General features: G+C 48.4%; 58 protein-coding genes and 2 riboswitches (1 of these 60 running past the window's edge). Of the genes, 5 read left to right on the top strand and 53 right to left on the bottom strand.

Annotation, left to right across the window (positions count from 1 at the left end):
- Positions 1 to 153: 153 nt before the first annotated feature.
- The 13 genes from ACXAJH_RS02195 to smc form a co-directional block, all read right to left on the bottom strand.
- Positions 154 to 915, bottom strand: coding sequence for a ribonuclease HII (locus ACXAJH_RS02195; protein ID WP_474968486.1), 762 nt, complete (start codon positions 913 to 915; stop codon positions 154 to 156).
- Positions 916 to 1,016: 101 nt separating this feature from the next.
- Positions 1,017 to 1,859, bottom strand: coding sequence for a ribosome biogenesis GTPase YlqF (ylqF, locus tag ACXAJH_RS02190; RefSeq protein ID WP_474968485.1), 843 nt, complete (start codon positions 1,857 to 1,859; stop codon positions 1,017 to 1,019).
- A 10-nt stretch (positions 1,860 to 1,869) separates the two neighbouring features.
- A complete protein-coding gene (lepB, locus tag ACXAJH_RS02185; protein WP_474971476.1) occupies positions 1,870 to 2,421 on the bottom strand; it encodes a signal peptidase I in 552 nt (183 codons plus the stop codon).
- A 116-nt stretch (positions 2,422 to 2,537) separates the two neighbouring features.
- Entirely contained in the window at positions 2,538 to 2,882 is a 345-nt protein-coding gene (rplS, locus tag ACXAJH_RS02180; protein WP_027954188.1) for a 50S ribosomal protein L19, read from the bottom strand.
- Between the two features lie 131 nt (positions 2,883 to 3,013).
- Positions 3,014 to 3,742, bottom strand: coding sequence for a tRNA (guanosine(37)-N1)-methyltransferase TrmD (gene trmD, locus ACXAJH_RS02175; RefSeq protein WP_474968483.1), 729 nt, complete (start codon positions 3,740 to 3,742; stop codon positions 3,014 to 3,016).
- Between the two features lies 1 nt (position 3,743).
- Positions 3,744 to 4,259, bottom strand: coding sequence for a ribosome maturation factor RimM (gene rimM, locus ACXAJH_RS02170; protein ID WP_474968482.1), 516 nt, complete (start codon positions 4,257 to 4,259; stop codon positions 3,744 to 3,746).
- A 4-nt stretch (positions 4,260 to 4,263) separates the two neighbouring features.
- Complete coding sequence (locus tag ACXAJH_RS02165) at positions 4,264 to 4,650, bottom strand: YlqD family protein (protein ID WP_474968481.1); 387 nt, start codon at positions 4,648 to 4,650, stop codon at positions 4,264 to 4,266.
- A gap of 66 nt (positions 4,651 to 4,716) precedes the next feature.
- A complete protein-coding gene (locus ACXAJH_RS02160; protein ID WP_027954184.1) occupies positions 4,717 to 4,944 on the bottom strand; it encodes a KH domain-containing protein in 228 nt (75 codons plus the stop codon).
- 18 nt (positions 4,945 to 4,962) lie between these two features.
- Complete coding sequence (rpsP, locus tag ACXAJH_RS02155; RefSeq protein WP_160835583.1) at positions 4,963 to 5,232, bottom strand: 30S ribosomal protein S16; 270 nt, start codon at positions 5,230 to 5,232, stop codon at positions 4,963 to 4,965.
- A gap of 90 nt (positions 5,233 to 5,322) precedes the next feature.
- A complete protein-coding gene (ffh, locus tag ACXAJH_RS02150) occupies positions 5,323 to 6,663 on the bottom strand; it encodes a signal recognition particle protein (protein ID WP_027954182.1) in 1,341 nt (446 codons plus the stop codon).
- 13 nt (positions 6,664 to 6,676) lie between these two features.
- Entirely contained in the window at positions 6,677 to 7,006 is a 330-nt protein-coding gene (locus tag ACXAJH_RS02145; protein ID WP_474968480.1) for a putative DNA-binding protein, read from the bottom strand.
- 90 nt (positions 7,007 to 7,096) lie between these two features.
- On the bottom strand, positions 7,097 to 8,428 hold the full coding sequence (gene ftsY / locus ACXAJH_RS02140) for a signal recognition particle-docking protein FtsY (protein ID WP_474991892.1): 1,332 nt from the start codon (positions 8,426 to 8,428) through the stop codon (positions 7,097 to 7,099).
- Positions 8,429 to 8,441: 13 nt separating this feature from the next.
- Positions 8,442 to 12,002, bottom strand: coding sequence for a chromosome segregation protein SMC (gene smc, locus ACXAJH_RS02135; protein WP_474968478.1), 3,561 nt, complete (start codon positions 12,000 to 12,002; stop codon positions 8,442 to 8,444).
- A 184-nt stretch (positions 12,003 to 12,186) separates the two neighbouring features.
- Here smc and ACXAJH_RS02130 point away from each other — a divergent pair, with 184 nt between their 5' ends.
- Positions 12,187 to 12,408: a DUF1128 domain-containing protein gene (locus ACXAJH_RS02130; RefSeq protein ID WP_474968477.1), complete on the top strand. Its 222-nt coding sequence runs from the start codon at positions 12,187 to 12,189 to the stop codon at positions 12,406 to 12,408.
- Between the two features lie 45 nt (positions 12,409 to 12,453).
- On the opposite strand, the gene rnc is transcribed toward ACXAJH_RS02130, so the two are convergent.
- The 9 genes from rnc to sdaAB all read right to left on the bottom strand — a co-directional run bounded on the left by rnc (position 12,454) and on the right by sdaAB (position 20,571).
- Positions 12,454 to 13,146 carry a ribonuclease III gene (gene rnc / locus ACXAJH_RS02125; RefSeq protein WP_027954177.1) on the bottom strand — a complete coding sequence of 231 codons (693 nt, stop codon included), beginning with the start codon at positions 13,144 to 13,146 and terminating at the stop codon, positions 12,454 to 12,456.
- Between the two features lie 75 nt (positions 13,147 to 13,221).
- The gene (acpP, locus tag ACXAJH_RS02120) at positions 13,222 to 13,455 is read right to left on the bottom strand and encodes an acyl carrier protein (RefSeq protein WP_027954176.1); all 234 of its coding nucleotides are present in this window, start codon (positions 13,453 to 13,455) and stop codon (positions 13,222 to 13,224) included.
- A gap of 61 nt (positions 13,456 to 13,516) precedes the next feature.
- Entirely contained in the window at positions 13,517 to 14,257 is a 741-nt protein-coding gene (gene fabG, locus ACXAJH_RS02115) for a 3-oxoacyl-[acyl-carrier-protein] reductase (RefSeq protein WP_474968476.1), read from the bottom strand.
- Positions 14,257 to 15,198: an ACP S-malonyltransferase gene (gene fabD / locus ACXAJH_RS02110; RefSeq protein ID WP_474992980.1), complete on the bottom strand. Its 942-nt coding sequence runs from the start codon at positions 15,196 to 15,198 to the stop codon at positions 14,257 to 14,259. The genes fabG and fabD overlap by 1 nt, the downstream gene beginning before the upstream one ends.
- Positions 15,195 to 16,199: a phosphate acyltransferase PlsX gene (plsX, locus tag ACXAJH_RS02105; protein ID WP_474992978.1), complete on the bottom strand. Its 1,005-nt coding sequence runs from the start codon at positions 16,197 to 16,199 to the stop codon at positions 15,195 to 15,197. The genes fabD and plsX overlap by 4 nt, the downstream gene beginning before the upstream one ends.
- 15 nt (positions 16,200 to 16,214) lie before the next feature.
- Positions 16,215 to 16,793 carry a transcription factor FapR gene (gene fapR / locus ACXAJH_RS02100; RefSeq protein WP_242520187.1) on the bottom strand — a complete coding sequence of 193 codons (579 nt, stop codon included), beginning with the start codon at positions 16,791 to 16,793 and terminating at the stop codon, positions 16,215 to 16,217.
- A gap of 167 nt (positions 16,794 to 16,960) precedes the next feature.
- Complete coding sequence (recG, locus tag ACXAJH_RS02095; protein WP_474992976.1) at positions 16,961 to 18,997, bottom strand: ATP-dependent DNA helicase RecG; 2,037 nt, start codon at positions 18,995 to 18,997, stop codon at positions 16,961 to 16,963.
- 5 nt (positions 18,998 to 19,002) lie between these two features.
- Positions 19,003 to 19,887, bottom strand: a complete 885-nt coding sequence (sdaAA, locus tag ACXAJH_RS02090) for an L-serine ammonia-lyase, iron-sulfur-dependent, subunit alpha (protein ID WP_474968472.1) — start codon at positions 19,885 to 19,887, stop codon at positions 19,003 to 19,005.
- A gap of 21 nt (positions 19,888 to 19,908) precedes the next feature.
- Positions 19,909 to 20,571, bottom strand: coding sequence for an L-serine ammonia-lyase, iron-sulfur-dependent subunit beta (gene sdaAB, locus ACXAJH_RS02085; protein WP_474968471.1), 663 nt, complete (start codon positions 20,569 to 20,571; stop codon positions 19,909 to 19,911).
- Between the two features lie 228 nt (positions 20,572 to 20,799).
- Here sdaAB and ACXAJH_RS02080 point away from each other — a divergent pair, with 228 nt between their 5' ends.
- On the top strand, positions 20,800 to 22,068 hold the full coding sequence (locus ACXAJH_RS02080) for an NCS2 family permease (RefSeq protein WP_474992974.1): 1,269 nt from the start codon (positions 20,800 to 20,802) through the stop codon (positions 22,066 to 22,068).
- Between the two features lie 59 nt (positions 22,069 to 22,127).
- Here the strand turns inward: ACXAJH_RS02080 and ACXAJH_RS02075 are convergent, their stop codons facing one another.
- The 11 genes from ACXAJH_RS02075 to ACXAJH_RS02025 form a co-directional block, all read right to left on the bottom strand.
- The gene (locus tag ACXAJH_RS02075) at positions 22,128 to 22,397 is read right to left on the bottom strand and encodes a YuzC family spore coat inner layer protein (RefSeq protein ID WP_474968470.1); all 270 of its coding nucleotides are present in this window, start codon (positions 22,395 to 22,397) and stop codon (positions 22,128 to 22,130) included.
- 154 nt (positions 22,398 to 22,551) lie between these two features.
- Complete coding sequence (locus ACXAJH_RS02070) at positions 22,552 to 22,995, bottom strand: Hsp20/alpha crystallin family protein (protein WP_474968469.1); 444 nt, start codon at positions 22,993 to 22,995, stop codon at positions 22,552 to 22,554.
- 69 nt (positions 22,996 to 23,064) lie between these two features.
- Positions 23,065 to 24,783, bottom strand: coding sequence for an assimilatory sulfite reductase (NADPH) hemoprotein subunit (gene cysI, locus ACXAJH_RS02065; RefSeq protein ID WP_474971482.1), 1,719 nt, complete (start codon positions 24,781 to 24,783; stop codon positions 23,065 to 23,067).
- Positions 24,784 to 24,823: 40 nt separating this feature from the next.
- Entirely contained in the window at positions 24,824 to 26,617 is a 1,794-nt protein-coding gene (locus tag ACXAJH_RS02060; RefSeq protein WP_474968467.1) for an assimilatory sulfite reductase (NADPH) flavoprotein subunit, read from the bottom strand.
- Positions 26,618 to 26,634: 17 nt separating this feature from the next.
- On the bottom strand, positions 26,635 to 27,456 hold the full coding sequence (locus tag ACXAJH_RS02055) for a uroporphyrinogen-III synthase (protein ID WP_474992973.1): 822 nt from the start codon (positions 27,454 to 27,456) through the stop codon (positions 26,635 to 26,637).
- Positions 27,431 to 28,063: an NAD(P)-dependent oxidoreductase gene (locus tag ACXAJH_RS02050; RefSeq protein WP_474971484.1), complete on the bottom strand. Its 633-nt coding sequence runs from the start codon at positions 28,061 to 28,063 to the stop codon at positions 27,431 to 27,433. Before ACXAJH_RS02050 ends, ACXAJH_RS02055 begins: the two co-directional genes overlap by 26 nt.
- A 7-nt stretch (positions 28,064 to 28,070) precedes the next feature.
- Positions 28,071 to 28,814 (bottom strand): sirohydrochlorin chelatase, encoded by a 744-nt coding sequence (locus ACXAJH_RS02045; protein WP_474992971.1) that lies wholly within the window; start codon positions 28,812 to 28,814, stop codon positions 28,071 to 28,073.
- Positions 28,815 to 28,830: 16 nt separating this feature from the next.
- Positions 28,831 to 29,607 (bottom strand): uroporphyrinogen-III C-methyltransferase, encoded by a 777-nt coding sequence (gene cobA, locus ACXAJH_RS02040; protein ID WP_474992969.1) that lies wholly within the window; start codon positions 29,605 to 29,607, stop codon positions 28,831 to 28,833.
- A gap of 1 nt (position 29,608) precedes the next feature.
- The gene (gene cysC, locus ACXAJH_RS02035; RefSeq protein WP_474968461.1) at positions 29,609 to 30,217 is read right to left on the bottom strand and encodes an adenylyl-sulfate kinase; all 609 of its coding nucleotides are present in this window, start codon (positions 30,215 to 30,217) and stop codon (positions 29,609 to 29,611) included.
- A 5-nt stretch (positions 30,218 to 30,222) separates the two neighbouring features.
- On the bottom strand, positions 30,223 to 31,368 hold the full coding sequence (sat, locus tag ACXAJH_RS02030) for a sulfate adenylyltransferase (RefSeq protein WP_474992968.1): 1,146 nt from the start codon (positions 31,366 to 31,368) through the stop codon (positions 30,223 to 30,225).
- 14 nt (positions 31,369 to 31,382) lie between these two features.
- Entirely contained in the window at positions 31,383 to 32,111 is a 729-nt protein-coding gene (locus tag ACXAJH_RS02025) for a phosphoadenylyl-sulfate reductase (RefSeq protein ID WP_474968459.1), read from the bottom strand.
- Between the two features lie 87 nt (positions 32,112 to 32,198).
- Positions 32,199 to 32,313: riboswitch (SAM riboswitch) on the bottom strand.
- Positions 32,314 to 32,510: 197 nt separating this feature from the next.
- Positions 32,511 to 32,613, top strand: a riboswitch (SAM riboswitch).
- 97 nt (positions 32,614 to 32,710) lie between these two features.
- On the opposite strand from ACXAJH_RS02025, the gene ACXAJH_RS02020 reads away from it, so the two are divergent.
- On the top strand, positions 32,711 to 33,619 hold the full coding sequence (locus ACXAJH_RS02020) for a sulfite exporter TauE/SafE family protein (protein ID WP_474968458.1): 909 nt from the start codon (positions 32,711 to 32,713) through the stop codon (positions 33,617 to 33,619).
- 204 nt (positions 33,620 to 33,823) lie between these two features.
- Here the strand turns inward: ACXAJH_RS02020 and ACXAJH_RS02015 are convergent, their stop codons facing one another.
- Both ACXAJH_RS02015 and ACXAJH_RS02010 read right to left on the bottom strand, forming a co-directional pair.
- Positions 33,824 to 35,488, bottom strand: coding sequence for a DAK2 domain-containing protein (locus ACXAJH_RS02015; RefSeq protein WP_474992967.1), 1,665 nt, complete (start codon positions 35,486 to 35,488; stop codon positions 33,824 to 33,826).
- 31 nt (positions 35,489 to 35,519) lie between these two features.
- Positions 35,520 to 35,882, bottom strand: coding sequence for an Asp23/Gls24 family envelope stress response protein (locus ACXAJH_RS02010; RefSeq protein ID WP_160835556.1), 363 nt, complete (start codon positions 35,880 to 35,882; stop codon positions 35,520 to 35,522).
- 240 nt (positions 35,883 to 36,122) lie between these two features.
- Here ACXAJH_RS02010 and rpmB point away from each other — a divergent pair, with 240 nt between their 5' ends.
- Entirely contained in the window at positions 36,123 to 36,311 is a 189-nt protein-coding gene (rpmB, locus tag ACXAJH_RS02005; RefSeq protein ID WP_027954154.1) for a 50S ribosomal protein L28, read from the top strand.
- A 165-nt stretch (positions 36,312 to 36,476) separates the two neighbouring features.
- Here the strand turns inward: rpmB and spoVM are convergent, their stop codons facing one another.
- From spoVM to ACXAJH_RS01935, 14 genes are all read right to left on the bottom strand, one after another.
- Positions 36,477 to 36,557 (bottom strand): stage V sporulation protein SpoVM, encoded by an 81-nt coding sequence (gene spoVM / locus ACXAJH_RS02000; RefSeq protein WP_035531293.1) that lies wholly within the window; start codon positions 36,555 to 36,557, stop codon positions 36,477 to 36,479.
- 24 nt (positions 36,558 to 36,581) lie between these two features.
- Positions 36,582 to 37,256, bottom strand: a complete 675-nt coding sequence (locus ACXAJH_RS01995) for a thiamine diphosphokinase (RefSeq protein WP_474968456.1) — start codon at positions 37,254 to 37,256, stop codon at positions 36,582 to 36,584.
- Between the two features lie 105 nt (positions 37,257 to 37,361).
- Positions 37,362 to 38,012, bottom strand: coding sequence for a ribulose-phosphate 3-epimerase (gene rpe / locus ACXAJH_RS01990; RefSeq protein WP_474968455.1), 651 nt, complete (start codon positions 38,010 to 38,012; stop codon positions 37,362 to 37,364).
- A 3-nt stretch (positions 38,013 to 38,015) separates the two neighbouring features.
- Positions 38,016 to 38,897, bottom strand: a complete 882-nt coding sequence (gene rsgA / locus ACXAJH_RS01985) for a ribosome small subunit-dependent GTPase A (RefSeq protein ID WP_474971492.1) — start codon at positions 38,895 to 38,897, stop codon at positions 38,016 to 38,018.
- Positions 38,898 to 38,909: 12 nt separating this feature from the next.
- The gene (gene pknB, locus ACXAJH_RS01980; protein ID WP_474970386.1) at positions 38,910 to 40,904 is read right to left on the bottom strand and encodes a Stk1 family PASTA domain-containing Ser/Thr kinase; all 1,995 of its coding nucleotides are present in this window, start codon (positions 40,902 to 40,904) and stop codon (positions 38,910 to 38,912) included.
- Positions 40,904 to 41,665, bottom strand: coding sequence for a Stp1/IreP family PP2C-type Ser/Thr phosphatase (locus ACXAJH_RS01975; RefSeq protein WP_474968453.1), 762 nt, complete (start codon positions 41,663 to 41,665; stop codon positions 40,904 to 40,906). The genes pknB and ACXAJH_RS01975 overlap by 1 nt, the downstream gene beginning before the upstream one ends.
- Before the next feature lie 76 nt (positions 41,666 to 41,741).
- A complete protein-coding gene (rsmB, locus tag ACXAJH_RS01970; protein ID WP_474991869.1) occupies positions 41,742 to 43,088 on the bottom strand; it encodes a 16S rRNA (cytosine(967)-C(5))-methyltransferase RsmB in 1,347 nt (448 codons plus the stop codon).
- Positions 43,081 to 44,028: a methionyl-tRNA formyltransferase gene (fmt, locus tag ACXAJH_RS01965; RefSeq protein ID WP_474992965.1), complete on the bottom strand. Its 948-nt coding sequence runs from the start codon at positions 44,026 to 44,028 to the stop codon at positions 43,081 to 43,083. Before fmt ends, rsmB begins: the two co-directional genes overlap by 8 nt.
- A 16-nt stretch (positions 44,029 to 44,044) precedes the next feature.
- The gene (gene priA / locus ACXAJH_RS01960; protein WP_474992963.1) at positions 44,045 to 46,453 is read right to left on the bottom strand and encodes a primosomal protein N'; all 2,409 of its coding nucleotides are present in this window, start codon (positions 46,451 to 46,453) and stop codon (positions 44,045 to 44,047) included.
- Positions 46,450 to 47,658, bottom strand: a complete 1,209-nt coding sequence (gene coaBC / locus ACXAJH_RS01955; RefSeq protein ID WP_474968449.1) for a bifunctional phosphopantothenoylcysteine decarboxylase/phosphopantothenate--cysteine ligase CoaBC — start codon at positions 47,656 to 47,658, stop codon at positions 46,450 to 46,452. The genes priA and coaBC overlap by 4 nt, the downstream gene beginning before the upstream one ends.
- Positions 47,659 to 47,769: 111 nt before the next feature.
- A complete protein-coding gene (gene rpoZ, locus ACXAJH_RS01950; RefSeq protein WP_474968448.1) occupies positions 47,770 to 47,997 on the bottom strand; it encodes a DNA-directed RNA polymerase subunit omega in 228 nt (75 codons plus the stop codon).
- A 2-nt stretch (positions 47,998 to 47,999) separates the two neighbouring features.
- Positions 48,000 to 48,614 (bottom strand): guanylate kinase, encoded by a 615-nt coding sequence (gmk, locus tag ACXAJH_RS01945; protein WP_474968447.1) that lies wholly within the window; start codon positions 48,612 to 48,614, stop codon positions 48,000 to 48,002.
- Positions 48,615 to 48,628: 14 nt separating this feature from the next.
- Entirely contained in the window at positions 48,629 to 48,892 is a 264-nt protein-coding gene (remA, locus tag ACXAJH_RS01940; RefSeq protein WP_027954142.1) for an extracellular matrix/biofilm regulator RemA, read from the bottom strand.
- Positions 48,893 to 48,970: 78 nt separating this feature from the next.
- A complete protein-coding gene (locus tag ACXAJH_RS01935; RefSeq protein ID WP_474992961.1) occupies positions 48,971 to 49,849 on the bottom strand; it encodes a YicC/YloC family endoribonuclease in 879 nt (292 codons plus the stop codon).
- A 135-nt stretch (positions 49,850 to 49,984) separates the two neighbouring features.
- Between ACXAJH_RS01935 and ACXAJH_RS01930 the strand changes: the two genes are divergently transcribed.
- Positions 49,985 to 51,706, top strand: a complete 1,722-nt coding sequence (locus tag ACXAJH_RS01930) for an Rqc2 family fibronectin-binding protein (protein WP_474992959.1) — start codon at positions 49,985 to 49,987, stop codon at positions 51,704 to 51,706.
- A gap of 773 nt (positions 51,707 to 52,479) precedes the next feature.
- Here ACXAJH_RS01930 and ACXAJH_RS01925 read toward each other — a convergent pair.
- From ACXAJH_RS01925 to ACXAJH_RS01910, 4 genes are all read right to left on the bottom strand, one after another.
- Positions 52,480 to 54,651: an FUSC family protein gene (locus ACXAJH_RS01925; protein WP_474968444.1), complete on the bottom strand. Its 2,172-nt coding sequence runs from the start codon at positions 54,649 to 54,651 to the stop codon at positions 52,480 to 52,482.
- A 485-nt stretch (positions 54,652 to 55,136) separates the two neighbouring features.
- Positions 55,137 to 55,766: an orotate phosphoribosyltransferase gene (gene pyrE, locus ACXAJH_RS01920; RefSeq protein WP_474992957.1), complete on the bottom strand. Its 630-nt coding sequence runs from the start codon at positions 55,764 to 55,766 to the stop codon at positions 55,137 to 55,139.
- On the bottom strand, positions 55,741 to 56,463 hold the full coding sequence (gene pyrF, locus ACXAJH_RS01915; protein ID WP_474992956.1) for an orotidine-5'-phosphate decarboxylase: 723 nt from the start codon (positions 56,461 to 56,463) through the stop codon (positions 55,741 to 55,743). Before pyrF ends, pyrE begins: the two co-directional genes overlap by 26 nt.
- A protein-coding gene (locus ACXAJH_RS01910; protein WP_474971499.1) for a dihydroorotate dehydrogenase crosses the window boundary here: on the bottom strand, positions 56,429 to 57,311 show its 3' portion. The gene runs 50 nt beyond the window's last position; 883 of the gene's 933 nt are visible here — the last part of the coding sequence; the start codon falls outside the window, past its right edge; the stop codon is at positions 56,429 to 56,431. Before ACXAJH_RS01910 ends, pyrF begins: the two co-directional genes overlap by 35 nt.

Raw genomic sequence — 57,311 nt, 5'->3', positions numbered from 1 at the left:
CATAAAAAGCGTGATATCTGTCGAAAAATTCAATAGATTAACAAAAATTATCTTATGTAAACAAAAGGAAGCAGGAACCAGTCCGATCCGGCTCCCCCCCTGTTCCTGCTTCCTTTGAAGAGGCTGTTTCAATAACGAAAACGCCCCCTCCTTCTAGAGCATGTTTTTAACGGGAGCAAAGGTTTTCCTGTGTACAGGGGTGATTCCATAGATTTCAAGGGCCCTAAGATGATCTTTTGTTCCATAGCCCTGGTTGGACTTGAACTGGTAACCCGGATACACTTCATCGAGCTCTGCCATCATCCGGTCCCTCGTTACCTTGGCAACCACACTGGCTGCAGCGATCGATACACTCCGCTGGTCCCCCTTGATCAGTTTCGTTTCACTCCATCCGTCACCGAGCGTCATCGCATCGACCAGAAGGTGATCCGGCTCGTGTTTCAACTGGGATACGGCCCGTTTCATAGCGAGCCTGGCGGCCTGATAGATATTGAGCTGATCGATTTCCCTGCTGGATACAATACCGGCTGCCCAGTCGGCATCTCTCGTAATCTGTTCATAGAAACTTTCCCGCCTGGATTCTGAAAGCTGCTTGGAATCATAGAGACCTTCCAAATAATAATCATCGGGAAGGACAACCGCTCCTGCGACGACCGGACCAGCAAGCGGCCCCCTGCCGGCTTCATCAATACCGCATACATACTGGCGCTCACCTGCCCAGGCTTTTTTTTCAAACTCGAGCATGTCTTCATACTGCTTTCGAAGGGCTTCTCTTTTCTTCTGCCTGTCTGTATACTGCTTTAACAGCTGCTGGACCCCTTTGCGGGTATCCCCGGACAGTTCCTCCCATTCGGCTTCTGTCGGCTTCTGTGCCTGCAGCATGGCTTTAATTTCATTGATTGTACGTTTGGACATGATGGCTCCTCCGTTTCTTTTCGTTCGACTGTCGGAACTACAAGGTTCACACCCATAAAAAAAGCGCTCCAGGCACGGGCCTGCAGCGCTCATTCCTGCATCTATTCAGGAGTTTCCAGACTGATCAGCCCGAGTTTTCCTGTGCGTAAATCCTGAAGAATAATATCGGACACTTTTTCAAAATTCACGTGGCCCCCGCTTTCCAGGCAGCCCCGTTTTTTACCAATGTGCTCAAAAACGTCCATCATATCATCAACCTGGTCCAACCCGAACCGATGTTCAAGCATACTTGGATATTCCCGGCTGAGAAAATCAATCACGTAGGCGGCCACATCTTCCTTAGGCAGAATTTGATCCTTGATCGTTCCGATGGACGCGAGACGGTATCCGACCTCTTCTTCCTCAAATTTAGGCCAAAGGATTCCCGGTGTATCCAGCAGTTCAAATTCTTTCTTCACTTTAATCCACTGCTGTTTCGTCGTAACCCCTGGTTTATCTCCCGTTTTGGCGGCTCTTTTATTTACAAGACGGTTGATCAGCGTCGATTTTCCGACGTTCGGGATACCGATAATCATCGCTCTTGATGCTCTTGGACGAATGCCCTTGGCCACGAGCTTATCGATTTTTTCCTTCCCGAGGGCTTTTGCCTTCTGAATTACCCGCTGGACATCCTGCTTTTGATTGGCTTCAATCGCAACAGCGGGAATACTTTTGTTTTGGAAATAGTCAATCCACTGTTCTGTGACTGCAGGATCAGCCAGATCCTTTTTCATCAGCACAACCATTTTCGGCTTTTCCTGAAGAATCCCGTGAAGCATCGGGTTCTGTGAAGATAAAGGTGCTCGGGCATCGACAAGTTCAATGACAAAGTCGACGAGCTTTAATTTTTCTGCTACTTCCCGTTTCGCTTTTGCCATGTGCCCGGGAAACCATTGTATACTCATGTAAATCCTCCTAATTAACGATACGGATGCGGTCCAGCGGCCAGTAGGATAACACAGCTTCTCCAACCAGCTGTTCTTCCGGAATCATGCCGAGGACGCGGCTGTCGGTGGAGTTGTCCCGGTTATCCCCAAGAACAAAGACATGACCTTCAGGCACTTCCTCAAAACCACCTGGAATGTCCTCTTCCATCCTGAAGTCGCTGGTCAGTATGCTGCCTTCCGGAAGCTGTGCCTTTCTTTCCTCAAGAAAGGGCTCCTCCACCCGTTCGCCATTCACATATAACTGATCATTTTCATAGGCGATGTGATCCCCTGGGATACCGATGACCCGTTTTATGTAATCTTTCTGTTCTGTTGCATGAAAAACGACGACATCAAACCGATCAGGAGAAGTCAGACGTTTATGCAGCTTACTCACAATGAGGTGATCTCCACTATGAAGTGTCGTAAGCATAGACGGTCCTTCGACGACAACAGGTGCAAAAATAAATACCCGTACAATCACTGCCAGAACAGCAGCGATGGCAAATGCTTTGACCCAGTCCAACCACTGTTGCTTCATTTCCCCACTTCCCTGTCTTATGACGTTCATCTCCGCTGTTTTCATCGTATAACAGCTGGAACTTATTATAAAGTAGAAAAAAGGAGCTTGGCATACGCAAGCTCCTTTTCACCGGTTTAGATAATTTCTTTAATACGTGCTGCTTTACCACGAAGGTTACGTAGATAGTAAAGTTTCGCACGGCGTACTTTACCACGACGAGAACGTTCGATTTTAGCAATACGTGGTGAATGAACTGGGAATGTACGCTCAACACCTGTGCCGTAAGTAATCTTACGAACTGTGAATGTTTCGCTGATTCCACCGTTCTGACGTTTAATAACAACACCTTCGAATACCTGGATACGCTCACGGGTGCCCTCGACAACCTTCACGTGTACTTTGACAGTGTCACCAGGACGGAAGTCAGGGTGATCTGTACGAAGCTGTTCTTTTGTAATGTCATGAATCAACTGTTGCATGATCTTCACTCCTTTTTAACTAATGCTCTTGTCTTCTAAGAGGCAGCGGAACATCGTTTTCCACTTAAACCGATCGTTTAAGCACAAAATTTAATATACCATACAGGGAGAAAAACTTCAACCGCCGGCTGTTATTTTTTCCACTCTTCCAGCCACGTTTTTTCCTGATCCGACAGCTCTTTTTTCTCTAAGAGATCCGGTCTGCGTTCATACGTACGCTTCAGAGACTCTTTGTGTCTCCACTCATCAATTTTAGCGTGATTGCCCGAGAGAAGGACATCAGGGACCTTCATCCCACGGAAATCCGCCGGCCGTGTATAATGAGGATGCTCCAGAAGGCCGTTGGAAAAGGAATCCATCGGAGCCGACTGTTCATTTCCGAGCACCCCGGGAAGCAGACGGACAACGGAATCAATGACAACCATAGCTCCGAGTTCACCACCAGTGAGCACGTAGTCTCCAATGGAAATTTCATCGGTCACGAGCTCTTGGCGGATGCGCTCATCATATCCTTCATAATGGCCGCAGATAAATACAAGATGGTCTTCCTCAGAAAGCTCTTCCGCCTTCTGCTGGGAATAAGGTTCCCCCTGCGGACAAAGCAGGACGACGCGTGGAGGCTTTTCCGATTTTTCCCGGATGGCCTCAATGCTGTCGAAAATCGGCTGAGGGGAGAGTACAAGACCGGCTCCACCCCCGTAAGGATAGTCATCCACCTTATTATGCTTACTTGTTGTGTAATCACGGAAATTCACATATTCATATGAAAAAGCCTGCTGCTCCCGAGCCCGCTTCATAATGGAATTCTGCAGGACACCTTCGAACATTTCTGGAAACAGCGTTAATATATCGATATGCATGTCAGTCCAGCAGCCCTTCTATTGGATCGATGATGATCGTTTTTTCCGTTGGATTTACCTTCTTCACAACCGGCTCGATATAAGGGATCAAAAGATCTTTGCTTCCCCGGCGTTGAACGACCCATACGTCGTTGGCGCCCGGTGTCAGGATTTCTTTGATAACCCCTAGTTCTTCCCCTGATTCAAGGTAGACGGTACATCCGATAATCTCATGAAAATAAAATTCATGATCCCCGAGTTCTTCCTGTTCCTCTTCTGAAACCATCAAGGTCACGTTCTTCAACGGTTCCACATCATTAATGGATGGAAGATCCTCAAAGCTGATCAGGTCGAATCCTTTATGGACCCGGTGACTGCGGACGACCAAAGTTTTTGTTTCCTGTTTATCACTTACCCAATACAAAAGCTGCCCGGGCTGGAAGCGTTCCTCGAAATCCGTGATTCGATGGACTTTCACTTCTCCTTTGATCCCATGTGTGTTAATGATTTTTCCGACATTAAACATTTGTCTATCCATGTTATTACCTCGCTCGTATGACTTTTCCATCTTTAATGGTGATCTGGCGGTCCTGGATAATGTCTTCCCACACGTCACCTTCCTCGATCGTGACTAGCGTGTCGACTTCATCCGTTTCCAGCTCACTTCCATCCGGAAGGATATCGAGCTGTTTACGCTGATATTCCATCCACCTGAGCTGATCTCTCCGGCGGCTGATCTCACGGGAAAACCTCCGCTCCACTTCCTGTTTGGATACACCGGGTTTGCGCTCCAGTTTTTTCTGTTCAAAAGCAAGCTGCCGGCATTCTTCATCAAGCTGGCGCTCCCTCTGGTTGAACCTTTCTTTAAGCTGGGCCCGGCTGGAATCTGTCAGGACTTGTTTGACAGGTACTTTTCTAATGATCTGCATGCGCTGACCGCCTCCCTACCCTTAAGATTACATAGTAAAAAAGGGAAAGGTTCTCCCTCTCCCTTCTTACATGATATCCAAATAGATTCTTTTATCAGAATCAGAGCCTGCCGCATACACGACAGTTCGAATCGCTTTCGCTATCCGCCCGTTTTTTCCGATCACCTTACCGACATCATCCGGATGGACGGAAAGATGATACACCATTTTGTGCTCTTCTTCTTTCACATCCACCTTGATGTCATCAGGATGATCGACAAGCGGAGTGACGATCGTTTCGATTAAGGCTTTCATGATATCACCACTATTTTATTATTGGTTTTTCTTATCGTGGAACTGCTTCATGATGCCTTCGTTAGAGAATAGGTTACGGACTGTATCGCTCGGCTTGGCACCGTTGGACATCCAGTCGATCGCCTTGTCAGCGTCGATTTTAACCTCAACTGGGTTTACAACCGGGTTATATGTTCCAATCTGCTCGATGATGCGGCCATCACGAGGAGAGCGGGAATCTGCAACTACTACACGATAAAATGGGTTACGCTTGGATCCCATACGTTTTAGGCGAATTTTTACTGCCATATTTAACAACCTCCAAAATTTCTTTAATTAATTGTTTCACACAGAATTAGATTTTAGCAGAACTTCAAGGGTGTGTAAAGGTTTTTTCCATTACATAAACGGAAATTTCATTCCGCGGCCTTTTTTCCCTTTGGTATTGCTCATCTGCTTCATCATTTTCTTCATTTCTTCAAACTGTTTCAAAAGACGGTTGACTTCTGAAACAGATGTACCTGAACCTTTGGCAATCCGTTTTTTACGGCCTGCATTCATCAGGGAAGGATCCTGACGCTCATGCTTGGTCATAGACTGAATAATTGCTTCCACATGGACAATCTGCTTATCGTCAAAGGAGACATTCTGCAGTCCCTTCATCTTGTTGGCCCCGGGAATCATATTCAAAATCTCATCAAGGGGCCCCATGTTCTTCACCTGCTCCATCTGCTCAAGGAAATCCTCAAACGTGAAAGAAGCATTTCTCATTTTAGATTCCAGCTCTTTGGCCTGTTTTTCATCGACCTGTGTCTGAGCCTTTTCAATAAGAGTGAGCACATCTCCCATACCGAGGATACGGGAGGCCATACGCTCGGGATGGAAAACTTCAAGCTGATCCAGCTTTTCCCCCATACCGGCGAATTTGATCGGTTTTCCAGTGACAGCCTTGATGGACAGTGCTGCACCACCACGGGTGTCGCCATCAAGCTTCGTCAAAAGAACGCCGCTGACATCCAGCTGTTCATCAAAGCTTTCCGCTACGTTGACGGCATCCTGTCCGGTCATGGAGTCGACGACAAGGAAAATTTCATCCGGATTGACAGCATCCTTGATCTGCTGCAGTTCCCCCATAAGATCTCCGTCAATATGAAGGCGGCCGGCGGTATCGATAAGAACATAATCGTGATGTTCCTCTTTCGCTTTGGCAACCGCATTACGCGCAATATCCACAGGGTCTGCCTCTGTCCCTTCAGCGTGCACCGGCATGCCCAGCTGCTTCCCGAGCGTTTCCAGCTGCTGGATGGCGGCCGGACGATAGACGTCAGCAGCAACCAGCATCGGGTTGCGGTTGTAACTTTTACGAAGAAGGTTCGCCAGTTTTCCCGTGGTCGTGGTTTTACCGGCACCCTGAAGACCAACCATCATAATGACGGTTGGAGGACGCTTGGCTACGGCAATTTTACTTTCATTGCCGCCCATGAGCTCGGTCAGCTCTTCTTGAACGACTTTAATGACCTGCTGGCCCGGAGTCAGACTTTCCATAACTTCCTGGCCGACTGCCCGTTCACGGATACGTTTGACGAAATCCTTCACTACTTTGAAGTTAACATCGGCCTCGAGGAGGGCGAGACGGACTTCCCGCGTCATCTCTTTTACGTCTTGTTCGGTTACCTTCCCTTTGCCTTTGATTTTTTTAATCGTTTCCTGCAAACGGTCGGATAAACCTTCAAATGCCATCGAAGAAACCCTCCTATTCTAATTCTTGTAATTGTTCAAGCCAGACGGCCGTGTGCTTTGGAAGTTCCTGTTTATCAACAGCAGCTTCCATTTCCGCTATTACCTGCTGGCGTTTTTGGAATTTCTCATATAAATGAAGCTTTTTTTCATATTCTTCAAGCATGGTTTCCGTCCGGCGGATATTATCATACACCGCTTGACGGGATACATCAAAGGTCTCGGATATTTCACCAAGAGAATAATCTTCCAGATAATACAACTCCATGTAATTTCTCTGTTTAGGAGTCAGCAGCGATTGGTAGAAATCGAATAGGTAATTGATTCTTGTCGTCTTTTCAAGCACGCTTGTAGCACTCCTTGTTAAGTGAAATACCTTTACACATAAATATTAACGGAGCAGGTCCATGTGTGTCAAGGTTTACAGCGTATTTTCTTAATCCTCTTCATACTCCTCTATCATGTCAGCAAACAGGCCATAGACAAAGGCGTGGGCATCAAACGTTTCCAGGTCGGTCACTTTCTCACCAAGCCCGACAAGCTTGACCGGAATTTCCAATTCATTCCGGATAGCAAGGACGATCCCGCCTTTAGCCGTTCCATCAAGCTTCGACAAGACAATACCGGATACATCTGTTACTTCTGCGAACGTTTTCGCCTGGCTCATGGCATTCTGACCAGTGGTTGCATCGAGAACAAGCAGAACTTCATGAGGAGCACCCGGAATTTCACGTTCGATGACCCGCTTCACCTTGGAAAGCTCATTCATGAGATTGACTTTATTCTGCAGGCGGCCGGCGGTATCACAAATCAGTACATCCGCGCCGCGGGATTCAGCCGCTTTTATGCCGTCATAAACTACGGCGGCCGGATCACTGCCTTCTGAATGCTTCGTGACGTTGACTCCTACACGGTTCCCCCACTCTTCCAGCTGTTCAATAGCGCCGGCTCTGAACGTATCTCCGGCAGCCAGAGTGACTTTTTTCCCTTCTGATTTCAAACGGTGGGCGAGCTTCCCGATAGTCGTCGTTTTTCCGACACCGTTGACTCCGACAAACAAGTACACGGTCAGACCATCCGGATTTTCCGTCAGGCCTTCCACTTCTCCTGCATCGTCGTCTCCATAATAAATGTCCACCAGTTTTTCAGAAATGATTTCCTTGACCTTTTGTGGATCCTGGACATTCCGGCGTTTCACTTCCAATTCGAGCTCCTCTATCATTTCCATGACGGTGGTTACTCCTACGTCAGCGGAAATCAGCACTTCTTCCAATTCTTCAAAGAAGTCTTCATCTACAGTACGATAGCGGGCCACAAGGTCATTGATTTTACTTGAGAAGGAATTCCTCGTTTTGGCCAGTCCTTTTTTAAACTTGGAAGCGATCGTTTCTTTCTCTTCCTCTTCCTCTACAGCCTCGGATGGACGTTCGTCCTCGTCGTCATCCACAGGATTGCCGGCTTCAGTTCCGGCATTTTCTTCTTCCTTCTTGTCCTCTTCGGTCCCGGTTACACCTGGATCGACATCCTCTTCCCCATCGTCCTCTTCCGTTCTGGAAGCATGGGAATCAGCGTCTTCCTCCCCGGCAGGCTCTACGTTCACGGGTGCTTCCTCTTTTTCAGGAAGGGATTCAGAAACTTCAGGAGACTCCTCCTCTGAAGAAACAGAGCCGCTGCCTTCTGCAGGATCAGAAGGGTGCTGATCCTTGTTTTCCTCCTCGCCGTCCTGCCCCTTCACAAATTTATCTTTCAACTTTTTGAAAAAACTCATCCAATCTTCCTTTCTATGCTTCCAATAGTTCAGGTGTTTCTTCCAAACGGACGGAAACAAGTTTCGACACGCCCGATTCCTGCATCGTTACTCCATACAGGACATCCGATTCTTCCATTGTTCCCTTACGGTGGGTGATCACGATAAACTGTGTATTTCTGCTGAATTCTTTCAAGAACCGGGCAAACCGGTCGACGTTGGCTTCATCAAGAGCTGCTTCCACTTCGTCCAGAACACAGAACGGCACGGGGCGGACTCTTAATATAGAAAACAGCAGAGCAATGGCTGTCAACGCTCTTTCTCCACCAGATAAAAGACTCAGGTTCTGAAGTTTCTTGCCAGGCGGCTGAGCGACAATATCCACTCCGGTTTCCAGCATGTTCTCCGGATCAGTCAGCTGAAGATCGGCACGTCCTCCTCCGAAGAGCGTCCGGAATACTTCATTGAATTCGGCACGGATCTTCGTGAAGGTATCTTCGAATTTCCGTTTCATTTCCCCGTCCATTTCATTAATGACACTATGAAGGGTTCCTTTTGCTTCCAAAAGGTCATCCTGCTGGCCCTTGAGAAACTCGTAGCGCTCTTTGATCCGCTCATATTCCTCGATAGACCCAAGGTTGACGGTCCCAAGCTCTTCAATGGACCGTTTGATCAGTTTCACTCTCGTTGCAGCCTGATCCACATCTTCAACGGTATCGTAGTCCCGTTTCGCCTTTTCAAAAGTTATTACGTATTCTTCCTGCAGGTACGTGAGGAGATTATCAAGCTCCACGTCCAGACGATTGGCCTTCACTTCTTTCTGCTGGATATCCTGCAGGTAGTTCTGATGCAGCCGGTTGTGTTCCTTCAGAGATGCGTCCTCTTTATGCACATCGGCACTGATATCCGCCCGTTCTTTGCGAAGGGAATGAATGTCTTCTGAGGCTGCCGCTTTCTCCTGTCCAGCATTTTTGATCAGCTCTGTTAATTCTTCTTCGGTTTGATTGGATTCCACCACTTCCATCAGCTGCTGATAAGAAGCTTTATTTCCACGAAGTTCCTGCTCAATCAGTGCTTTCTCCTCTTCATATCGACTGACCTTTTCCTGTTGGTTATGGACGGCCGATTCCTGCTCGGCGAGCTTGATCTGTAGTTCCTGACGCCGTTTTTGAAGAGCTTCCTCATCTTCTTTCTGCCTGTCTTTTGCTGCAGTAAGGGCTTCGATCCGCTGCTGGGTCGAGCCAAGTTCCTCCTCCAGAGAGCTGAGGTTCTCTGTCAGGGTTTGAAGCCTGTCATCCGCCTGTGTACGATCTTGATCAAACTGGGCCTGATCCTGATCGTAAAGGTGGAGCTGACTGTTAATATGGTTCAATTTGACTTCATTTTCCCTGGCATCGGACTGTTTTTCATACTCTTTGTTTTTCATATGAGAAAGCTTTTCTGCATAGGACTCCTTCGCTTGTTCCTGTTCACTCAGGCTCTGCTTCAGCTGCATAACCTTTTGTTCAACATCCTGCAGTTTCTTTTCATAATCCTTTATTTTTCCGGTTGTCTCCTGAAGCTCTTTTTCCCTGGTAAACAACGACTGGCCGGATTGTTTCTTTGCTCCTCCCGTCATAGAACCACCGGGATTGACGACATCTCCTTCCAGCGTGACGACCCGGTACTTCCGGTTCAGCACACGGGCAATCGCATTGGCGTGTTCCAAGGTTTCCGCTACAACGATATGACCAAGCAGGTGCTGCACAGCTTTGGCGTACATCTCCGGGACGTGAATCAATTCAGCTGCGACTCCTACGTATCCATCCTGTTGATTCAGCGAACCGGCACCGGTTACATACCGGGGCTGGATGGCTGAAAGGGGCAGGAAGGTGGCACGGCCTTTGTGCTGGGTTTTCAGCCAGTGGATGGCCTGTCTTCCTGCTTTTTCATCCTGGACAACAATGTGCTGGGCCTGAGCTCCGAGGGCCGTTTCAATGGCTGTCATGTAGGCGGACGGAATGTCAATCAACTCAAGGACGGCCCCTTCTATACCGGAGAGGCGTCCATTCTGCCGCGCTTTTAAAACTTCCCTGACCCCTTGGAAATAACCGGAGAAGTCCTCTTTCATATCTTCCAGCATTTCCTTTTTGGAACGCATCTTCTCAAGATACTGATACCCTTTGTACAGTTTTTCCTGCCATTCCTGATACGCCTGCTTGTTTTTATCAAGCGAAGCCGACACTTCCTGGAGGCTGCTTTCCAGTTCGCTGCGTTCCGACGCCAGTTTTTCAAGTTCTGCGGTTAACCGGCTGCGCTCTTTTTCAAGCGTTTCCCGCTCTTCTCTGAGGCCTTGGAATTTTCCACTCTGAACATCTTTTTTAGAATGCAGTTCTGATAGCTGCTTCTCCAGAAGGTGTTTTTCATTACGTTTCGCGGCCTGCTTGTTTAATAGTTCGATATAATCACTTTTTAAATCCTCAATCTGGTCTTCCATCTCCTGAAGGTTCTGATTGAGCGCCTGATTCGTTTCCTTGAGCTCCTGCTTGGATTTCCGGCGGTTTTCCCGCACTTCCTCCAATTTGGATGATTCTTCTGTCGTAACGGCCTTCAGCGTTTCAAGTTTGTTCGAGAGTTCTTCGTAGGCTTCTTCAAGTTTGGATTTGTTCTCTTCGAAATGTTTATGCCGCTCTTTCATGAGCTGCTTTTTACCTTCCAGATTTTCGAGTTCCCTCGTCAGCTCCACCAGCTTTTCCTGAAGACTTTCCAAAGACTCATCCAGCTTTTGAATGCGGTCCCGCTTCGAATCCACAGATTCCTGCCGGGCAGTGATATCAGCCCTCAACGACGCTTCTCCGCTCTTGACCTCTTCCAGTTCCTTTAAAACAACCTGCCAATCCTTGTGGAGACCCTCAATCTGAGTAATTAAAAGGGAAATTTCGATATGCTTCAACTCTTCTTTTTTCTCCAGGTAGTCTTCAGCCACAGCAGCCTGTTCTTTCAAAGGCTCCAGCTGTCCATCGATTTCATGAATGATGTCTTCCACACGGTTCAAGTTCTCCTGAGTCTCCGCCAGTTTATATTCGGCTTTTTTCTTCCGTTGTTTATATTTGAGGACACCGGCCGCCTCTTCAAAAATGGTCCGGCGCTCTTCAGCCTTCGAGCTTAGAATCTCCTCGACTTTCCCTTGGCTGATGATGGAAAAAGCTTCTCTCCCAAGACCAGAATCCATAAATAAGTCGATAATATCCTTCAACCGGCATGTCTGGTTATTGATGTAAAATTCACTTTCTCCTGATCGGTAAACTCTTCTTGTTACACTGACCTCCTGGTAATCCAGGGGCAGGGTCTGATCTTCGTTATCGAGCGTAAGGGTCACTTCTGCCATATTCAGGGCAGAACGCGAGTCGCTCCCTGCAAATATAATATCTTCCATCTTCGCACCGCGCAGGGAACGGGCCGACTGCTCTCCGAGCACCCAGCGGATGGCATCTGTTATATTACTTTTCCCACTGCCGTTCGGACCGACCACAGATGTAACGCCTGAAACGAAATCCACGGTCACCCTGTCGGCAAATGATTTAAATCCAATAGTATCCAACTGTTTGAGGAACATAGTCATCCTCCTGTATCTTCACAATCTTTCATTCACTCAACTAATATATTTTATCATAAACGCTTTCCCTACGGTAGGAAGCCTCCAGCGTTCTTTTCCTTCCGTCAAAGGGTTTCATAATTGGACAAAGTCCTTTATCATATGTACTAAACCGGATGAAGTCAGCCGAAGGAGGAATCAGCTTTTGAGTTTACAAGAACCAAAACAAGAAAATCTTGCATTTATCATTGACGATATGGCCGAAAAACTTCAGGTGGTCAATCGTTCCCTTATGAAACCGGAGGATTATGATTTAGACAAATATGAGGAAATCAAATCCCTCTACGACATCATTAATATGAAGGGACAGCTCAGTGTTTCTGAAATCCAGGCGTTTGTCCAGGAACTGGGCCGGTACCGACGATGAAAAAAAGGACCGTCTACAGCCGCTTAAGGCTGATGACGGTCCTTTTTAAAATCGAGCGCCTTGATTCTCTAAAGCCTGCTGAGCCGCTTTCTGCTCTGCTTCCTTCTTCGTACGCCCGACGCCGATACCGCCGATGTCATCCTGGATCATCACGTGAGCGATAAATTCCCGGCTGTGTGCTGGGCCTCTTTCTTCCACAATTTCGTACTCAATTTTACTATTTTTATCCCGCTGTATAAACTCCTGCAGCTGGCTTTTATAATCCATCGCATGAGAAAAAGCACCTTTTTGGACTCTTGGATAGACGTAGGTCTTCAAAAAACGAATAACCGCCTCATACCCCTGATCCAGATATAAAGCTCCGATAAAGGCTTCAAATACGTCTGCCAATAGCGCAGGCCTGTTGCGGCCGCCCGTCAATTCCTCGCCCTTGCCGAGAAGAATCAAGTCCTGAAAATTCAGTTCATTGGCAAACTCGACCAATGAGGCTTCGCAGACGATCGAGGCTCTGAACTTCGTCAGCTCCCCTTCGGCCATATCCGGGAACTCCCGGTAGAGATACTGGGAAACACCCAGCTCCAAAACGGCATCCCCGAGAAACTCAAGACGTTCGTTGTCCTCCCGGTCGGTTTTACGATGCTCATTCACATAAGATGAATGCGTGAAAGCCTGCTCCAGCAACGAAATGTTCTGAAATGATTGATTTATCTGCTTCTGGAAACTGGAGAAATCACCCATAAATCACCTTGTCCTTTACTAAAAGTTTCTGAATACAGGAAAGGCTGCCCGTTGAACAACGGACAGCTGACCTTTTTATGACTGGCTGCTTATGTAATTCACAGCGTCGCCAACTGTATTGATTTTTTCAGCTTCTTCATCAGAAATTTCCATATCAAACTCGTCTTCGAGCTCCATTACAAGCTCGACTACGTCAAGAGAGTCTGCTTCAAGATCTTCTTTGAAGGAAGCTTCCATAACTACTTTGGATTCGTCAACATCTAGACGGTCGACGATAATCTGTTTTACGCGATCAAATGTTTCTGCCATTGGAACCTCACCTCCCTTCAGTCATTATAGTAAATTTTGCAGAGAAAAACCATAGTGGTTTTTACATCACCATTCCGCCATCCACATGAAGCGTCTGACCGGTCATATATGCGGCGTCTTCTGAGGCCAGGAAACGGACGACTCTCGCCACATCCTCCCCTTCTCCCAGACGTTTCAATGGAATAAGGGCAAGCATCTGCTCACGCTGTTCTTCTGTAAGAGCATCCGTCATATCGGTGGTGATATAACCGGGAGCTACAGCGTTCACCTGAATATTACGGGCCGCCAATTCCTTGGCATTGGATTTTGTCATCCCGATAACGCCTGCCTTGGCAGCCACATAGTTCGCCTGTCCCGGATTGCCGGAAACGCCGACGATGGAGGCTACATTAATGATCCGGCCGTACTTCTGTTTCATCATCTGACGGGTAACCCCTTTCGTGCAGAGGAAAACCCCTTTCAGATTCGTATTGATAACAGAATCAAATTCCTCTTCCTTCATACGCATGAGAAGGTTATCCTTGGTGATTCCGGCATTATTGACCAGAATGTCCAGGCGGCCGAACTCATCGACGACTGTTTTCACCATCTGCTTCACATCTTCTTCGCTGGCAACATCGGCCTGTATCTTCATCGCTGAACCGCCGCCGGCAATGATTTCCTGCACGACCGCTTCCGCCTTATCTTCACTTCCTGCATAGTTGACCGCCACTTTAGCTCCTTGGCGGGCAAGTTCTAAAGCGATGGCACGGCCTATGCCACGTGATGCTCCTGTAACGAGAGCTACTTGTTCCTGTAACATCAGGCTTCCTCCTTATACCACTTTACAAAATCCTTTAATGAATCTGGATCCTGGACGCTGAACGTCTTCATACGACGCTGGACTTTTCTCACAAGCCCGCTGAGAACTTTTCCCTGCCCCACTTCTACGATGGCATCAACTTCTTCTTCGACAAATGCCTCTAGAATCTGTTGAAAACGCACAGGCGAATACAGCTGCTCTACAAGCAGGCGCTCAATCGTTTCCGCTTCTGTGACGGCTTCTGCCGAAACATTGGCATATACCGGGATGGAGGCATCTCTGATCGTACGGTCATTGAGATGACCCGCAAATTCTTCACTCGCCGGCTCCATAAGACGGGAGTGGAAAGGTCCGCTCACGTTCAAAGGAAGCACGCGTTTTGCGCCTTTATCCTTCAATTGTTCACCAGCTGCCTCCACGCCTTCTTTCGTACCGGAGATGACGATCTGTCCCGGACAGTTGATATTAGCGAGATCAACGGCTTTTTCTCCGTCGAACTCTGTCAGGACATCCTCGATTTCCTCCTGGGAAAGTCCAAGTACAGCGGCCATCGTACCTTTCCCGGTCGGGTACGCTTCTTCCATGAGCTTTCCACGGATATGGACAAGCTGAACCGCTTCAAGCGGATCCAGCGCGCCGGCGGCTGTGAGTGCACTGTATTCACCAAGACTGTGTCCTGCCGTCATGTCTGGTTTGACTCCTTCTTCAGACAGCACCTGCTGGATGGCGATACTGTTTAACAGCAGGGCCGGCTGGGCATTTTCCGTTTTCGTAAGTTCTTCGGCCGGGCCTTCAAACATCAGGGATGTAAGGGAATACCCGAGTCCTTCGTCAGCTCTATCAAACAATTCTTTCACAGAAGGATAGGCTTCATACATCGCCCGTCCCATTCCGACTTCCTGGGAGCCTTGGCCTGGAAAAACGACTGCAATCTTTTTCATTCTGATTCCTCCATTTCCTTCATCCGGTCCAGCGTACTGGAGATGGTTTCTGTCACATTCAGCTCTACCATTTCACATGCCTGGCGGATCGCATTCAGCACAGCACGCTCATTCGAGGAGCCGTGGGCTTTAATAACCGGGGAGGCAAGGCCGAACAACCCGGCTCCGCCGTATTCACTATAGTCCAGCTGGTTTTTCAAGCCGCGGAGGTCATCTTTCACGAGTCCAGCAGCGATTTTCGTTTTCCAGCTGCTCATAAATGTCTCCTTGATCATGGAAAACATCGTAAGAGCCGTTCCTTCTATTGTTTTCAAAGCGACGTTTCCTGTGAATCCGTCTGTAACGACGACATCAGCCACCCCATTAAGGAGATCGCGGGATTCCACATTCCCGACAAAGTTAATCGGCGCTTCCTTCATGAGCTGAAACGCCTGCTTCGTAAGGTCGCTTCCTTTTCCATCTTCCGTTCCGACATTTAACAGCCCCACTCTTGGGTTGTTGATTTTACGGACGTTTTCTGAGTAAATCGAACCGATGACGGCATACTGCAGCAGATGGGCCGGTTTGGCATCGACGTTCGCTCCAACATCCAGCATTAAAAAGCCTTTTCCGTCCATCGTCGGGAGGGTAGGGCTTAAAGCCGGACGTTCCACGCCGGGCATGCGGCCGACGATGAAAAGACCTGCACTCATAAGGGCGCCGGTATTACCAGCCGAGATGCATCCATCCGCGCGTCCTTCTTTCACTTCTGCCGCAGCCATGACCATGGAAGCTTTTTTCTTCCTGCGAACAGCCCGTACAGGTTCGTCTTCCGAAGTAATCACTTCTGTTGTATGTAAGACCGTTATATTCGGCTGATCCTTCAAAAACGGACGGATTTGTGATTCGTCTCCTACGAGTGTGATGGACAAACCATCAATCGTGTCAGCTGCCTTGACAGCTCCTTTCACAATGGCTTCAGGGGCGTTGTCCCCACCCATTGCATCAATGGCTAACTTCATGAATATTCGACTCCTTTACTGATTCGAGCGGTACATTTCAAACGTACCGGCAAACACTTCCTCGTTTCCAACAAAACTGTGGACGCTTACGATCGTTCGCCCTTTATCATCTTCACCTTTGGCCGTCGCCTTCGCTACTACGCGTTCACCCAGTTTAACCGGTCTGGAAAAATGAATCGTCGACCGGGCTGTCAAAGCCAGTTCATCATTGATCAAAGCGACAGCTAGTGAATTGGCCTGGGCAAACAGATGATGCCCCCGGGCGATATGGTTTCTTGAAAAAACGTGTTCCGGACGGATATCCAATATGGAAATGGCACGGTCGTCAAGCTCTAAATCAACGACCTCTCCAATGATTTCTTCAACCGGCAGAGCTTTCACCGTCTCATTCCATTCCTGTGTGGCCACCGATTTAATCCGCTCCCGCAGCTCGGGAATTCCGAGCTCCATCCTGTCCAGCCGGATCGTCTGTATGCTGACACCAAAGGATTTAGCGAGTTCTTCATCCGTTGTGAAAGGCATTTGCTCAATACGTGTCTTCAGTTCTTCCTGACGTACTCTCTTGGTTTTTTTCACACAAATACCACCGTTCATCCAGCCATAAGCCTCGTTTTTATGACTAGGTACTAATAGTAATATATAATACCGGAAACCATAACGCAAGGATTGAAAACCCATTCATTGAAAAAATACGGATGCCTGTCCTATGAAAAGCGGAAATAAAAAAAACACGCCCCTTGTCAGGACGTGCCCTTTTCCACTCAATCCAGAACATTTTCCATGATCTGCTTATCCTTATAGACGACTTCCTTTAACGAGCTGTAAGATTCATGTTGATCCAGGATGTCTTCTTCAATCATTTCGGCTGCATCTTTTCTTGCCGTTTCAAGCGCGCGGTAATCGTGTACCATATCCCCTACTTTAAATTCAGGTAATCCGCTCTGCTTTTTCCCAAAGAAGTCCCCTGGACCCCGGAGCTTCAAATCCTGCTCAGACAGTTCGAAGCCATCGTTCGTCTCCGTCATGATCCGCATGCGTTCTTTACCGACATCCCCTTTTGGATCAGCAAGAAGAATACAATAACTCTGGGCAGATCCACGCCCGACCCTTCCGCGCAGCTGGTGAAGCTGGGAAAGGCCGAAACGCTGGGCGTCATAAATCACCATCATCGTGGCATTGGGAACGTTCACACCCACCTCCACCACCGTTGTGGAAACAAGGATATTCAGATGATTCTCTGCAAATTCCTTCATCACTTCTTCTTTCTCATCATTATGGAGGCGGCCATGCATCAGTCCAACAGAAATATCCGGCTCAAAGACACTGCTGAGCTGATGGTACAGATCAATGGCATTCTGAATATCCAGCTGATCCGACTCTTCAATAAGCGGACAGATGACGTAGGCCTGGTGTCCCTGATCGATTTCCTTCTTGATGAAATTCAAGACCCGGTCGGTCATTTCACCTTTCACCCAGTAGGTCTCTACAGGCTTACGTCCCGCCGGCATTTCATCAATGACACTGACATCCATATCACCAAACGCCGTAATGGCCAGCGTCCGCGGGATAGGTGTAGCCGTCATGAACAATACATCGGGGGAAAGACCCTTGTCTCTCAAGGTCCGCCGCTGTTCTACACCGAAGCGGTGCTGTTCATCTACAATGACAAAGCCGAGATGACTGAATAGGACTTCATCTTGAATGAGCGCATGTGTTCCTACAAGAATATCAATCTCCTCCGCTTTGACTGCTTCGAGGATTTCCTGGCGTTTCTTCCCTTTAATAGAACCAGTCAGAAGCTCCACCCTTGCCCGGCCTTCAAACATGGCCGACAAAGACTGATAATGCTGTTCCGCCAGAATTTCCGTCGGAACCATTAAAGCCCCCTGGTATCCAGCGGTGATGGAAGCATAGAGAGCAATCGCCGCAACGGCGGTTTTCCCTGAGCCTACGTCCCCCTGAAGCAGGCGGTTCATACGGTGGGGACGTTTCATATCCTTCAAAATTTCCGCAAGCGAGCGCTTCTGTGCCCCAGTCAGTTCAAAGGGCAGGGACTGGACAAAACCGGTCAGCTTCTGATTATCATACCTTTGAACAATGCCCTGCGTCGATTCGCGGTTATGCTTACGCAGCAGCTGCATTTTCAGCTGGAAAATTAAAAATTCCTCATATACGAACCGGCGCTTGGCGTGTTTGAGCATCACCCGGTTTTCCGGATAATGCATCTGATGCAGGGCCTCCTGCCGGGGTGGGAGCTTATAAGCGAGAGCAAGATCCTCCGGAAGGATTTCCTTAACCGATCCACCATATTCGTGGAAAGCTGCCGTCATCACTTTCCGGAGGGTATTCATGTTCACCCCTTCCTTTAATGTGTAGACGGGCTGGATCGGCGCCTGACTTTTCGACTCCCCTTTTTTGAATTGACTGACCGTCACTTGAAGACGCTGCTGATCCCATTTTCCTGTCACTGTGACGGTGTCCCCCTGCTGCAGCTGCTTCTTCGCAAAGGCCCGGTTGAACATGACCGCCTTCACAGCAAAATGCTCCACCTGCAGGGTAAAGGTCAGCCTTGATTTCTTCCGTCCGTAATAGCTGACGACAGGTTCGGAGACAATCTCCCCTTCAATGGTCGCTTTCTCGTTATGATCCAGTTCCGTCAACGGTTTGACTTCATAGGAATCATAACGATGTGGAAAATAAAACAAAAGATCCTCCACCGTAAACAGCCCCAGTTCGTTTAAATGGGACTGCAGTTTTTCGCCAACTCCTTTGATTTCACTAATCGGTTGCTGCAGCACATCATTCACTCTTTCTTTAAAGATATTCCGTACACTTTTGCTTCGAGTTCGCGTCCGGTCGGCGTCGCAGCCAGTCCACCCTGGGCGGTTTCCCTGAAAGCTGACGGCATCCGCTGCCCTACTTTATACATGGCATCAATCACTTCATCACATGGAATTCTGCTCTTCACACCGGCAAGGGCCATATCTGCCGCTACAACAGCGTTGGAAGCCCCCATGGCATTTCGTTTCACACACGGGACTTCGACAAGTCCAGCAACAGGATCGCAAATTAATCCAAGCATATTTTTCAAAGTGATCGCCATAGCTTCGGCAGACTGGGAAGGCGTGCCTCCTGCCATTTCCACAATAGCCGCGGCAGCCATTCCAGCAGCGGAGCCGACTTCTGCCTGACATCCACCCGCAGCCCCTGATATCGATGCATTATTGGCAACAACGAAACCGAAAGCACCTGAGGTGAACAAGTACCGGACCATCTGCTCACGTGATGGATTCAGCTGATTTTTAACGGCAAACAAAGTACCCGGCACACACCCCGCACTGCCGGCTGTCGGCGTGGCGCAGATGGTGCCCATAGCCGCATTTACTTCGTTCGTGGCCACTGCCTTACTGACGGCGTCCATCAACAGCTGACCTGACAACGGGGTATGGTTTTTCATGTAATCCTGAATGAGTACAGCGTCCCCTCCGGTCAATCCACTGTGGGACTGCACACCTTTCAAACCATCTTCCACTGCTTTTTCCATGACGTCGAGATTCCTTTCCATATGGGCAAAGACCTCTTCCCTGGAAAGCTGCTTCACTTCCATTTCCTGACGAATCATCACTTCAGATATTTGTATCTGCTCACTTTCAGCAAGCTCGATCAGTTCTGCTACATTGCGAAACATGCGAACACTCCTTTTGTATGTCTAGTCTGAGATTTTAGCCACTTGAGTAATGTGGTCTGCGCGTTCCAGTTCATTAAGTATGGAATCATCAATATTCTGGTCAACCTCAATGACCATCAAAGCCTGCTCCCCCTGGGCTTTTCTGGATACTTCCATCCGGCCGATATTGATTTCATTTTTTGCAAGGACCGCTGTCGCTGATGCAATAGCTCCGTAACGGTCGTTATGAATAAGAAGGATAGCCGGGTGGCTCCCCGATAACCGGAGTTCAAAACCATTCAATTCCGTGATTTCAGCCTTGCCTCCTCCAATGGAAATGCCGACAAGTTCCAGTTCCCCGTCTTCATCGCCGATCTTTACACGGGCAGTGTTTGGATGATCGGTATGGGCATCCTCTTCGTGAAAACGGATTTTCATGCCTGAAGCTCTGGCCGTTTCAAGGGAAGTGCTTATCCTTTCATCATAGGTTTCATAGTCCAGGAGACCACCAATAATGGCTACATCCGTCCCATGCCCCTTGTAGGTTTTAGCAAATGACCCGTAAAGATGGATATGGGCGTACTTCGGCTCCCTTCCGAATAAATGGCGGGCAGCCCTGCCGATGCGGGCCGCTCCTGCAGTATGCGAGCTGGAAGGCCCGATCATAACAGGACCGATGATGTCAAACACAGATCTATACTTCATTAAGATCCCTTTCCTTTCTATATAAACCTGAACAGGTAAGTGATGAAAACGCTTACTACATTCTAACATTCCTTTATCATCTTATCACATTCCACTTTAATCTTCCTTCCTTTTCGTTCCCTCCATATTTTGACTGGTTGATTGTTTTCTTTTGAGAGAGTAGAATAATAGATTGTGGGTTACTCGGTAACCGGGCGGGAGAGGGATAATTTCATATGAGGGATTGAAATGCTCAATCAGCAACATCAACAGGCGGGCTGGAAAAAAGAAGGACTGGCAGGTTTGATCGGTTATTTCACAACGGTATATATTGTAGCCGTCAACAGTCAGATTCTGGAGAGTGCGGGGCTGCCGCTTGAGAGCGGTATGGTTGCTACTATCCTTGCCAGCGCGTTAGGCTGCTTGATCATGGCTTTTTATGCGAACGCACCGATGGTTCTCATCCCCGGGATGGGCGTCAATGCGTTGTTCGCCTACTCGATTGTCGAAGGAACGGGCATGTCCTTTCAGGAAGGACTCGCTGTCGTGACGATGGCTTCCATCATCTTTCTGATCACTGCTTTCACAAAGCTCGGCGATTGGCTGAAACATGCCATTCCCGCTTCTTTGAAGCATGCCATCACCGTCGGGCTTGGGCTTTTCCTGACGCTGATCGGACTCGAAAAGGGAGGCCTCGTTGTCAAGGGGGAACATTCCCTGATCACGCTTGGCAACCCGTCATCTGCCATGGTGATTACCAGTGTCATCACCTTATTTATCGGGATTTTTCTATTCTCAAGAAACGTCCCCGGCAACTTTTTAGTGACGATGATTGCCGGGAGCGTACTGGCCCACTTCACGGGGCTGCTCGGGGAAAGTGGAAAAAGCATCGATATCCAGGAACAGAGCTTTCTGATGCTGCCGGACTTTTCCGGAATCTTCGGGTTTGGTTTCTGGATGGCGGTTTTCCCGTTGGCGATCGTTCTCATCTTCGAGAATATGGGGCTGATCCACGGTCAGCTTTCCATGCTCAATCAGGAGGACAAATTTAAACGGTCCTATCAGGCAACCGCATTTTCCGCCTTATCCACTGGATTTCTGGGTACATCTCCGACGGTTTCTTCCGCAGAGAGTGCTGCTGTCATTGCATCCGGAGGAAAGTCAGGGAAATCGGCGCTGACCATGGCCGTTCTATTCGGAGCCACCCTGTTTTTGATCCCATGGATTTCCATGGTTCCATCTTCAGCTATTGCTCCGATCCTGATCATCGTTGGAGCCCTAATGGTTCAGAACATCAAGGAAATTCCATTTGATCAGCTTTCTGAATCCATGCCGGCGTTTTTAATTATCGTGATGATTCCTTTCACGTATTCCATCGCTGACGGAATGGCCTTCGGCTTTATTGCCTATCCGATTGTAAAGCTTGCCCTGGGCAGGCATCGGGAATTGTCCACCCCTGTCGTATTCATCGCCATGATCTTTCTCGTTGAATTTATCGTACGCTCGCTTGGACATTAATGATTCATGTAGTTAAAAAAAGCTTGAAGAGAACGTCATGACGTTCTCTTCAAGCTTTTTTATCTCCAGCGGAGTACGAGTGTCAGCCGGCAGCAGTCACGTCTGCTGTCCTGTGATCCAAGGGTGACCTTCAGACGATCCGGATTATATGTGGTCTGAAATGAACTTGATACATATTCACCAAGCAGACCGTCCACTTTTTCATGATTGGACTGTTGAGCCGCCATCATGATCTGCTCAGCATAGGATGCATCGTCGTGAATTTTCCCAACCAGTCTTTCCGCATCCTTGATGAGTTTCTCCATTGAAACGGCGGATTCTCTGAACAAAGAGACTTCCACCTCTGGATATGAAGGTCCGGGTCTTTCATAAATCGGAGTGACCGGCCTCCAGCTATAGGGAACCCAGTAACGGTGCACAGCCTCCCCCCTTCCCCTTCATATATACCTTTAAAAAAAGAAGAGAAGCCGCTACACTTCCCCTTTACCTTTCAATTTGTATGGACTCCAACGGCCCTCTTTTTTGAAAGACAACCTTCAATACCCCGTTATGGAACGAAGCACGGCTGCTGGTGACGTCAGCTTCAAATGGCAGCTCGATCATCTGTTCCCGGGTCTTTCTGAAGTGGGTGCGGCTGTAGTAATCGCGCCCTTCATCATTCACTTCCCGCAGCTGCTGTTGTTCGATAAGAATGCGCAGCTGCCGGCCGGAGCGGTCAATACGGATTTGATTTTCATCCACATCCGGAAGGACAGCTTCAACGACGATCTCTCCGTTTGATTCATAAACATCGATAGGAATCGCATTTTTTTGGGAGAAAGATTCTGCTGCATGAAGGGACTGATCAAAAAACGAGTCCACGGCCCGAACCAGATCCATAAACGTATGCTCAAAAAAACCGGGGAGCTGACTCTTTTTATCATCCATGTTACTACACCTCTCTGCCTGTCGTTTCCCCTACAAGATATGCAGAGAAAGCCGGCAGGTGACACATGATCAGGAGGTGTGGAACTCTGTGCCTGACGAAACGGCCTTCACATAACCGGCTCGGATGACGAAATCCCCGAACTTTTCACCTTCGGAACGGTTAAGCGCAAATTCCTTAAACATCTGCCTTAACTCGAGGAGAATTTCTTCTTCCCCGATGTTTTCTTTATAGATTTTGTTCAAGCGGTCTCCTGCAAATCCAGCCCCTAAATACATGTTGTATTTCCCCGGTGCTTTCCCGATGAATCCAATTTCACCAAGAGCCGGCCGGGAACATCCATTCGGGCAGCCCGACATACGGATAATGATTTCTTCATCTGAGAGCCCGTATTCATCTAGAATATCTTCCAATTTATCGACGAGGGACGGAAGATATCTCTCCGACTCTGCCATCGCCAGTCCACAGGTCGGAAGAGCGACACACGCCATGGAATTCCTCCTCAGCGCTGAATTCTGCCTGCCATCGGTCAGTCCGTACTCATCGATGACCGCTGATATTTCCTCTTTCTTTGCATCGGTCACACCTGCTATGCTCACGTTCTGGTTCGGAGTTAACCGAAAGTCGCCTTCGTGAATACCGGCAATTTTTCTCAATCCGGCTTTCAACTGGTATTCTTTTTCATCTTTAATCCGGCCGTTTTGGATAAAGAAGGTGTGATGCCAGGTGCCATCAGCGGCTTTGATCCAGCCATAACGGTCCCCATTATGATCGAAATGGTAATCCCTTGCTTCTTCAAGTTCCCAGCCGAGACGGCTTTCCAGCTCTTCCCTGATCCAGTCCAGCCCCATCCGGTCAACGGTATACTTAAACCGTGCATTTTTACGGTTGGACCGGTTGCCGTAATCGCGCTGGATGGTGACGACTTTTTCAGCTGTTTCGACTATTTTATCGACCGGGCAGAAGCCGATGACACGCGCTAACTGGGGATACGTATGTTCGTCGCCGTGAGTCATCCCCATCCCTCCGCCGACGGCGATATTAAAGCCGGTGAGTTGATCATCTTCCACAATCGCGATAAAACCCAGGTCCTGCGAAAAAACATCCACATCATTGGAAGGGGGAACGGCCACACCGATTTTGAATTTCCGCGGAAGATATACAGGGCCGTAGATTGGTTCCTCTTCTTTGCCGTCGGCAACTTTCTCCTCATCCAGCCAGATTTCATGATAAGCTCTTGTTTTCGGAAGAAGGTGCTCACTTACTTTCTTCGACCACTCATACACTTCGTGATGAACATTGGACTGATCCGGATATACGTTGCACATGACATTCCGGTTCACGTCTCCGCAGGCGGCTATGGAATCCATGAGCGCCTGGTCCATCCGTTGAATGCTTTTCTTCATGTTCCATTTCAGAATGCCGTGCATTTGAAAGGTCTGTCTTGTCGTCAGTTTTAATGTTCCGTTTCCATACTGATCAGAGAGTTCATCCATTGTCAGCCACTGTTCCGGTGTGGCTGTGCCTCCTGGAAGCCGGACACGCACCATGAATTGATACGCTGGTTCAAGTTTCTGTTTTTTTCGTTCATTCCGGATATCCCGGTCATCCTGCATGTAACTTCCATGGAACTTCAACAGTTTTGTCTGGTCATCCGGGATGCTCCCGGTAATGGGATCCTGAAAGCTTTCCACGAGAGATCCGCGCAGCAGCCGGCTTTCCTCCTTGATTTTTTCCATTGCGTCCGGTGGTCCCTGTGTCTGGTGAGAGGGGTGATCGGATTTTGTCATGCTTTGTCCTCTCCTTTCGTTTTCTTCATTTCAATGATGGTTAATACACATCTCTCTGATAACGCTTCTGCTGTCTAAGGTCTGCCACATAGGCTTCTGCTTCTTCCTCAGTCCTTCCGGATTCCTTCTGAACGATGGATACAAGGGCCTGATGGACATCTTTGGCCATATGTTTTTCATCCCCGCATACATACAGGTAAGCTCCTGCTTCCATCCACTCAAAGAGTTCTCTGCTGCGCTCGGTCATTCTGTGCTGTACATACACTTTTTCTTCGTTATCCCTCGAAAAGGCGACATCCATCCTGGATAAAACGCCATCTTTGAGCCAGCGCTGCCATTCGGTTTGATAAAGAAAATCCGTCGTGAAATGCTGTTCTCCGAAGAATAACCAGGTATTCCCTTCTAATCCCATTTCTTCTCTCTCTTCCAGAAATGACCGGTACGGGGCGATTCCAGTTCCAGCACCAATCATAATGACAGGAGCAGATCCATCTTCCGGCAGCTTGAAGTTGGAATTTTTCTGGACAAATACATCTACGTTTCCGCCAGGCTCCATCCGTTCTGCACACTGGCCTGAACATACACCAAGCCGGTTCCTTCCGTGGCTCTCATACCGAACCGTGCCAATAGTCAAGTGAACTTCGTCCGGGTTCGCTTTCCAGCTGCTCGCTATGGAGTACAGACGAGGCGGGATTTTGCGAAGTTGCTGCACCAGTTCTTCTGCTCCAAGGTTCCATGGACCGAAGTCTGTGAGAACATCGAGAAGATCTCGACCGTCCATATACGTTTGAAGCGCCTCTTTGGATGCAAGGATTTCCTGCAGTTTTTCATTACTGGTGAAGGTTCCCAGCTTTTCGAGCAGCGGTTTAGTAAGCACAGTGATCTCGAAATGGGACAAAAGGGCTTCCCTTAATGCACGGACCTCTCCGTCTTTATTAAGGGTAACGGAAAGCTCAGGATCCCACTGCATCAGAGTAATTAATTGATCGACCAGCTTCTCTTCATTAAGCGGGTAGATTCCAAGACTGTCCCCAGGCTCATATGCAAGATTGGAATCTTCCAGATCCAGTTCCAGATGCCGGGTCTCTTTATTGGAACCACGGCCGTTCAAATTGATATTTTCCAGCACTTCCGCCGAAAACGGATTTTTCTTCGTATACACCGGTCCGGATGATTGGGGATTGGGAGCGGCCTGCACCTTTTTACCTTCTTCAGCTGTTTCCAGAGAATTGATGACTTTATTGATCCAGTCCTCCGCCTCTTCATCATAATCGAGGTCGCAATCCATGCGTTCTACGATACGTTCTGCTCCAAGCTCTTCCAAACGTTTATCAAAGTCTTTACCTGTCTGACAGTAAAATTCGTACGAGCTGTCCCCAAGGGCAAGCACACTGTAGCGGACACCATCCAGTTTTGGTGCACGCCCGCTGTAAAGAAATTCATAAAAGGAGAGCGCATTATCCGGAGGATCGCCGTCTCCATGGGTACTGGTAATGATCAATAGATCTTCTTCCTTTTTTAAGGACTTCGGTTTGTACCGGTCCATATCTTCGACAGAAACCTGCAGTCCGTTTTCCTTCAACCTGCCGGAAAACTCTTCGGCAAGCTCCTGGCAGTTCCCTGTGTGCGATCCATATAAAAGGGTGACGTGTCTTGTTTCCACTGCCGGGACCCCTGCTTCTGTTTCCTGTGCTGCTCCACTTCCACGGTCTGCCCCTGCGGCCAGATAGCCGCTGAGCCAGATTTTCTGCTGCTCATTCAATGTTGGGAGCAGCTGGTTCAGTAACTCCGTCTGCTCTTTATTGAACGGACTGTTGATTACTTGTAACGACAATTCTGTCACCTCCATAGTCAAAAATGAGCGGCCGTGTGCGCGCCCTCCCGGTAATAACGCTCCAGCGCTACAATCATAGCGCCCATCTTCGCTTTTTCAGGCTGCAGGACATAGGAAATCCCCTGCTCTTCCAAAGCGGCTGCCGTTACCTTTCCGACAGCAGCAGCGAGAACATTTCGATTAAAGGTATCGACGACCGGCTGCTGCTCTTTCGAAAACAGCTGTTTTACCTGGGTTTTACTGGTGAAAACGACCGCATCAAGATTTTCCTTTGTAATTTCTCTTCGCAGCCTACCTAAAATATCGGGATCCGGAGGCAGGAATGAGTAGGGTTTTGATAAATAAACATCGTATCCCATTTCCTCAAGACGGTCTTTTAAGGCAGCATCATCCAGGTTATAGGCTTGTAAAAACACACTTTTTCCTGCTTTTGCGGTATTATTCTCCATATAGGACAACAGCTTTGCCATTGTCCCGTCTTCAGCGATCCATTCATAAGCGAGGTTTTGTTCCTTCAACCAGTCAGCAGTTTTTTGACCGCGGATGACCAGGATTTCATCAGATAATTTTTTTACAAATGAACGGCGGTGACCAATGCCTGCAGCAGCCTCTTCCAATGTCCGAGCCCCTATACCAGTCGTTAACAAAACATAATCAAAGGGCTTTTTTAAATAATGATGAACATCCCGACGGGCCGTTTCCTGATTATATTGCTGAGAGCCTTGGATGGGATAGCCGGCGGAGCGTCCATCCATATTACGAATCAGCCTGGCAATTTCATCCGCGCGCCGATCAGCTGCCACCCCTATCTTTTTACCGGCCAGACCTTTCACAGTCATCCGCCTCCTTCTCCTTATGTATTTCTTCCAGCAATAACTGCTGATTCACCTTGGATTGACAGGATTCTTTCAATCCCTCCTCCAGATAAAAACGCCTCCGGTCAGATGAAAAGCCGGCATGTCGAAGTTCATTCCTTAACGTGAACAAAAAATCGACATAACTCCCGTAATCCTCCGGAAACTGCTCTTCAAACCTCTGTTTAATTTCGGCTGACAACGAAGGGCTGGCCCCGTTTGTTGTGACAGAAACAGAGAGTCTTCCCCTCTTCATATGGGCAGGAAAATGAACATTCCCGCCTCCATTGTCTGCACGGTTGAGCAGCGGAACGTCTCCGGCCTCAGCCGCCGCTTGTTCATTCACCTCAGGCTGATCAGCAGCCGTAATGAGCAGAAAAGCACCGGACGCGTCCCCTTTGAAATAAGTCTTCTGCTTCCACTCAAATCCCCCCTTCTCCCATAACTGACGAAGGGCTTCTGTCAATTCCGGACTGATCACCGTCAGTTCCGGACCCTCTGACAAGAGAGATTTCAAACGCTTCTCTGCTACTCTGCCACCTCCGACAATAACGACCTTCTTTTTGTGTAAATCGATGGATAAAGGCTTCATTAACCGTTCACTCCGCTCTGGACATTCGGTTCAGCGCTTCCTTCACCCTGAATTGAAGTGAATGTTCCATCGCCGGGTGATCCTGCAGATGATGGGCGGCAGCAGCTGAATATCCTTGTTGGACAGCCTGATAGACTTCCTCTTGAATTTCTTCCATCAATACACCGGTAAACCAAAGGTATGGCACAACGATTGTATGTTCGTAATCCTCGATGGACCGGTGGAAAGCCTCTGGAAAACGCGGGGAAAGAGCCGCGAGGTAACAGACCTCCACGTGGGAATGATTGATTTCATCCTTCAGAAGCTGCGCAATTTTTTTGACGGCTTGAGGTGTATCCGGGTGACGGCTTCCTCTTCCCACCAAGAGGATATTCGTTCCTTTTTGAACCGGTACATCCGTTCCCTGCACACGTTCAGCGAGCGCTTTTATAATCGATGGCTGCACTCCCAGAGGTTCTCCATAGGAAAACGTCAGGCCGGAGTAAAGGCGGGAGATTTGATCAATCTCTTCAGGGATATCTTTATAATAGTGACCAGCACTCAAAAGCAGGACCGGCTGTACAACGATGCTGGATGCTCCCCTTTCCACAAGGCGCCGCACCCCTTCTGATATATCAGGTTCAGCGAGTTCCAGATAACAAATCTCATAAGGCAGATCATGCGCTTCCGCTGCACGGTGTAAAAAGTCCTCTGCCTGGGTGGTGGCTGCTTTTTTTCTGCTTCCGTGACTTACATACAGGACAGCTTCCATCCTCATCCTCCTCTTCCTAGCCTACAATCGTTTCCGCAGATACACGGGCGTCCTCACCGGCCGGGTCGAACCATTGGAGGTGGCTGCTCAGCTCCACCACTTCCCCCACAACGATCATGGCAGGGTTTTCGATAAAACGGCTCTTTTCTACAATCGTATCGATTGTTCCCTTTACCATTTTCTGGCTGTTCGTCGTTCCATTCTGGATAAGGGCCATCGGCGTATCTGGAGACCGCCCATATTTTTTCAGCCGATCACAAATCTCCGGAAGTCTTTTGACACCCATGTAGATGCACAGCGTATCCATACTTTTGACGACCCGCTCCCAGTACGCTTCTTCATCTGTTCCTTTCTTACTGACCCCGGATATGAAAGCGACCGACGAGCTGTATTCCCTGTGGGTGACCGGAATGCCGGCGTACGCAGGGGCAGCCGTCCCGGATGTAATTCCTGGAACGATCTCAAAAGGAATGGACCTTTTTGCAAGAGCTTCTGCTTCTTCCCCTCCGCGGCCGAACACAAATGGATCTCCTCCTTTAAGGCGTGTGACCACTTTCCCTTGAAGGGCGTATTTGACAAGAAGATGATTGATGGTTGACTGGGACAGTGCGTGATGATCGGGCCTTTTCCCACAGAAGACGAGCTCTGCCCCTGCTTTCGTTTCCTCAAGAAGATCCTGATTGATGAGCCTGTCATACAGAACAACATCAGCCTTCTGGACAGCTTTAAGACCTTTCACGGTAATCAAATCAATGTCTCCAGGACCTGCACCTACGATATATACTTTGGTCACGTTATCCCTCCTTGTCGTTCAGCCACTTTTTATCAATAAGAAGTTGAAAAATCTGTTCCGCACAGGTTTGGATGGAATGCTGGTCAGACCGAACGACACATTCCGGATTCACCGGTGCCTCGTAAGGAGCATCCACCCCGGTAAAACCGGAGATTTCCCCAGCCCTTGCTTTTTTATACAGTCCTTTAGGATCCCGGCTTTCACATTCCTCCACAGGACAGTCGACAAAGACTTCCATGAATTCTTCCTCTTCCAAAAGGGATCGGACCCGGTCACGGTCCTCCCTGTATGGAGAAATAAAAGCCGTCAAAACGATGGAACCATTGTCTGTGAACAATTTGGATACTTCACCGATCCGACGGATGTTCTCTGTCCGGTCGGCTTCAGAAAAACCAAGATCCCGATTTAATCCATGACGAACGTTATCCCCGTCAAGCAGGTAGGTTTGGATGCCGTGCTCAAAAAGAAGGCGGTTCAAATGGTTGGCAATGCTGGATTTACCAGCCCCTGAGAGACCGGTGAACCAGAGCACACCACTGAAATGACCATTTTTACTCCGGTAATCCTTTTTTTGGACGGCAGCTTCATGCCATGTTAAATTCGTTGCCATTCCATTCACCCCTTTACATCCGCTGTCTGTTGTTTAAGCCCTTCAATCAGCACTTCCACGACCTCCGGACGGCTGAACGTTTTCGGTGGTTTCTGGCCGCTCCGAAGCAGCTCGCGCACTTTTGTTCCTGATAAAATTACGTGATGCTCCTTGCTGTGGGGGCAGGTTTTATGAGAAGCCATTGCTTCACAGGCTTTGCAGTAGAAGCTGTGCTCAAAAAAGACCGGGGTTATTTCCAGCTCTCCTTCTTCAAAGTGGCTGAAGATTTTTTGAGCGTCATATGTACCATAGTAATCGCCGACACCTGCATGATCCCTCCCGACTATGAAATGGGAGCAGCCGAAATTCTTCCGGACAATCGCATGGAAGATGGCTTCCCGCGGGCCTGCATAGCGCATGGCCGCATTAAAAACAGCCAGCGTCACCCGGTTTTCCGGATAATATTCATCCAAGAGTACCTCATAACTTCTCATGCGCACATCACTCGGGATATCGTCGCTTTTCGTTTCTCCTACGAGCGGATTCAGAAATAGTCCATCTACGCTTTCCAGGGCCGCTTTTTGGATATATTCATGAGCACGGTGAACAGGATTACGCGTTTGGAAACCGACAACCTTTTCCCATCCGGCCTGTTGGAATCGTTCTCTTGTCTCTTCGGGATCAAGGTAGTAATGGTCTGAATGCTCCCGCTCCGGACGATGGAATACTTCAATTCTGCCACCGACATAATAATCCGGGCGCTTGTAAAGTTTACTGACCCCCGGGTGAGCGTCTTCTGTCGTTAAGTAAACCTTTGCAGCTTCTTTCTGTTTATCCGGCTTGTAAATGTCTTCGATTTCGATCACACCGTAGATTGCCCCATCTTTCACAAGAGCCGCTTGACCATGTAACGAACGGGCCTGCTCTTCAGAAACAGGCAGTGTGATCGGGAGACTCCAGGGAGTGCCGTCTTTCAAACGAAGATTTTCAACGACGTGATCATAATCTTCCCTTGTTAAAAATCCTTGAAGCGGACTGTATGCCCCATTAGCGATTAAATCGATATCACTCAACGCCATCGCATCAAGCTCGATCCTTTGTTCCGGAAGCGTATCCGGCTGTGCTGTAAAACGATTGATTAACTGCCCGCCATGCGGTTGAATAATGGACATCATTCATCTCTCCTTTATTGTTTCGTATCTCCCGCTGTGTGGAGTCCACACTCGGTTTTATCAAATCCCTGCCATCTTCCTGAACGGCCGTCATCCAGCGCTTTCGCTGTGCAGGGGATGCAGCCGACACTTGGATAGCTTTGGTCATGTAATTCATTGTAATCCAAGCTATTTAGTCGGATATAAGTCCATACGTCTTCCCATGTCCAGTGAATTAAGGGGCATACCTTGATGGACTGGAAGCGTTCGTCCTTGTTGACGAAGTTCGTATGACTCCGGCTTGCAGATTGTTCTCTTCTTAATCCCGACATCCAGGCCGCCGCTCCTGTCAGGGCTTCTTCCAGCGGTTTGATTTTTCTGATGGCACAGCATTGGTCGGGATTCCTTTTCCAAAGGGCCGGACCATATTCCTCTGCCTGTTCTTCCACTGTCAATTCCGGCTTTTTCATATGGATGTTCAAATCCGGATACCTCTTTTTCACTTTGTCTATCAAATCATAGGTTTCCTGGAAATGAAGTCCAGTGTCCAGAAAAACGACGTCGGCATCCGGCTGTGCCTTTGCAATGAAGTCAAGCAGTACGATCGCTTCAGCACCGAAGCTGCACGCATAAACGAGCTGTTTTCCATAATGCCCGTAAGCCCATTGAATCACACTCTCTGCCCCTTTGTGTCCATCATCAATATCCATATGAAGTAAAGGATCCCCGGTGAATGTTCCATATGTCGGTGCACTCGTATTCATAAGCTCCTCCTTTCTTATCTTCAACAAAAAAACCTTTCTTCTGATGGTAAGAAGAAAGGAGAGTCATTATACATGATTCAACCGTTCTTCTTATCCTTCCAAGTGTTGATCACCTGCTGGAATTGGCACAGCTTCTGTTCATGACGACAGATCCGTTGCCGAGGCTTCCAAGGGCCAGTCCCTCCACCTCTCTCGATAAGAAAAATGTTTCCAGATTTTGTTCAAAAGATTTGATTCAAATATTAGACCCGATTTAAAGATATGTCAACATGCATTTTAAATATTACTAGTTTTCTGTTTATTTTATTGTAAACCATTGACAAATCGTCATCCATGTTTTAGCTTTGAATATATTATTCATGTACTTAGGAATTCCGCTTTCAGCGCGGGCTACATATATCCTTATAAAGAGCCGGGGGAGGAAACTGGTCTGATGATCCCGCAGCAACCTCACATTGGAAAAGGTGCTCATTCCAGCAGACGGTGGTCTGAAAGATAAGGAGAGGAAGCTTGACCTCTTCTGGATGAAGAGGTTTTTTTGTGCCTCTTCATGGTTAAAACCAAGTAATCTTATGTGTTTAATCAAAAGGAGAGGTACGATGAAGAAATTACTTATATTTTCACTGGTTGGATTCTTTGCTCAATTGATGGATGGAGCCCTCGGAATGGGATTTGGTTTAAGCTCCTCCACCATCCTCCTCGCCTATGGAATGGCTCCGGCGGTGGCCTCCGCCTCTATTCATTTGTCCCAGATTGCTACAACGGCAGCTTCCGGGTTTTCCCATTATAAATTCGGCAACGTGGATAAGCGTCTCGTTTTGACTCTTGCTCTCCCCGGAGGGATCAGTGCCTTTGCCGGGGCTGCTCTGCTCAGCTGGATTCCAGGTGAGCTGATCCGTCCGTACATTTCCGTTTTTTTACTAGGGCTTGGCGTTTATGTGGTCATCCGCTTTTTACTGATGAATCGAGTGAAGCCCTTGCATACAGAAAAAAGACCATTTCGACGGCGCTTCTTGTTTCCCTTAGGTTTTCTGGGCGGTTTTCTTGATGCCGTGGGCGGCGGGGGTTGGGGGCCGGTAAATACACCTGTTCTCTTATCCAGCAAAGGAATCCTTCCCAGAAAAGTCATCGGCACCGTAGATACAAGTGAATTCATCGTTACTTTATCTGCTACGGCCGGCTTCCTGATCTTCCTTGGGTGGGAAGAGCTGAGCTGGATGCTTGTGCTCGCCTTTGTGATCGGTGGCGTTATTGCAGCCCCCCTCGCTGCCTGGCTTGTGAAAAAACTCCCCCCTCTCGTGCTTGGGGTAGCGGCGGGTGGATTTATCATTTTGACGAACAGCCGGACCCTGCTCACCTATGCCACATGGAGTGAACAGACCTTAGTTATCATCTACAGCCTGCTTCTTGCCGGATATGCTGCTGCCGTTATCTTCTCAGTTCGAAAATATATTCAACGGCACCGGCACCCGCAGACGGAAACACGGTTAAAAAAAGCGCAGTTCTAATGGAGAACTGCGCTTTCAGCTTATAGAATGACAAGCTTAGAAAACAAACCGCCAAGGCGTTTGTCTAATGGTCGATCAATATCCTCTGTGAAACCATTTCTTTCATCTCCGCTCCTGCATTCAGACCATAGACCATTACAAAAGGCTGCCGGGAAAAATCCCGACAGCCTGCGAACGCTGTTCTAAATCCAGAAGCGCTGCATTTTATTCGATAGAGAAGATATAGCTGTAAATCGGCTGGCCACCATGGTGGATTTCCACCTCTAAATCTTCAAAGGTTTCTTCCACATAAGCTTCCAGTTCAGCCACATCCTTATCGTCCACATCTTCCCCTGTAAGAATAGTAAGGATTTCATCTTCATCCTCATCAATCATCTGGTTCAGCAGTGTTTTCGCTGTTGTGAGGGCGTCTTTATCGGTAGCTGATATCTTCCCGTCGGAAATCCCCATAAAATGACCCTTTTCAATATCAAGTCCGTCAATCTGGGTGTCCCGGACGGCATAGGTAATCTGCCCCGTCTTCACTTCTGACATCAAACTGGTCATTTCTTCTTTGTTCGTATCGAGATCTGCTTCAGGATTGAAACCAAGCATAGCACTCATCCCTTGAGGAATGGTCTTCGTCGGGATGACAGCCACTTCCGCTTCCGCCATCTCTGCAGCCTGTTCTGCTGCCATCACGATGTTTTTGTTATTCGGAAGAATGAACACACGTTCTGCATGCGCTTCTTTAATAGCCTCCGATAAGTCCTGGGTACTAGGATTCATCGTTTGACCACCCTGGATGATTACTGTGGCTCCGAGGCTTTCGAAAAGTTTCTTCATCCCCTCGCCCATACTGACGGTGACAATACCATATGGCGCTTTTTTCTCAGGCACGGCTTTTTCTTTCTTATTACCTACGAGGGACGTATGCTGCTCCCTCATGTTTTCAATCTTCATATTGATCAGGCTTCCATACTTCTGTCCAAGCGTCATAGCTTCACCCGGGTACTCGACATGGACGTGAACTTTGACCAGTTCTTCGTCAGACACGACGAGCAGGGAATCACCGAATTCACTCAGCTGATTACGGAAAGCTTCTTCATCATAAGGATTCTCAGCAAGCTTATCCTCTTCGAATTTCACCATGAACTCCGTACAATAGCCGTAATGGATATCTTCGGTATTCATGAAATCCTGGGCAAGTTTATGGTGTTCGGCGTTTACCATTTCATTCATGGAAACCAATTCTTCAAGATCCGGCATTTCCTCGCCTTTCAAGTTGGCCAGAAATCCTTCATAAATGGTAACGAGTCCCTGGCCCCCGCTGTCGACCACACCGACTTCCTTTAGAACCGGAAGAAGTTCTGGTGTCCGCTTCAAGGAAGCTTTGGCTGCTTTTACGACACCTTCCATGAAAGGAATGAAGTCCTCTTCTTTTTCAGCGATTTCCACAGATGCTTCCGCTGCTTCACGGGCAACAGTTAAGATCGTTCCTTCCACAGGTTTCATCACAGCTTTATAAGCTGTTTTCACACCACCCTGCAGGGCCTCAGAGAAATCCCGGGTCGTTAACACTTCTTTATTCTCAATGGCTTTTGCAAAGCCGCGGAAGACCTGGGAAAGAATTACTCCTGAATTTCCACGCGCACCCATAAGAAGACCTTTGGACAGGGAAGTGGAAACTGCTCCTGCATGGTCCTGGGAAACGTTTCTCACCTCGTCCGCTCCGGAGGTCATGGAAAGATTCATATTTGTTCCTGTATCCCCGTCAGGTACAGGAAATACATTCAGCGCATCGATCATCTGCGAATTCTGCTTTAAATAATGCGCTCCTTGTAAAATCATCTCGGCTAATGTTCTGCCGTCAAGCTTTTGTAACGTCACACTTACTTCCTCCTTTGACTGCAACTGCAACCTATTCGCTTGTCACGCGGACTCCCTGGATGAAAATATTGACAGAGTCAACGGACAATCCGACTGTTTTGTTTAATGTGTATTTTACTTGGGATTGGACGTTATGAGCGACTTCCGATATCTTTGTACCGTAGCTCACAATAATATACATATCAATGTGGAGGCGATCTTCTTCCTGTCTGACAACGACACCCCGGGAAAAGTTCTCTTTACGGAGCATTTCAGCCAGCCCGTCCCGCAGCTGGTTTTTAGAAGCCATGCCGACGATTCCGTAGCACTCTACAGCTGCTCCTCCAGCAATCGTTGAAATAACTTCATTGCTAATCGTTATATGGCCGTATTGGTTGTTCAAATCCACAGACATATAGATCCTCCTTTAGATTCCTCAATTTCTCTCCTAATTATAACACAAGTGAAGGGTGTTGAATTTGTGTTGACTGTTGAAAATAAGCCGGTTATCCCCTAATATACTTTGAAACAATTCAATCTGTCTGTCAAGAAAAAATTCTTGATATAATTGTCCGGAGATTATTGCAAAGCCTACATACATATGATAAAGTTACTAAGTATCTGATGATTTTTGTATGTAACAGGAGGGATTTTCATGGCACGAAGAAGTGTTCTATCTGGTAAAGGTACACGCGCAGGTAACCACCGTTCACACGCGATGAACGCTAATAAACGTAAATTCAAAGCAAATGTTCAAAAAGTACGTATCCTTGTGGATGGCAAGCCTCAGAAAGTTTACGTAACAGCGCGTGAACTTAAATCTGGTAAAGTCCAGCGCGTATAATGACAAGTTGAAAAAAGCACCCGTTCTGCGGGTGCTTTTTTTCTTGCCTTTATATGATTATGGCAGTCCCCGGGACCATCTCCTCCATTCCCAAAGACCACCGAATCGCATCAGGGCCTTCCGGGAGACACTTATTCTCTCCCTTCAGGCACGTATGACCCGGAGCTAATCCTTTTTAAAAGTACTTATGACTGCGCGCACTATCCCCCCGACAAAACGCGGGAGTTTAATGGTGTAAAATTTCAAAAGAGCCCCCTCCTCCTAAGTGAACTAATGCGAACGCCCTTTTCCGTGATCCATTGAGTCTGTACTTCTTATTACTAAGAGTATGCCTGACTCAAATGAAAAAGTACCTGTATCTTCAACGAGCCTGTTGGAGATGCATAAGGTGGACCCGAAGGGCAGATACGCCCGGGAAAGTGGATAATAAAAGCCGTTGAGCGTAAGCTCCTTCACCTCCAGGGTCACAGGAAGAAAAGATAGATAGGGATACTGTGGGTCCTCTTTGATTTTATGCGAACCGGACCCTGCTATTTCCACCTGGTTCTGATGATCCACAATAACCGCCTTCACCCCTTTTTTCATTAACGGATACAACAGCTGAATGTTCGCCTGGGAATGATCCATCCTTCCCCCTGTTACTCCGAGTAATACGATATGCTCGGCTTTCCGGTTCAGTGCCTCATTGATCGCAAGCTCCAAATCTGTCTCATCCTTTTCGTCCGGATAGGTATGTATCTTCCGGGCCTCATCTTTAATCTTCTGATAGGAAGCAGCGCTGACGGAGTCGAAATCGCCGATGGCCACATCAGGGGTTATTCCGGCTTCTACAAGCACTTCTGCTCCCTGATCTGCTCCGATCCATTCTACATCTTCCTCTGCCCATCTTTGGAAGCTGGGAATATAGGCTTTCGGCCCTCCGCCGACTACGATAACTTTTTTCACGTATGCTCACCCTTTCTATAGAAAAAGCCCAAAGGATTCTGACCAATCCTCTGAGCTCTTTCGACTAAGACTCTACATGCAGAGTCACTTGGTTCCCGCTGTGATTTACAACGAGGCGCGGATCCTTTCAATGGCTTGTTTTCTGTCCGATTGATTAAAGACCGCACTGCCTGCCACAAGAACATCAGCACCCGCTTCTGTGCAGAGACGGGCGGTCTTCTCGTTGACACCGCCGTCCACTTCAATTTCATAGGAAAGTCCGGCATCGCTTCTTAATTGAGCCACCTGACTGATTTTATCAAGCACATCAGGAATAAATGCCTGACCGCCAAATCCTGGATTCACAGTCATCAATAGAACAAGATCCACATCCTTAAGAACCGGACGGATCATTTCGACCGGTGTCCCCGGATTGATGACCACGCCCGCTTTCACTCCGAAGCTTTTGATCAGCTGGAGGGTGCGGTGGAGGTGAGGAGAAGCTTCCTGATGGACGGTGATGATATCCGCTCCCGCTTTCGCAAAGGCCTCTATATAGGCGTCCGGGTTCTCAATCATTAAATGGACATCAAGCGGAAGATTGGTGACCGGCCTTACCGCATCAACAATCAAGGGGCCTATGGTTATATTAGGGACAAAATGGCCGTCCATAACATCCACATGAATGTAATCCGCTCCGCCTTGATCCACATCCCGGATCTCTTCAGCCAGTCTTGCAAAATCAGAAGATAAGATGGAAGGTGCAATTTTTGTCATGCCTTAATACCTCGGCTTTCTATTCTGGATTTCCTGCATGAACTGCAGGTAGTGGTCATAGCGGTGCTCTGATATAACGCCGTTATCCACACCGGCTTTCACCGCACATTTAGGCTCTTTATGATGCAGACAGCCTCTGAACTTACAATCATTTTGTACTTCTACGAATTCCGGGAAGCACTCCGGCAGCTGTTCAAGCTGTAAATCCCCGAACTCAAGGGAGCTGAACCCCGGCGTATCGGCTACTAACCCACCGGAAATGTCATACAGCTCCACGTGGCGTGTCGTATGCTTTCCTCTTCCAAGACTTTCAGAGATTTCATCCGTGTCGATGGAAAGACGGGGGTCGATGGAATTCAGCAGCGACGACTTACCGACTCCGGACTGCCCGGCAATCACCGTTGTCCGTCCAGCCAGGTGCGCTTGTATCTCATCCATGGAAGCGGAATCGTTCACAGCCGACAAAATGACCGGGTATCCAACCTTCTCATACTGTGCCTTATACTCCTCCATTGCTTCCACCATAGCGCTGTCCAGCTGATCCATCTTGGAAATCACGATAAACGGCTCGATCCGTTTTGCCTCAACGAGAACGAGAAATCTGTCCAGAAGAAGCGAATTAAAATCAGGATGGATGGCTGATGTAACAATCAACGCTTGGTCGACGTTGGCTATCGGCGGTCTTACAAATTCATTTTTCCGGTCATGAATGGATAAGATGTAGCCCTCTTCATAGTTGTCCGCCTTAAAATCCACCATATCCCCGACGAGAGGGGACACTTTTTTCTTACGGAAGTTTCCGCGCCCACGGCATTGATAAACCTCTCCGTCATGAAGCACGTAATAAAAACCGCTGAGGGACTTTATAATTTTTCCGGTTGCCACTTGATCACCTTCTTAATAAGGAACATTTCCTTCATCGATCACTTCATCACCTCGCTGCACACGGTAAGACGCTTCCCCGCCTTCTTCTATAATCAGTGTTACATCAAAAGAGGTGGTTTCTGTGATGGTTTCTTCCACGACTGGTGTCTCCATATCGTTTTCATAATCATCGACATAAATCAACACCTGCTGTTCTGTTTCTTCCGATTCCTCATTAAACGGAACTTCCAGCGTTACGTTTTCTTCTCTTGGAGGTTTTTCCTCCGGCCCCTTGGATATGGTGATAGTTACCGTTGACCCTTCTTTCACATCGGTGTACGCCTCCGGATCCTGTGTAATCACCTCTCCGGCAGGTACAGTCTCTGAGTAGCTCTCAGCAACTTCAACCTCCAGGCTGCGATCCTTTAAATATTTCTCCGCCTGTTCCTGGGTCATCCTGTCCAGCCGGCCCAGATTAATGGTCGGGGGTCCGGTACTGACGCGGAAAATGACTTCCTCTTCTTCCGGAATTACGCTTGCTCCCGGGTTCGGAGAGAGCTGGGCGACAATTTGACCAGCCGGTTCATCGCTGGAAACAGGAATACGTTCAATCCCTGCGTACCCCTTATCCTGGAGTTCCTTATCGACCTGGTCATATTCTTCACCCACATAATCCGGGAATTCTTCCCGTTCTTTTCCTTTACTCGTATAGATCGTGACTTCTGTTTCTTCCTTCACTGTCCTGCCGGGTTCAGGATCTGTCGTAATAACAAGACCCTCTTCCACTTCATCTGAAAACTGAGATTCACGGCTGACCATCAAGTTCAAATCACTCAGTTCACTGTAGACCTCTTCATATTCCCTTCCGTCAAGGTCTTCAGGAATGGTCACATCGGCAGGCTGAATGATGCCTGGTGTAAAATACAGGGCAGCTCCGCCCCCTAGTATGATCAGAAGCAGGAATGTCAGGATCCATGGCCAGATTTTTCTTTTCTTCTTTTTCTTTTCTTTATCGACCGGCTGCTTTTCCTCTGCCGGCTGCTGATGATGCACTTTTGTATCCTTGACCGGCTGATACTCGCCGGTATGGATGATTGTATGATCTTCTGTGTGATCCCCGTAGGCGTCGTTCGTAATGACGGGGATGGCTTTCGTTTTTTCCTCTTCATCTTCCTCCGGCAGTTCAAAGGGTTTTTCACCCAGTCGGTAAGGTTCAAGTGAGGTCTCTATATCCTGTTCCATTTCCACCACGGTGGGATAACGGTGAAACGGATCTTTCGCCGTTGCTTTCAATACGACATTTTCCACACTCTGCGGCAGATCAGGATGCCATCGTTTCAACGAAGGTGTATCATGCTGCAGGTGCTTAAGGGCTATGGATACAGGAGACTCGCCTGAAAAAGGAAGACGTCCAGTCAGCAGTTCGAAGAAAACAATGCCCATCGAATAAACATCGGATTTCTTCGTCGCCATTCCCCCACGCGCCTGCTCAGGAGACAAATAATGAACAGAACCAAGAACTGAATTTGTCTGAGTCAGAGCGGTCGCACTCAAAGCCATTGCGATTCCAAAATCTGTCACTTTCACATGGCCGTAATGATCAATCAAAATATTCTGCGGCTTGATATCTCTGTGTACAATGCCGTTGTCATGGGCATGGGTGATGGCAGAAGTTACCTGGCGCATAATGTCCACCGCTTCCGAAACATCAACGGGGCTGTTCTGTTGGATATACTGCTTCAGTGTCATGCCGTCAACATATTCCATGACCATATAATATAAATCGTCCTCTTCCCCGACATCATATATATTGACGATGTTCGGATGAGAAAGGCTGGTGGCGGACTGGGCTTCCCGGTGGAAACGCGCAATAAACTCTTCGTCATTTCCGTGTTCCAGCCTTAGTACCTTGATGGCTACGCTTCTGTCCAGGATGGTATCATGAGCTAAATAAACGTTCGCCATCCCTCCGCCGCCAATCATTCTATCGACACGGTAACGGTCATTAAGAAGACGGTCATTGAGCATCAATCCACACCTTCCTTCTCACCTTGGGGTGGGAGATGATGGACAATGGCAAGAGTGATATTGTCTTCTCCGCCCCGCTCATTGGCCCGCTCAACAAGAGAGTGGGCGAAATCGGACCAGTCTCCTTTGTGGTCACTTAAACCACTCAATTCTTCATGACTCACTTTATTGGTCAGACCGTCTGTACAAAGAAGAACCCGGTTATCCGGATCCCACTCCATACTCTGGATATCCGGGAAAAGATCATATTCTGTGCCGAGCGCCTTCAGCAGAACATTTTTGCGAGGATGATGCTCGGCTTGTTCTTCTGTAATCTGTCCGGACCTGACAAGTTCATTGACGAGTGAATGGTCTTCCGTAACGGCTTTGAATCCGTAAGCATTCGCTAAATAACAACGGCTGTCTCCGACGTGGGCAATGGAGACAAACTGGTCCGTGCAGATAGCTGCCACTATTGTCGTCCCCATGCCGGCACATTCTTCATGTTCAGAAGCATAGGTTTTGATTTCATTATTGGCGGAACGGATGGTTTCTTTTATCCACTCTTCAGCACCATTCGGAGTTTGAAACGAACCCGTATGCTCCCATTCCTTATGTAAAACATCAACAGCCATCCGGCTGGCGACATCACCTGCCTGATGCCCTCCCATGCCGTCGGCTGCGACAGCAAGCACCTGACCGGAATGATTTCTGAACACGCCGCCTGCATCCTCATTATGAGCCCTTACTCTGCCTTGATCTGTGAGGTAGTACTCTATCATGGACGTTCACCTGCCTTTTTCAGTTACTGTCATCCATAGAAGGCCGGCTGCTTCCATCAACAGGAAGCAGGTGCCTTTATTTTTTCACCAATCGCGTCAGGAAAAAGCCGTCCGTATCCCACTCATGGGGAAACAGCTGGAGACCGGTTCCGGTCAGGCCTTCCCCTTGACGAAGAGCATCGGGAAGATCGTTGACAAAGGATGGATCCAGTTCATATTCCGGATGTTGATCCAGAAAATGACGGACCGCTTCTTCGTTTTCATGCCGATCCACTGTACATGTGCTGTAGACCAGTTTTCCACCGGATTTCAGGAGCGGTGCCACCTCGTGGAACAAGTCGTCCTGGATACTCCTGAGCTTATAGATATCTTCCTCACTCTTATGGTACTTAATATCCGGTTTGCCTCTCAGTACACCAAGACCTGAACATGGGGCATCAAGCAGGATCCGATCAAAGCTCTCAGACGCATGCAGCGATGTGAGCGTCCGGGAATCCGCCTGGCCGGCCTTGATGGAAGTAAGCTGGAGCTGTTCAGCTTTTTTACTGACGAGCTTTGCCTTCTTTTCATGAAGGTCATAAGCCGTCACGCTTCCTTTATCCTTCATCTTTTCTGCTATGTGCGTGGTTTTGCCTCCTGGTGCGCTGCACGCATCAAGGACAGCCATCCCTTCATCCAGGTCCATCATTTCCGCAACCAGCATGGAACTCTGGTCCTGAATGCTTACCAAGCCTTCTTTAAAGAGCCTGTGGTTTATAATGTTCCCATCTTTTACAACCAGGCCTTGTGTGGAAAATGGACTCTCTTCTACCGAAAACCCTTCCTGTCGCAGCTGGCCGGCTGCCTCGCCGCGGCTGATTCTGAGTGGCTGCACGCGGATGGACATAGGAAGGTGGTGGTTGTTCGCTTCACACATCAACCTCGTCGTTTCCATGCCGTACTGATCCACCCACCTCCGCACAAGCCATTCAGGATGACTGGTTTCAACCGCCAGACGTGTACCATCATTTTCAATGTGATCAAGGCTTTGAACACCTTTTCGCTGTACATTGCGCAGAACGCCGTTCATAAAGGAGGAGATTCCTTTATGTCCGCGTTTTTTCGAAATTTCCACCGCCTCGTGGATGACCGCATGGTCCGGTACCCGTTCAAGGAAGATCATTTGATAGACTGACATGTAAAGCAGCCAGCGTACCCACGGTTTAATTTTCTTCTGACCGGCTGTATAAGGCTGAATATAATAGTCGATCAAGTCTCTGCGCTGCAGAGTTCCGTAAACAATTTCAGTCAATAGTGCCCCGTCCTGACGGGAGAGCTCCTGTTTGGACATTTCTCTGTCGAGCAGGACGTGACTGAAGCCTCCCTGCTCACCGATTCTTGTTAATAGATGGAGCGCGGTTTCTCTTAATACATACTTAGCCATGCTGCTCCCCCAATACGTCGCCCTCGTTTAAAGATTGGCCGGCGCCATTAACGAACGACTGCCCGTCCATTTTTTTCTTCCCTGAAGGCTGAAGGGATACAATTTTCAACGCTTTTCCGTCTCCTGTCTGAACGAGGAAACCGTCCTCCTCGATTTTGACCACTGTTCCCGGGGCTTTGGAAAAGTGTCCGGAAACTTTTTCGGCCCACCAGATTTTCATCGGTTTACCATTCCAGTACGTGAACGCCACCGGCCAGGGATGAAGACCCCGGACGTGGTTGTAGACGTCCTGCTGATCTCTGCTCCAGTCAATCAGCTCCTGTTCACGTTTAATGTTGCCGGCAAATGTGACTTTGGATTCATCCTGAACTTCAGGAGTGATGTTCCCAGCCAGCAATTCAGGCAGGGTGTCAGCCAGAAGATCGGCTCCCGCTGCTGATAATTTATCGTGCAGTGTGCCGACATGATCGGTATCTTCAATCGGAACGACCACTTTGGAAAGCATATCGCCGGCATCCAGTTTTTTCACCATATACATAATAGTGACGCCGGTTTCTTTTTTTCCTTCCAGAATACTATAGTGGATAGGAGCTCCTCCCCGGAATTCGGGCAGCAGCGAGGCATGGACATTGATGCATCCGTATTCCGGAACGTTCAGCAGCGCTTCCGGGAGGATCTGTCCGAAAGCCGCTGTGACGATCAAGTCCGGCTCATAGGCGAGGACATCCTCATATTCATGCTTGATTTTTTCGGGCTGCAGCACCGGAATACCATGGTTCAAGGCTGCTGTTTTCACCGGCGGCGGTGTAAGAACCCTCTTCCTCCCCTTTGGACGGTCCGGCTGGGTCACAGCCACCACCACTTCATATCCCTCTTTCATAATCCGATCAAGAACAGGGACCGCAAAGTCCGGTGTTCCCATAAACGCAATTCGTGTCATAACTGACGGCTCCTTCCTACATCAACTGATACGGCTGAAAATCAACCGTAATCTGTAAACCATCTTCCTGTTTCAATTCATCTTCATAATAGTGCAGTATTCGTTCGACAAACTTCCGCTGCTCGGGTTCCTTCTTGTATTTTACCATGCATTGATAGCGATATCTATTATTGATCCTGGCCAGCGCAGAAGGGGTTGGACCCAGTACGTGCGCCTGCTCGGACAGCTTCTGCTGCATAAACATCGTAATCTTACGGGTGGCTTCCTCCGCTTTCAACTGGTTGGGATGCGAAATTGTAAACAACGTCAAATAATAGTAAGGCGGATACCGGAATGCTTTTCTAAGCTTCATTTCCTCCTGGAAAAACTGTTCATAGTCGTACGTACTCGCAAGCTCTATACTGTAATGTTCCGGTGTATACGTCTGGACAACCACTTCCCCGCTTTTCTCATGGCGTCCGGCCCGTCCGCTCACCTGGGTCAGCAGCTGAAAGGTCTTTTCGGAGGCACGGAAATCCGGCAGGTTCAGCATCGCATCCGCAGCCAGCACACCGACAAGTGTGACATTCCCGAAATCGAGTCCTTTGGCGATCATCTGTGTTCCAATCAGGATATCCGCTTTTCCCTCGCCAAACTGTGTAAGCAGTCTTTCGTGAGCGCCTTTCTTCCTCGTTGTATCAACATCCATCCGGATGATCCGCGCCTCAGGAATCAGTTCCTGCAGGGCTTCCTCGACTTTTTGAGTTCCTGTACCAAAGTATCGGATCGTTTTGCTTTCACATTCCGGGCACTTCTCCGGCATGGGCTCTTCATGAGAACAGTAGTGGCATTTCAAGCGGTTCTGCCGCTTGTGATAAGTCAATGCAATATCACAGTGCGGGCATTCGCTTACATGGCCGCAGTCCCTGCACATGACAAACGTGGAATATCCCCGTCGGTTAAGAAACAGCACGACTTGTTCTTTCCTAGCCAGCCGCTCTTCGATTTTTTCCTTTAATGGAATCGAGAACATGGATCGGTTCCCGCTGTGAAGCTCTTCTCTCATATCCACAAGCTCCACCTCAGGCATCACAGCCTCATTCATCCGTTTGCTTAGTGTCAGCAGCTGATAGTTGCCTTTCGCAGCCCGCGCATACGTTTCCAGTGACGGGGTCGCACTTCCCAGAACGACTGGACAGTTGTGTGTTTTCGCGCGCTGGACAGCGACATCGCGGGCATGATACCTCGTCCTGTCTTCCTGCTTATAGCTCGTCTCATGCTCTTCATCAATAATGATCAGCCCAAGATTCGTAAACGGGGCGAATATGGCGGACCGGGCTCCTACAACGACCTGTACTTCCTGACGCTGAATCTTACGCCATTCGTCGTATTTCTCTCCAGCTGACAGAGCACTGTGAAGGACGGCTACCTTGGAGCCGAAACGTCCTTTAAACCGCTCCACCATCTGAGGGGTTAAAGCAATTTCGGGGACGAGCATAATGGCTTCCTCCCCTTTATCCAGCACCTGCTGAATCGACTGCATATATACTTCCGTCTTCCCGCTTCCCGTTACACCGTGAAGGAGAAACACGTCGTGCTCCTGTTTTTCGATGGTTGAAAGAATCGGCCGGATGGCGGTTTCCTGCTCTTCGGTTAGTTCAAAAGGCGTCGTTCGTTTAAATTCCCGTCCTCCGTACGGATCGCGGAAGACTTCCTGTTTATACTCTTTGAGCACGTTCTGCTCCACAAGAGGCTTCAACGCAGCAGGAGTAGTTTGAAGGTTACCCAGCAAACGCTTTTTGTCCAGTGGCTCTGGATGCTGAAGGAAATATTCAACGATGGCCCGCTGTTTTTTTGCCTGTGGCGGGAGGTCTTCCAGCTTTTCTTCCATATCGATAGGAGAAACAGCCGGCGCAACCACAGCCTTCAGCTTTTTCGTTTCCCTGCTCTTTACTTCATAGTGAACATCCACTTCGCCTTCGTTCATATGTTTTCTAAGGATATGGTAACTGACACCGGACTGTTCGAACTCTTCAAAATCCATGACGCCCCGCCCATCAAACACAGCATCCAGGGCTGAATCCAGCGGTTCATCCGAGAGTTTCCACAGCTCTTTTCTATATTTGGCTTTCATAACCTGCGGCAGCATGACCTGTAGACAGGATATATAATAACTCAACGTATAATTGGACAGCCATTTCCCAAGGTGAAGCAGTTCTTCCGTCAACGTCGGAATGACATCCAGTACATCAGTGATTTTTTTCACGGAGGGGAAGCTGGACGTTTCTGACAAGGCGATCACATAGCCGAGAATTTTCCTCGGTCCGAAGGGGACGATGACTCTGACCCCGGGCTGTACAATTCCTTCAAATTTTTCAGGGATTTCATAATCAAAGGGTCTGTTGGTATTCTGTGAGGCTACGTCCACAATGACATTGGCAATCACGTGCGGTCACGCCCCGTCATCTCCTGAGAGGCTTCCTTTAGGATTTCTTCTGCCAGCTGATCCTTCGTCATCATGGGATAGATTTTTTCACGACCACTTTTCTGAATGAAAAGGGAGGCATTCGTATCCGTACCAAAGCCGGACCCTTCCTCGGCCACATTGTTGATCACTATGGCATCCAGGTTCTTTTTCTCCAGCTTCTCTCTTCCGTAACGCTCAGGATCATTCGTCTCGGCGGCAAAGCCGATCAGATACTGATGTTCCTTCCGTGTACCGAGCTCCTGCAGGATGTCGTGTGTGCGCTCCATTTGAACCGCATATCCTCCCGGGGATTTTTTCATTTTGTGTTCAAAGGTTTCCTTTGGCCTGTAATCGGCGACAGCGGCGGATTTGATCACAAGATCGGCCGCTGGATAATGCTTCAGCACTTCTTCATACATCTCCTGAGCAGAGACTACATCAATGCGCTCCACCCCTTTTGGCGTATGAAGGGAGACAGGTCCGGTGATCAGGGTGACATCAGCACCGCTTCGAGCCGCCTGCCGCGCAAGAGCAAACCCCATTTTTCCGGTCGAAGGATTCGTGAAATACCGGACCGGATCAATTTTCTCCTGCGTTGGTCCTGCTGTAATCAGGACCCTTCTGCCTTTCAACCACTCGGTTTTCCGATACTCATCTTCCAGTACTTTAACGATGCTCTCCGGTTCTTCCAGCCTTCCTTTCCCGACATATCCGCAGGCCAGATACCCTTCACCAGGCTCAATAAAACGAAAGCCCCATTCATCCAGCTGTTTCATGTTGTTTATGACGGCCGGGTGGCTGTACATGTGCACATTCATCGCCGGTGCAATGTACACGGGAGCCTCGGTCGCAAGCAGTGTCGTTGACAGCATATCATCCGCCAGCCCGCCGGCAAGCTTGCCAATCGTATTGGCTGTAGCGGGCGCAATCAGGAATAAATCGGCCCAGTCGGCAACATCGATGTGCTGGATCTGTGTGGCGTCCTGTTCATCAAACGTATCGGTATAGACCGGCTGTCTGGACAGTGCCTGAAAGGTCGTCGGAGCGACGAAATTTCTTGCGCTCTCTGTCATAATGACTTTGACGAAGGCTCCTGCCTGGACAAGCTTACTTGTCAGGGCCGCCGCTTTGTATGCAGCTATTCCTCCTGATACGCCCAGGACAATCTTTTTATCTTTTAACATGTGATGGACCTCCCTGCCTGTGAAAATCTTACGATAAAATACGTAGGAAAAGCCGCGCTGATCGTCAGACAGATGCGCGGCTTTTCCTACGTTGTTCCGGGAACAATGCTATTATGTGGTTTCCGTTCTTTCCTGGATCTCTTCCGCTTCAATATAGTTCAATTTCCCGTCGCGGATTTCCTCCAGAGCTACACCAACCTGCTGATGAGAGGTTGGGTTTTCGACCATAGGAGCACTTCCCTGCTTCAGTTCGCGGGCTCTTCGTGCTGATAGTGTGACAAGTGTATATTTTGATTTGATCTGCTTCTGCAGGGAATCAATGGATGGTTCTAACATCATAATTAATTTTCCTCCAATGCTTTTTTGTATTGATGGGCCACGCGCTCACGTTTGCAGTGTTCACTGGCTACGATGGACTGGACCTTCTGAACGGCGTGATTAATCTGATCGTTGACAACGACATAATCGTAGGCATCCATCATATCAATTTCTTCTTTAGCCGCCAGCAGACGGTTTTTCACCTTTTCCTCTGTTTCGGTACCCCGGCTTACGATTCGGTCTTTTAATTCTTCAAGAGAAGGAGGAATTAAAAATACGAACACACCTTCCGGGAAGTTTTCGCGGACTTTCAATGCGCCCTGAACCTCAATTTCAAGGAATACATCCTTCCCCTGGTTCAACGTCTCTTCCACATAATGTCTCGGCGTGCCGTAATAGTTGCCCACATATTCGGCATGTTCAATCAGCTGTCCTTCTGTGATCAGCTTTTCAAATTCATCTCTGCTTTTAAAGAAATAATCGACACCATCCACTTCCCCTTCACGCGGGGCACGCGTCGTCATGGAAATGGAATATCGCAGGTCTGTCGACTGCTCGAACAGAGCCTTCCGTACAGTTCCTTTTCCGACACCTGATGGGCCGGAAAGTATAAATAGTATACCTTTCTGTTCAATCACTGCAAATAGTCCTCCTAGTTTTCATCTGAAATCTCATCATTACTGATTACACGCTGGCCGACGGTTTCCGGCTGAACAGCAGACAGAACGACATGATCACTATCTGTGATAATGACCGCACGTGTACGGCGGCCATATGTAGCATCTACTAATTTATTATTGTCACGGGCGACAGTAATGATACGTTTGATTGGAGCGGATTCCGGTGAAACGATGGAAATGATTCGATTTGCAGACACAACGTTCCCGAACCCGATATTGATCAATTTTAAACTCAAAGCTGACTCCTCCTTCTTATGGCCAAGCACTTAATCATTAACTCTATTATATGAAAAAAACCGTACAGAACACAATTGTTATTCGATATTTTGCACTTGTTCCTTCATTTTTTCCAATTCACCCTTCACGTTAAGTACATACTCCATCAGGAGGGTGTCATTGGATTTTGACCCCATCGTGTTCACTTCCCGGTGCATTTCCTGAAGGATGAAATCCAGACGTCTCCCGACGGATCCGTGCTGGTCCAGAGCCTTCTCAAACTGTTGAAGATGGGAATGCATCCGTGTGAACTCTTCGGTGACATCCCCTTTTTCAGCCATAAGGGCCACTTCCTGGAGAATTCTTGGTTCATCCTGGGAAAGGGGCTGTGCAGCGTAATCTTCAATTCGGGCGCGTATTCTCGCTTTGTATTCGTTTATCACTTCAGGGCGGCGCTGGTCCATCATGTCAAGCCAGCAGACGACAGCCTTGAGTCTGGATAGGAGGTCCTTTGAAAGCTGCTTTCCTTCCCGTCCCCTCATGTCCTTCAGCTGCCGCAGAGCCTGTTCCACCGACGTCTTCAGCTTTTGTTGAAAAGAATCCGGGATGTCATCCGATTCCTTAGTAACGAAGACATTCTCTAACTTGGATACCATATCAATAGTTATATCACCCGTCAAATGAAACCGGCTCTTCATATCTTCCAACGCCTGAATGTACTGCTCCGCTGCTGCCCAGTCCACCTCGACGTTTTTCTGCAGGCCGCCGCCGTCCATCGTTATGTACACATCGACCCGCCCGCGGTGCAGGGCTTCTTTAACAAGTTTCCTCACCGGGTCCTCCATAAATAACAAAGAGGAAGGAAGGTGCATATGAACATCAAGAAACCGATGATTCACGGATCTGACTTCCACCACGATCCGTGTTCCCTCCTGCTCTGATATTTCCCGTCCATATCCGGTCATACTGTCAGCCATATCTCCTTCACCTGCCGCTTCTTCATTGATACTGTCTAGTTTACCAAACTTCCTCTTTCAGAGCGACTGGTATGATTCTTTAGAAATCCGGCGTCAAATCATGCTATAATGACCTTTTAGAGAGGTGAAGAGACTATGTCTTTCGACGGAATTGTAACCCGGGCGGCGACAAATGAGCTGAACAATGTTCTTCAGTCCGGACGAATCATGAAAATTTATCAACCCACGGATACAGAGCTTGTATTCACTGTCCGCTCCCAGCGGACGAAATATACGCTTCTATTATCCGCTCATCCATCCTATGCACGGTTTCATTTAACCAATGATCAATACCACAATCCAAAAGAACCGCCGATGCTCTGTATGCTCCTGCGCAAGCATCTTGTAGGAGGATTTATAGAGAAAATTGAACAGGTGGATATGGAGAGGATTGTCAAGATCCATATCCGCACACGGAATGAAATCGGCGACGAAACGTATAAAACCTTGATCATTGAGGTGATGGGGAAACACTCCAATATTCTTCTTGTCGACGAACAGGAGGGGCATATTCTGGACAGCATCAAGCACCTTCCCCCTTCCCAGAACCGGCACAGGACGATTATGCCGGGCCAGCCCTATAAACGGCCGCCGGAGCAGGGCAAAATAAGCCCGTTGGAACTCGAACCGGCCCAACTCCTTAAAAAAATGGATTTTAATGCGGGCCGCCTGGACAAACAGATTCTCTCCATTGTCATGGGCTTTTCCCCCATGATTACAAAGGAGATCGCAGAAAAAGCAGGAATGAACGGACCCTCAGGATACGAAGCTGCTTATGAGGAAGTACGGAACCGAATACTGGATCACTCGTATGAACCACAGGTGAAACGCGGGGACAAAGAACAATTTTATGTACTGCCGCTGAAGGCCTTTGGAGAAGAAAGAGAAACTTTCTCTACGGTGAGTGACATGCTGGACGCTTTTTATTCAGGGAAAGCCGAAAGGGATCGTGTCAAACAGCAGGCTGGTGATTTATTCCGCTTTCTGAAAAATGAACGCGACAAAAACCAGAGGAAAATCAAAAAACACGAAGATACCTTGAAAAAGTCTGAAGCAGCCGGGGATTATCAAAAGCTCGGCGAACTGCTGACCGCTCATATGCACCTCGTTAATAATGGAGACGAAAGTGTAACGGTCGTTGATTACTACGATCCTGACCAAAAGGAAATGTCAATCGAGCTGAATCCGAATAAAACCCCAAGTGAAAACGCCCAGTCTTACTTCCAGACGTACCAGAAATTGAAGAAGTCCAAGCAGGTGGTTCAAAAGGAAATTGAAAAAGCGGACATTGAAATCACCTACTTCGAACGTTTGATTCAACAAGTCGAAACAGCCAGGGAAGAAGATATTGAAGAAATCCGGGAGGAACTCCGGGAACAAGGCTATATGAAGAAAAAGAACGCCTCCCCGGGGCGTAAGAAAAACCAGCCTAAAAAACCGTCCCCGGAAACCTTCCGATCCAGTGACGGGACGATGATCTATGTCGGGCGCAACAATAAACAGAATGAATATTTAACCAACCGGATGGCAGGTAAATCTGATATCTGGCTGCACGCCAAAGATATTCCGGGTTCCCACGTAGTCATTAAAGATGAGAACCCAAGTGAAGACACACTGCTTGAAGCCGCCCAGCTGGCGGCAAACTTCAGTAAATCGAGCCGGTCGTCCTCCGTGCCTGTTGACTACACACAAATCAGGCATGTGAAAAAACCGTCCGGAGCAAAACCCGGTTTCGTTACCTATGATCATCAGCAGACCCTGTTTGTAACTCCGGATGCCTCCTATGTCCGGATGATGAAAAAACAGGCAGAGGAATAAAACAGGAACAGGCAGCCATACTAAGAGAGCACCTTGATCTTAGTAGAGGAGGCTGCAGTCATGCCAAAGAACTCAAAATCAAAACGCAACCCAAAGAAGAGCCGGGACGCGGTCCAGCCCAGCAGTGGTGAAGAACGCGTAACGATCTCTAAAGCGGGCAGATCTTTTGATGGCCGTTGAAGAGCAATAGTCAGAGTTCCCATGACAAAACGCCGGCGTACACGCGTCGGGAAAGCTGTCGAGAAAATTTCTCGGCAGCTTTTTTCTATAAGGCTCTGTTATTGCTTGGTGTTGTTATTTAACATGTGAGCTCCTATCACCCCTTTCTCTCATGGGGTTTGTAGGAGGCGGCCTTGGGAATGACTCCCTTTCCGTGGGGTACCGTGAGCATCCTCAGGCAGCGCCTTCCGGGGTCTCACGATGTACCTTCATCCCACAGGAGTCCCGCCATTCCCAAGGCCGCCTCTTCAAAGTAGGGTAGTTAGAAAGGACATAACCGAAGTCCGTTACACCACTACGAAAGGGATGGCAGGGAAAACAGGTAGACTCCTGCGGGAAAAAGGAACAAGGGAAGACCCCGGAGAACGAAGTTCGAGGAGGCTCATCGTTCCCCTCGGAAAGCGGACGGTTTTCCCTGCCATCCCATGCTCTGAGTAAACAACGGACCGGACCCCTGATTCCAGACGGAGACGATTTAGTAATCGTTTAAAATAACAACAACAGACTTTAACAGAGCTTTCTATAAAAAAACCGCCTGGACTCAAACCAGACGGTTATCTTTTCCTCATATGATCAAGCCTGTCCCTGAGAATCGTAATGGAACGGTTGATTTTCCAGATGTAATAAAGGTGATGGAGCAGATTTTCCTTATCCTCTGTTCCCGGCTGCACTTTCAACTCCACCTGCTCCCTTTCCTCCAGCAGGTCGTAAACCGGATCGGAATGATTTCCTGTTTCGATTTGATGGATCAAACCTTGCAGATTCTTTTCCAGTTTATCCTGAACCGCTGTTAGAAGTTCCAGTGTTTCATGACTGTGATTCGTGTATTTGGGGTATGGAGAGGCGACAAGGTGCTTGGCATAATAATTGACGGCTGTAATCACGGTCAGCACGGCTGTAAGGTTTTTGTCCCCTCGGAAAATAGGATCCTGTACAGCAGGCTTGGATTCTTCCTCAATTTCCTGCATTTTCGCATCCAGATCCAAGGCCTGCTGCGCAAGACCTTTAACTCCTTTCGTACCCTTGATGTTGGTTAAATACTGGCTGATTAATTGAGACATTTGTGTAAAATATTCACGAAAGGCCTCGGAAAGCTTGTCCTTAGTACTCGTGGGAAAGACGAAAGCAGAAACACCAAGAGCAATCGCAGCTCCGGCCACTGTGTCAATGACCCTCGCTCCAAGAAGCTCCGGCGTAACTCCACCGAGAATCAGATCATAAATAAAGGCAATCATCATCGTAATAAAGAAGCTTGCCACCGTATAGGAAACCGTAAGAAAGTAAAAAGCTGTAAAAATAACCAGAAACAATAGGACAACCTCAAGGTAAGGGTGGCCGGAGAGCCACAAAGCAGCGAGAAAACCGAAGAAAGCACCGAAGAATGTACCGACGGAACGCTCAAAAGCTTTTAAGTACGTCCTGCCGACGGTTTCTGTACCGAGCTGGATAATAAAAGCGGTCAACAGGACCCAGTACGGCTGAATCGGAGAAATGATATAGCCCGTAACAATAGCTATGCTTCCTGCAATCAACGCCTGCACGGCTTTTTTCTCAGCAGGTTTCAGTCCGGCAGGCCCCGCTTCCTTCTCATCCACCGCCTCTTCATCTGCTGCCGGTGGATGTTCCACTGCTTCATTGAAGTGAATATCCCGCTGCACTTCCGAGGCGCCTTCTGTCACGTGGGAAGCCATTGTTTCAATTCTTCTGATCAAATAAAGCCGTCCATCAGGGAGATCGGTTGCATTCATCATCCAGTGATCAAGCTGATGCCGGATACCTGCGACCACTTTCTCAGCCTCCTGAAGACTCTTCATTTCCGGCTGTGGGTCAAGCACATCGGCATCTTTCAACGTCAAAAGCAGATCGACGAGAAGATAGCGCAGCTCCTTCAAATCCAATGCCTCGTCTTCCTTCAATTTCTGCAGGCTTTCCGAAAGCGTCATAACAAACATGGTCGTATCGAAAATATATAATCGCAGCCGGCCGGATTGAAGCCCCGGCCAGATTTCTGTACTGTCCTGCTGGTGTAGATCAGCGGCGACCTGGTTGGCGTAAATTCTTAATTTACTCACGTTGCTGCCCAGCTTCTTCAACCGGGACGGCTGGAGTTCGGGGTCTTTAATCACCTCAATAAGCAGGTCGAACGTCAAGTTTGCCTGCCTGTGGAAGGAAACCGTGCTTCTCCGCAGCATCTGCCTTGTATCTTCAAATAGGAAGAAATTGTAAAGAAAGGCATAAAGAATGCCGATACCTACTGCGAGGTAAAACCAGGGAAACTGGGACGGTGACAGCTGAAGAAATGAGGAGAAATAAATTGTGAAGAACCCAATCATTCCAAGAGAAAAATACCGGCTTCCATGCTGCGAAAAATAAAAAGCTGCACCTATCGAAGCAATCATCAGGATACTTACCAGGACGGGGCTTGAAGCAGTCAAGGACCCAAGCGTCACCCCTGAACATGCAGCCACTCCCAGGAGAAGGGTTGTCACCTGTTTTTTTCTTTTTGTATCATCCATAACAATCATAATGCCCATCAGACCGGCAATCCCGGAGATGATCGCAGGAAAAAGCGGATCGATGGCAAAGACGTTCATGATCAACATCGTTGTAAAAACCGATGAAATCAAACTCAGCGTAGCTTTCCCCGCCTGGGCCAGTCTCCGCCTGCCCGGATCAGAGGCGAGCAGACGCCGCAGCCAGTAGGACTGTTTGACTAAATCTTTCATTTATTGATGCTCCCCTCTTTCGTATGTATAGTCATTTATCTTATCGATTTTTAAGTGTCAGGACAACTCTCACGTCCTGACGTTTTCTATTGTAAGAACATTCCATCAAAAGCCCCGGACGAAAAAAGCTGCGATCGGCATCGCAGCTTCAAGTTAAAAAATAAGCAAAAACGGCAATTGAGGCCACATAAGAAAAAACCGCCTGGGCCCAGTATCTTTTCGCTTCCTTTTTCAACATGTACATATTCCATAATATAAATATCGTCAGCGACCCTGCCAGACTGAGCAGGGGTTCCCATGACAGCATGGATTCCATAAAGGAAAAAGCGACCCACGTGTATAAATAAACGAAGCAGGTTAATAGTCCGAGGGAGGCATTCATGAGAATAAAAAAGGAATGTTTGTTAGATTTCATCGTCATCACCAATACGTTGTGTTGTATTAATGGTACAAGGACAAGATGAAAATAGCAACTCTTCCCTCATTTAAGAATTTGTAAAAACGTAAGGGTCTTCCCTCCACACTCTCAGTTTCTCCAGCTGAAGGTCATCCAGTTCTTCCTGTTGGTACAGCTCATCCAGTAGATCATCATAGCTGGCAATCGATTGAATATGGTACTCCTTTTCCTTAAACGCCTGCTTCGCTTCCGCCAGGCCGTAGGTGAAAATGGATAAAATCCCTGCCACTTCCACACCTGCTTCCCGCAGGGCATCTGCAGCTTGTATGGACGACTTCCCAGTGGAAATCAAATCCTCAATGACGACTACACGGCTGCCTTTGGTAACCACTCCTTCAATCTGATTTCTGCGCCCGTGTTTTTTGGCGGTCCCGCGCACATACACCATCGGAAGATTTAGACGATCGGCTGCCCATGCTGCATGCGGAATACCGGCTGTGGCGCATCCGGCTATTCCATCCACCTCTCCCGGCAGTTTCCGGATCATGTCCACAAACGCCTCTGCGACCGCCGAACGCACGGAGGGATAAGACATCGTCAAACGGTTGTCACAATAAATCGGGGATTGGATGCCCGAGGTCCATGTGAAGTAATCCTCCTCGTACATTTTGACAGCACCGATATCCAGCAGTTTATGAATCAACTGATTTTTTTCCATGCAGAAATTCCCCCTTGATGGTTTGATATGTATCCTCAGGTTCACCGCTGTTCCGGATAGGTCTGCCAACGACGATGGCATCACTTCCCTCCATAGCGGCTTTTGCAGGAGTGGCTGTCCGTTTTTGATCGTGCACGTGCCCTCCCGGGAGCCTGATCCCCGGGGTCAACGTAAGAAGCCCTGCTTCTTTTTTGACCAAGGATGCTTCATGAACAGAACATACGACTCCATCCGCCCCATGTTCTTTCGCTAAGAGGCTGTAATGAAGGACCATGTCTTTCGTTGATCCTTCTACCTTCCATTCCCTGCTCAATGACCATTCGTCCATGGAAGTAAGGACAGTGACGGCAAATAAAAGAGGTGTTTTTCCATCTGCCCCTTCGCTCAACCCCTTCCGGGCAGCTTCAATCATTTGGCTGCCGCCGGACGCATGAATCGTAACGATATCTACACCGAGACCGGCAAGGTTTTTCATCGCCCGGCGGACGGTTTCCGGTATATCATGAAGCTTTAAATCCAGGAAAACTGCGTGGTTCCGTCTTTTCAGTTCGGCAATGAACGGGGCGCCTTCTTTATAAAAAAGCTCCATGCCTACTTTAACTGGAACACCTTCCAGATGATGTTCCATCAAAAAATCAAACGCTTCGCGGCCTGAGGGGAAATCAAGGGCGAAGTAGACCGGCTTCAACTCTTTCACGATGCGCACCTCCTACAGCTTCTTCTACAGATTGAAATCCATAATGGTGTAACGTCTCCGGCAGTTGTTCCACGAGTTCGCTGCATATGAGTGGGTTTTTAAAGTTCGCACTGCCTACAGCCACCGCGCTCGCTCCTGCCAACAGGTACTCGACAATATCGGCTGCCGTTTCAATCCCTCCCATTCCGATAATGGGGATACCGACTTCGGGATAAACTTGATGGATCATCCGGATACTGACAGGCTTCAGGGCAGCTCCGGACAATCCTCCGGTCCCGTTCGATAAAACAGGTTTCCGCGAGGATGGATCGATGCGCATAGCGGTCAGCGTATTGATCATAGACAGGCCGGAGGCTCCTCCCCTTTCAGCCGCTTTGGCCATGACGACGATGTCGCTTACATTCGGCGACAACTTCACATATACCGGAACACGGCTTACTTGAACAACTCTGCGTGTAACATCCTCCGCAAGCACTGGATCCATTCCGAACTGAACGCCGCCCTCCTTGACATTCGGACAGGAGATATTCAGTTCGAGAGCATCAACATGAACAGAGATTTTTTCTGCTACTTCCACATATTCCTCTACCGTACTGCCGGCGACATTTGCTATGATCGGTACCTGCTGGGCCTTTAGAAATGGGATTTCATCCTGAATGATCGACTCGACCCCTGGATTTTGAAGACCAATGGCATTGAGCATCCCTCCCGTTGATTCTGCTACCCGCGGAGTTGGATTGCCATATCTCTTTTCACCGGTGGCAGCCTTCATGATGACAGCCCCGAGTTCAGCGAGCGGGTAAAAGCGGGCATATTCACGACCAAAACCAAAGCATCCGGAAGCCGGC

It is taken from the genome of Halobacillus sp. ABD4_316 (assembly GCF_056161385.1).
Note: the sequence above shows the minus strand (reverse complement) of the source record. Positions and strands in the feature narration are given on the sequence as shown.

What these genes read in the sequence shown, in the direction of transcription:
- rsmB (WP_474991869.1), bottom strand. Translation starts at nt 43,088, where the DNA reads ATGGCTAAGTATGTATTAAGAGAAACCGCGCTCCATCTATTAACAAGA.
- fapR (WP_242520187.1), bottom strand. Translation starts at nt 16,793, where the DNA reads ATGAACGGTGGTATTTGTGTGAAAAAAACCAAGAGAGTACGTCAGGAA.
- rpoZ (WP_474968448.1), bottom strand. Translation starts at nt 47,997, where the DNA reads ATGATGTTAGAACCATCCATTGATTCCCTGCAGAAGCAGATCAAATCA.
- ACXAJH_RS02025 (WP_474968459.1), bottom strand. Translation starts at nt 32,111, where the DNA reads ATGAATACGAGTGCACCGACATATGGAACATTCACCGGGGATCCTTTA.
- ACXAJH_RS02050 (WP_474971484.1), bottom strand. Translation starts at nt 28,063, where the DNA reads ATGAAGCCTTTATCCATCGATTTACACAAAAAGAAGGTCGTTATTGTC.
- sat (WP_474992968.1), bottom strand. Translation starts at nt 31,368, where the DNA reads ATGTCCATTATTCAACCGCATGGCGGGCAGTTAATCAATCGTTTTACA.
- ACXAJH_RS02160 (WP_027954184.1), bottom strand. Translation starts at nt 4,944, where the DNA reads ATGAAAGCCTTAATCGAAACGATCGTCACTCCGCTTGTCGATCATCCT.
- ACXAJH_RS02165 (WP_474968481.1), bottom strand. Translation starts at nt 4,650, where the DNA reads ATGCAGATCATTAGAAAAGTACCTGTCAAACAAGTCCTGACAGATTCC.
- fabG (WP_474968476.1), bottom strand. Translation starts at nt 14,257, where the DNA reads ATGTTACAGGAACAAGTAGCTCTCGTTACAGGAGCATCACGTGGCATA.
- lepB (WP_474971476.1), bottom strand. Translation starts at nt 2,421, where the DNA reads ATGAAGCAACAGTGGTTGGACTGGGTCAAAGCATTTGCCATCGCTGCT.
- coaBC (WP_474968449.1), bottom strand. Translation starts at nt 47,658, where the DNA reads ATGTTAAAAGATAAAAAGATTGTCCTGGGCGTATCAGGAGGAATAGCT.
- plsX (WP_474992978.1), bottom strand. Translation starts at nt 16,199, where the DNA reads ATGAAGTTAGCCATTGATGCAATGGGTGGGGACAACGCCCCTGAAGCC.
- ACXAJH_RS01935 (WP_474992961.1), bottom strand. Translation starts at nt 49,849, where the DNA reads ATGGCTGACAGTATGACCGGATATGGACGGGAAATATCAGAGCAGGAG.
- rnc (WP_027954177.1), bottom strand. Translation starts at nt 13,146, where the DNA reads ATGGGTGATTTCTCCAGTTTCCAGAAGCAGATAAATCAATCATTTCAG.
- ACXAJH_RS02080 (WP_474992974.1), top strand. Translation starts at nt 20,800, where the DNA reads ATGCTCAATCAGCAACATCAACAGGCGGGCTGGAAAAAAGAAGGACTG.
- sdaAB (WP_474968471.1), bottom strand. Translation starts at nt 20,571, where the DNA reads ATGAAGTATAGATCTGTGTTTGACATCATCGGTCCTGTTATGATCGGG.
- fmt (WP_474992965.1), bottom strand. Translation starts at nt 44,028, where the DNA reads ATGACACGAATTGCGTTTATGGGAACACCGGACTTTGCGGTCCCTGTT.
- fabD (WP_474992980.1), bottom strand. Translation starts at nt 15,198, where the DNA reads ATGAAAAAGATTGCAGTCGTTTTTCCAGGCCAAGGCTCCCAGGAAGTC.
- sdaAA (WP_474968472.1), bottom strand. Translation starts at nt 19,887, where the DNA reads ATGTTTCGCAATGTAGCAGAACTGATCGAGCTTGCTGAAAGTGAGCAG.
- rimM (WP_474968482.1), bottom strand. Translation starts at nt 4,259, where the DNA reads ATGGATAGACAAATGTTTAATGTCGGAAAAATCATTAACACACATGGG.
- ACXAJH_RS01975 (WP_474968453.1), bottom strand. Translation starts at nt 41,665, where the DNA reads ATGATAGAGTACTACCTCACAGATCAAGGCAGAGTAAGGGCTCATAAT.
- rpmB (WP_027954154.1), top strand. Translation starts at nt 36,123, where the DNA reads ATGGCACGAAGAAGTGTTCTATCTGGTAAAGGTACACGCGCAGGTAAC.
- ffh (WP_027954182.1), bottom strand. Translation starts at nt 6,663, where the DNA reads ATGGCATTTGAAGGTTTATCCGACCGTTTGCAGGAAACGATTAAAAAA.
- pknB (WP_474970386.1), bottom strand. Translation starts at nt 40,904, where the DNA reads ATGCTCAATGACCGTCTTCTTAATGACCGTTACCGTGTCGATAGAATG.
- trmD (WP_474968483.1), bottom strand. Translation starts at nt 3,742, where the DNA reads ATGCATATCGATATATTAACGCTGTTTCCAGAAATGTTCGAAGGTGTC.
- ACXAJH_RS01925 (WP_474968444.1), bottom strand. Translation starts at nt 54,651, where the DNA reads ATGAAAGATTTAGTCAAACAGTCCTACTGGCTGCGGCGTCTGCTCGCC.
- cysI (WP_474971482.1), bottom strand. Translation starts at nt 24,783, where the DNA reads ATGACAAAATCCGATCACCCCTCTCACCAGACACAGGGACCACCGGAC.
- ACXAJH_RS02055 (WP_474992973.1), bottom strand. Translation starts at nt 27,456, where the DNA reads ATGACTGTGAAAGGTCTGGCCGGTAAAAAGATAGGGGTGGCAGCTGAT.
- cysC (WP_474968461.1), bottom strand. Translation starts at nt 30,217, where the DNA reads ATGGCAACGAATTTAACATGGCATGAAGCTGCCGTCCAAAAAAAGGAT.
- acpP (WP_027954176.1), bottom strand. Translation starts at nt 13,455, where the DNA reads ATGGCAGAAACATTTGATCGCGTAAAACAGATTATCGTCGACCGTCTA.
- rpsP (WP_160835583.1), bottom strand. Translation starts at nt 5,232, where the DNA reads ATGGCAGTAAAAATTCGCCTAAAACGTATGGGATCCAAGCGTAACCCA.
- ACXAJH_RS02045 (WP_474992971.1), bottom strand. Translation starts at nt 28,814, where the DNA reads ATGGAAGCTGTCCTGTATGTAAGTCACGGAAGCAGAAAAAAAGCAGCC.
- rplS (WP_027954188.1), bottom strand. Translation starts at nt 2,882, where the DNA reads ATGCAACAGTTGATTCATGACATTACAAAAGAACAGCTTCGTACAGAT.
- ftsY (WP_474991892.1), bottom strand. Translation starts at nt 8,428, where the DNA reads ATGAGTTTTTTCAAAAAGTTGAAAGATAAATTTGTGAAGGGGCAGGAC.
- smc (WP_474968478.1), bottom strand. Translation starts at nt 12,002, where the DNA reads ATGTTCCTCAAACAGTTGGATACTATTGGATTTAAATCATTTGCCGAC.
- ACXAJH_RS02070 (WP_474968469.1), bottom strand. Translation starts at nt 22,995, where the DNA reads ATGGATGATAAAAAGAGTCAGCTCCCCGGTTTTTTTGAGCATACGTTT.
- ACXAJH_RS02020 (WP_474968458.1), top strand. Translation starts at nt 32,711, where the DNA reads ATGAAGAAATTACTTATATTTTCACTGGTTGGATTCTTTGCTCAATTG.
- ACXAJH_RS02195 (WP_474968486.1), bottom strand. Translation starts at nt 915, where the DNA reads ATGTCCAAACGTACAATCAATGAAATTAAAGCCATGCTGCAGGCACAG.
- ylqF (WP_474968485.1), bottom strand. Translation starts at nt 1,859, where the DNA reads ATGAGTATACAATGGTTTCCCGGGCACATGGCAAAAGCGAAACGGGAA.
- pyrE (WP_474992957.1), bottom strand. Translation starts at nt 55,766, where the DNA reads ATGGAAAAAAATCAGTTGATTCATAAACTGCTGGATATCGGTGCTGTC.
- ACXAJH_RS01930 (WP_474992959.1), top strand. Translation starts at nt 49,985, where the DNA reads ATGTCTTTCGACGGAATTGTAACCCGGGCGGCGACAAATGAGCTGAAC.
- rpe (WP_474968455.1), bottom strand. Translation starts at nt 38,012, where the DNA reads ATGACAAAAATTGCACCTTCCATCTTATCTTCTGATTTTGCAAGACTG.
- ACXAJH_RS02010 (WP_160835556.1), bottom strand. Translation starts at nt 35,882, where the DNA reads ATGTCTGTGGATTTGAACAACCAATACGGCCATATAACGATTAGCAAT.